52 protein-coding genes (1 of these 52 running past the window's edge) are annotated in these 57,671 nt (G+C 57.6%); 34 read left to right on the top strand and 18 right to left on the bottom strand.

The window, feature by feature from the left end; translation table 11 throughout:
• From mrcB to fhuB, 5 genes are all read left to right on the top strand, one after another.
• On the top strand, nucleotides 1-2,500 hold the 3' portion of the coding sequence (mrcB, locus tag KHQ23_RS03435; RefSeq protein ID WP_021467527.1) for a bifunctional glycosyl transferase/transpeptidase. Its footprint begins 74 nt before the window's first position; only the last 2,500 of its 2,574 coding nucleotides appear in the window; the start codon falls outside the window, past its left edge; the stop codon is at nucleotides 2,498-2,500.
• Between the two features lie 234 nt (nucleotides 2,501-2,734).
• Nucleotides 2,735-4,942, top strand: coding sequence for a ferrichrome porin FhuA (fhuA, locus tag KHQ23_RS03430; protein ID WP_029497042.1), 2,208 nt, complete (start codon nucleotides 2,735-2,737; stop codon nucleotides 4,940-4,942).
• A gap of 45 nt (nucleotides 4,943-4,987) precedes the next feature.
• The gene (fhuC, locus tag KHQ23_RS03425; protein WP_004145876.1) at nucleotides 4,988-5,785 is read left to right on the top strand and encodes a Fe3+-hydroxamate ABC transporter ATP-binding protein FhuC; all 798 of its coding nucleotides are present in this window, start codon (nucleotides 4,988-4,990) and stop codon (nucleotides 5,783-5,785) included.
• Nucleotides 5,785-6,675 carry a Fe(3+)-hydroxamate ABC transporter substrate-binding protein FhuD gene (gene fhuD / locus KHQ23_RS03420; protein ID WP_004147133.1) on the top strand — a complete coding sequence of 297 codons (891 nt, stop codon included), beginning with the start codon at nucleotides 5,785-5,787 and terminating at the stop codon, nucleotides 6,673-6,675. The genes fhuC and fhuD overlap by 1 nt, the downstream gene beginning before the upstream one ends.
• Nucleotides 6,672-8,654, top strand: coding sequence for a Fe(3+)-hydroxamate ABC transporter permease FhuB (gene fhuB, locus KHQ23_RS03415; RefSeq protein WP_021441223.1), 1,983 nt, complete (start codon nucleotides 6,672-6,674; stop codon nucleotides 8,652-8,654). Before fhuD ends, fhuB begins: the two co-directional genes overlap by 4 nt.
• Here fhuB and KHQ23_RS26460 read toward each other — a convergent pair.
• The gene (locus tag KHQ23_RS26460; protein ID WP_020324422.1) at nucleotides 8,651-8,782 is read right to left on the bottom strand and encodes a hypothetical protein; all 132 of its coding nucleotides are present in this window, start codon (nucleotides 8,780-8,782) and stop codon (nucleotides 8,651-8,653) included. The two genes, fhuB and KHQ23_RS26460, sit on opposite strands and share 4 nt — an antisense overlap.
• A gap of 9 nt (nucleotides 8,783-8,791) precedes the next feature.
• Entirely contained in the window at nucleotides 8,792-10,072 is a 1,281-nt protein-coding gene (hemL, locus tag KHQ23_RS03410; RefSeq protein WP_002889272.1) for a glutamate-1-semialdehyde 2,1-aminomutase, read from the bottom strand.
• A gap of 180 nt (nucleotides 10,073-10,252) precedes the next feature.
• Between hemL and clcA the strand changes: the two genes are divergently transcribed.
• On the top strand, nucleotides 10,253-11,671 hold the full coding sequence (gene clcA, locus KHQ23_RS03405) for a H(+)/Cl(-) exchange transporter ClcA (protein ID WP_077273817.1): 1,419 nt from the start codon (nucleotides 10,253-10,255) through the stop codon (nucleotides 11,669-11,671).
• Nucleotides 11,672-11,752: 81 nt separating this feature from the next.
• Nucleotides 11,753-12,097, top strand: coding sequence for an iron-sulfur cluster insertion protein ErpA (gene erpA / locus KHQ23_RS03400; RefSeq protein WP_002889275.1), 345 nt, complete (start codon nucleotides 11,753-11,755; stop codon nucleotides 12,095-12,097).
• 71 nt (nucleotides 12,098-12,168) lie between these two features.
• Here erpA and KHQ23_RS03395 read toward each other — a convergent pair whose 3' ends face one another.
• The 3 genes from KHQ23_RS03395 to mtnN are packed head-to-tail and all read right to left on the bottom strand — an operon-like array spanning nucleotide 12,169 to nucleotide 14,320.
• Complete coding sequence (locus tag KHQ23_RS03395; protein WP_002889277.1) at nucleotides 12,169-12,792, bottom strand: TRIC cation channel family protein; 624 nt, start codon at nucleotides 12,790-12,792, stop codon at nucleotides 12,169-12,171.
• A 36-nt stretch (nucleotides 12,793-12,828) separates the two neighbouring features.
• Complete coding sequence (gene btuF / locus KHQ23_RS03390; protein ID WP_211776921.1) at nucleotides 12,829-13,629, bottom strand: vitamin B12 ABC transporter substrate-binding protein BtuF; 801 nt, start codon at nucleotides 13,627-13,629, stop codon at nucleotides 12,829-12,831.
• Nucleotides 13,622-14,320, bottom strand: coding sequence for a 5'-methylthioadenosine/S-adenosylhomocysteine nucleosidase (gene mtnN / locus KHQ23_RS03385; protein WP_002889282.1), 699 nt, complete (start codon nucleotides 14,318-14,320; stop codon nucleotides 13,622-13,624). The genes btuF and mtnN overlap by 8 nt, the downstream gene beginning before the upstream one ends.
• A gap of 83 nt (nucleotides 14,321-14,403) precedes the next feature.
• Between mtnN and dgt the strand changes: the two genes are divergently transcribed.
• From dgt to cdaR, 3 genes are all read left to right on the top strand, one after another.
• On the top strand, nucleotides 14,404-15,918 hold the full coding sequence (gene dgt, locus KHQ23_RS03380) for a dGTPase (protein WP_004145871.1): 1,515 nt from the start codon (nucleotides 14,404-14,406) through the stop codon (nucleotides 15,916-15,918).
• Nucleotides 15,919-16,052: 134 nt separating this feature from the next.
• The gene (degP, locus tag KHQ23_RS03375) at nucleotides 16,053-17,486 is read left to right on the top strand and encodes a serine endoprotease DegP (RefSeq protein WP_004145870.1); all 1,434 of its coding nucleotides are present in this window, start codon (nucleotides 16,053-16,055) and stop codon (nucleotides 17,484-17,486) included.
• Between the two features lie 166 nt (nucleotides 17,487-17,652).
• Nucleotides 17,653-18,810 (top strand): DNA-binding transcriptional regulator CdaR, encoded by a 1,158-nt coding sequence (cdaR, locus tag KHQ23_RS03370; protein WP_002889289.1) that lies wholly within the window; start codon nucleotides 17,653-17,655, stop codon nucleotides 18,808-18,810.
• Between the two features lie 117 nt (nucleotides 18,811-18,927).
• Here the strand turns inward: cdaR and KHQ23_RS03365 are convergent, their stop codons facing one another.
• The 4 genes from KHQ23_RS03365 to map form a co-directional block, all read right to left on the bottom strand.
• A complete protein-coding gene (locus tag KHQ23_RS03365; protein ID WP_002889292.1) occupies nucleotides 18,928-19,314 on the bottom strand; it encodes a DUF3461 family protein in 387 nt (128 codons plus the stop codon).
• Between the two features lie 107 nt (nucleotides 19,315-19,421).
• Nucleotides 19,422-20,246, bottom strand: a complete 825-nt coding sequence (gene dapD / locus KHQ23_RS03360; protein ID WP_002889295.1) for a 2,3,4,5-tetrahydropyridine-2,6-dicarboxylate N-succinyltransferase — start codon at nucleotides 20,244-20,246, stop codon at nucleotides 19,422-19,424.
• A gap of 30 nt (nucleotides 20,247-20,276) precedes the next feature.
• On the bottom strand, nucleotides 20,277-22,940 hold the full coding sequence (glnD, locus tag KHQ23_RS03355) for a bifunctional uridylyltransferase/uridylyl-removing protein GlnD (protein ID WP_211776920.1): 2,664 nt from the start codon (nucleotides 22,938-22,940) through the stop codon (nucleotides 20,277-20,279).
• A 57-nt stretch (nucleotides 22,941-22,997) separates the two neighbouring features.
• Complete coding sequence (map, locus tag KHQ23_RS03350) at nucleotides 22,998-23,792, bottom strand: type I methionyl aminopeptidase (protein ID WP_004212705.1); 795 nt, start codon at nucleotides 23,790-23,792, stop codon at nucleotides 22,998-23,000.
• A 322-nt stretch (nucleotides 23,793-24,114) separates the two neighbouring features.
• On the opposite strand from map, the gene rpsB reads away from it, so the two are divergent.
• The 20 genes from rpsB (at nucleotide 24,115) to tilS (ending at nucleotide 47,795) form a co-directional block, all read left to right on the top strand.
• The gene (gene rpsB, locus KHQ23_RS03345) at nucleotides 24,115-24,840 is read left to right on the top strand and encodes a 30S ribosomal protein S2 (protein WP_002889299.1); all 726 of its coding nucleotides are present in this window, start codon (nucleotides 24,115-24,117) and stop codon (nucleotides 24,838-24,840) included.
• Nucleotides 24,841-24,959: 119 nt separating this feature from the next.
• Entirely contained in the window at nucleotides 24,960-25,811 is an 852-nt protein-coding gene (gene tsf / locus KHQ23_RS03340; protein WP_004151930.1) for a translation elongation factor Ts, read from the top strand.
• A gap of 150 nt (nucleotides 25,812-25,961) precedes the next feature.
• Nucleotides 25,962-26,687, top strand: a complete 726-nt coding sequence (pyrH, locus tag KHQ23_RS03335) for a UMP kinase (RefSeq protein WP_002889306.1) — start codon at nucleotides 25,962-25,964, stop codon at nucleotides 26,685-26,687.
• 150 nt (nucleotides 26,688-26,837) lie between these two features.
• On the top strand, nucleotides 26,838-27,395 hold the full coding sequence (frr, locus tag KHQ23_RS03330) for a ribosome recycling factor (protein WP_002889308.1): 558 nt from the start codon (nucleotides 26,838-26,840) through the stop codon (nucleotides 27,393-27,395).
• Between the two features lie 228 nt (nucleotides 27,396-27,623).
• A complete protein-coding gene (ispC, locus tag KHQ23_RS03325; protein WP_020804565.1) occupies nucleotides 27,624-28,826 on the top strand; it encodes a 1-deoxy-D-xylulose-5-phosphate reductoisomerase in 1,203 nt (400 codons plus the stop codon).
• Nucleotides 28,827-29,063: 237 nt separating this feature from the next.
• The gene (gene ispU / locus KHQ23_RS03320) at nucleotides 29,064-29,822 is read left to right on the top strand and encodes a (2E,6E)-farnesyl-diphosphate-specific ditrans,polycis-undecaprenyl-diphosphate synthase (RefSeq protein ID WP_002889316.1); all 759 of its coding nucleotides are present in this window, start codon (nucleotides 29,064-29,066) and stop codon (nucleotides 29,820-29,822) included.
• 12 nt (nucleotides 29,823-29,834) lie between these two features.
• A complete protein-coding gene (gene cdsA, locus KHQ23_RS03315) occupies nucleotides 29,835-30,692 on the top strand; it encodes a phosphatidate cytidylyltransferase (protein WP_002889318.1) in 858 nt (285 codons plus the stop codon).
• An 11-nt stretch (nucleotides 30,693-30,703) separates the two neighbouring features.
• On the top strand, nucleotides 30,704-32,056 hold the full coding sequence (rseP, locus tag KHQ23_RS03310; RefSeq protein WP_002889320.1) for a sigma E protease regulator RseP: 1,353 nt from the start codon (nucleotides 30,704-30,706) through the stop codon (nucleotides 32,054-32,056).
• A gap of 31 nt (nucleotides 32,057-32,087) precedes the next feature.
• Entirely contained in the window at nucleotides 32,088-34,517 is a 2,430-nt protein-coding gene (bamA, locus tag KHQ23_RS03305) for an outer membrane protein assembly factor BamA (RefSeq protein ID WP_004177357.1), read from the top strand.
• Nucleotides 34,518-34,638: 121 nt separating this feature from the next.
• A complete protein-coding gene (gene skp / locus KHQ23_RS03300; protein ID WP_002889325.1) occupies nucleotides 34,639-35,124 on the top strand; it encodes a molecular chaperone Skp in 486 nt (161 codons plus the stop codon).
• Between the two features lie 3 nt (nucleotides 35,125-35,127).
• A complete protein-coding gene (gene lpxD, locus KHQ23_RS03295) occupies nucleotides 35,128-36,153 on the top strand; it encodes a UDP-3-O-(3-hydroxymyristoyl)glucosamine N-acyltransferase (RefSeq protein ID WP_002889327.1) in 1,026 nt (341 codons plus the stop codon).
• Nucleotides 36,154-36,258: 105 nt separating this feature from the next.
• Nucleotides 36,259-36,714, top strand: coding sequence for a 3-hydroxyacyl-ACP dehydratase FabZ (gene fabZ, locus KHQ23_RS03290; RefSeq protein WP_004145858.1), 456 nt, complete (start codon nucleotides 36,259-36,261; stop codon nucleotides 36,712-36,714).
• A 3-nt stretch (nucleotides 36,715-36,717) separates the two neighbouring features.
• Nucleotides 36,718-37,506: an acyl-ACP--UDP-N-acetylglucosamine O-acyltransferase gene (gene lpxA / locus KHQ23_RS03285; protein ID WP_004177356.1), complete on the top strand. Its 789-nt coding sequence runs from the start codon at nucleotides 36,718-36,720 to the stop codon at nucleotides 37,504-37,506.
• The gene (lpxB, locus tag KHQ23_RS03280) at nucleotides 37,506-38,657 is read left to right on the top strand and encodes a lipid-A-disaccharide synthase (protein ID WP_004177355.1); all 1,152 of its coding nucleotides are present in this window, start codon (nucleotides 37,506-37,508) and stop codon (nucleotides 38,655-38,657) included. The genes lpxA and lpxB overlap by 1 nt, the downstream gene beginning before the upstream one ends.
• Complete coding sequence (gene rnhB, locus KHQ23_RS03275; RefSeq protein WP_002889376.1) at nucleotides 38,654-39,253, top strand: ribonuclease HII; 600 nt, start codon at nucleotides 38,654-38,656, stop codon at nucleotides 39,251-39,253. The genes lpxB and rnhB overlap by 4 nt, the downstream gene beginning before the upstream one ends.
• Nucleotides 39,254-39,270: 17 nt before the next feature.
• Nucleotides 39,271-42,753: a DNA polymerase III subunit alpha gene (gene dnaE / locus KHQ23_RS03270; protein WP_004177353.1), complete on the top strand. Its 3,483-nt coding sequence runs from the start codon at nucleotides 39,271-39,273 to the stop codon at nucleotides 42,751-42,753.
• A gap of 12 nt (nucleotides 42,754-42,765) precedes the next feature.
• A complete protein-coding gene (accA, locus tag KHQ23_RS03265; RefSeq protein ID WP_004145855.1) occupies nucleotides 42,766-43,725 on the top strand; it encodes an acetyl-CoA carboxylase carboxyl transferase subunit alpha in 960 nt (319 codons plus the stop codon).
• A gap of 113 nt (nucleotides 43,726-43,838) precedes the next feature.
• On the top strand, nucleotides 43,839-45,992 hold the full coding sequence (locus KHQ23_RS03260; protein WP_002889384.1) for a lysine decarboxylase LdcC: 2,154 nt from the start codon (nucleotides 43,839-43,841) through the stop codon (nucleotides 45,990-45,992).
• A gap of 46 nt (nucleotides 45,993-46,038) precedes the next feature.
• Complete coding sequence (locus KHQ23_RS03255; RefSeq protein ID WP_002889387.1) at nucleotides 46,039-46,428, top strand: VOC family protein; 390 nt, start codon at nucleotides 46,039-46,041, stop codon at nucleotides 46,426-46,428.
• Between the two features lie 53 nt (nucleotides 46,429-46,481).
• Entirely contained in the window at nucleotides 46,482-47,795 is a 1,314-nt protein-coding gene (gene tilS, locus KHQ23_RS03250) for a tRNA lysidine(34) synthetase TilS (RefSeq protein WP_004177351.1), read from the top strand.
• 13 nt (nucleotides 47,796-47,808) lie between these two features.
• On the opposite strand, the gene rof is transcribed toward tilS, so the two are convergent.
• Both rof and KHQ23_RS03240 read right to left on the bottom strand, forming a co-directional pair.
• Entirely contained in the window at nucleotides 47,809-48,069 is a 261-nt protein-coding gene (gene rof, locus KHQ23_RS03245; protein ID WP_002889424.1) for a Rho-binding antiterminator, read from the bottom strand.
• The gene (locus KHQ23_RS03240; protein ID WP_002889429.1) at nucleotides 48,056-48,256 is read right to left on the bottom strand and encodes a YaeP family protein; all 201 of its coding nucleotides are present in this window, start codon (nucleotides 48,254-48,256) and stop codon (nucleotides 48,056-48,058) included. Before KHQ23_RS03240 ends, rof begins: the two co-directional genes overlap by 14 nt.
• 196 nt (nucleotides 48,257-48,452) lie before the next feature.
• Between KHQ23_RS03240 and KHQ23_RS03235 the strand changes: the two genes are divergently transcribed.
• The 3 genes from KHQ23_RS03235 to nlpE are packed head-to-tail and all read left to right on the top strand — an operon-like array spanning nucleotide 48,453 to nucleotide 50,149.
• Nucleotides 48,453-48,998 carry a YaeQ family protein gene (locus tag KHQ23_RS03235; protein ID WP_002889431.1) on the top strand — a complete coding sequence of 182 codons (546 nt, stop codon included), beginning with the start codon at nucleotides 48,453-48,455 and terminating at the stop codon, nucleotides 48,996-48,998.
• Nucleotides 48,995-49,408: an alternative ribosome rescue aminoacyl-tRNA hydrolase ArfB gene (arfB, locus tag KHQ23_RS03230; RefSeq protein WP_002889433.1), complete on the top strand. Its 414-nt coding sequence runs from the start codon at nucleotides 48,995-48,997 to the stop codon at nucleotides 49,406-49,408. The genes KHQ23_RS03235 and arfB overlap by 4 nt, the downstream gene beginning before the upstream one ends.
• A 42-nt stretch (nucleotides 49,409-49,450) precedes the next feature.
• Complete coding sequence (gene nlpE, locus KHQ23_RS03225; protein ID WP_002889435.1) at nucleotides 49,451-50,149, top strand: envelope stress response activation lipoprotein NlpE; 699 nt, start codon at nucleotides 49,451-49,453, stop codon at nucleotides 50,147-50,149.
• A gap of 131 nt (nucleotides 50,150-50,280) precedes the next feature.
• Here the strand turns inward: nlpE and KHQ23_RS03220 are convergent, their stop codons facing one another.
• From KHQ23_RS03220 to metN, 7 genes are all read right to left on the bottom strand, one after another.
• A complete protein-coding gene (locus KHQ23_RS03220) occupies nucleotides 50,281-51,123 on the bottom strand; it encodes a YaeF family permuted papain-like enzyme (protein ID WP_020804215.1) in 843 nt (280 codons plus the stop codon).
• A 59-nt stretch (nucleotides 51,124-51,182) separates the two neighbouring features.
• On the bottom strand, nucleotides 51,183-52,901 hold the full coding sequence (gene proS / locus KHQ23_RS03215; RefSeq protein ID WP_020804213.1) for a proline--tRNA ligase: 1,719 nt from the start codon (nucleotides 52,899-52,901) through the stop codon (nucleotides 51,183-51,185).
• A 112-nt stretch (nucleotides 52,902-53,013) separates the two neighbouring features.
• Nucleotides 53,014-53,721, bottom strand: coding sequence for a tRNA (N6-threonylcarbamoyladenosine(37)-N6)-methyltransferase TrmO (gene tsaA, locus KHQ23_RS03210; RefSeq protein WP_002889441.1), 708 nt, complete (start codon nucleotides 53,719-53,721; stop codon nucleotides 53,014-53,016).
• The gene (rcsF, locus tag KHQ23_RS03205; RefSeq protein ID WP_002889443.1) at nucleotides 53,718-54,125 is read right to left on the bottom strand and encodes an Rcs stress response system protein RcsF; all 408 of its coding nucleotides are present in this window, start codon (nucleotides 54,123-54,125) and stop codon (nucleotides 53,718-53,720) included. The genes tsaA and rcsF overlap by 4 nt, the downstream gene beginning before the upstream one ends.
• 107 nt (nucleotides 54,126-54,232) lie before the next feature.
• Complete coding sequence (metQ, locus tag KHQ23_RS03200) at nucleotides 54,233-55,048, bottom strand: methionine ABC transporter substrate-binding lipoprotein MetQ (protein ID WP_002889445.1); 816 nt, start codon at nucleotides 55,046-55,048, stop codon at nucleotides 54,233-54,235.
• Between the two features lie 43 nt (nucleotides 55,049-55,091).
• Entirely contained in the window at nucleotides 55,092-55,745 is a 654-nt protein-coding gene (locus KHQ23_RS03195) for a methionine ABC transporter permease MetI (protein ID WP_002889448.1), read from the bottom strand.
• Entirely contained in the window at nucleotides 55,738-56,769 is a 1,032-nt protein-coding gene (metN, locus tag KHQ23_RS03190) for a methionine ABC transporter ATP-binding protein MetN (protein WP_002889450.1), read from the bottom strand. The genes KHQ23_RS03195 and metN overlap by 8 nt, the downstream gene beginning before the upstream one ends.
• 188 nt (nucleotides 56,770-56,957) lie before the next feature.
• Between metN and gmhB the strand changes: the two genes are divergently transcribed.
• Complete coding sequence (gene gmhB, locus KHQ23_RS03185) at nucleotides 56,958-57,524, top strand: D-glycero-beta-D-manno-heptose 1,7-bisphosphate 7-phosphatase (protein ID WP_002889452.1); 567 nt, start codon at nucleotides 56,958-56,960, stop codon at nucleotides 57,522-57,524.
• The last annotated feature ends 147 nt before the right edge of the window (nucleotides 57,525-57,671 follow it).

Below are 57,671 nucleotides of genomic sequence, written 5' to 3'. Positions count from 1 at the left end.
TCGCCGGGTCCGGGAAGAGGACTACGACGACGAGTATGATGACGATGATTATGAGGATGAGAAACCGGTGCCGAGAAAAGCCAAAGGCAAAGGTGGCAAGCCTCGTCGGAAGCGCAGCTGGCTGTGGCTGCTGGTCAAGCTGGGGATTGTCTTCGCGGTGCTGATTGCCGCCTATGGCGTCTACCTCGACCAGAAAATCCGCAGCCGCATTGACGGTAAAGTCTGGGAGCTGCCGGCCGCGGTCTATGGCCGGATGGTCAACCTTGAGCCGGACATGCAGATCAGCAAAAACGAGATGGTGCGTCTGCTCAACGCCACGCAGTATCGCCAGGTCAGCGCGATGACGCGCCCCGGCGAATATACCGTGCAGGCTAACAGCATCGAGATGATCCGTCGTCCGTTCGATTTCCCGGACAGTAAGGAAGGGCAGGTGCGCGCGCGTCTTACCTTCGACGGCGACCATCTTGAGACCATCGAGAATATGGATAATAACCGCCAGTTCGGTTTCTTCCGCCTCGATCCGCGTCTTATCACCATGCTGCAGTCGCCGAACGGCGAGCAGCGCCTGTTCGTGAAGCGCAGCGGCTTCCCCGATCTGCTGGTGGATACCCTGCTGGCGACCGAAGACCGCCACTTCTATGAGCACGATGGGATCAGTCTCTACTCCATCGGCCGCGCGGTGCTGGCGAACCTGACGGCAGGCCGAACGGTGCAGGGGGCGAGTACCCTGACCCAACAGCTGGTGAAAAACCTGTTCCTCTCCAGCGAACGCTCCTACTGGCGTAAAGCCAACGAAGCGTATATGGCGCTGATCGTCGACGCCCGCTACAGCAAGGATCGCATCCTTGAGCTGTATATGAACGAGGTGTACCTCGGCCAGAGCGGCGATAACGAAATTCGCGGCTTCCCGCTGGCCAGCCTGTATTACTTCGGCCGTCCGGTGGAAGAGCTGAGCCTCGACCAGCAGGCGCTGCTGGTGGGGATGGTGAAAGGGGCGTCGGTCTATAACCCGTGGCGTAACCCGAAACTGGCCCTTGAACGACGCAATCTGGTGCTGCGTCTGCTGCAGCAGCAGCAGGTTATCGACCAGGAGCTGTACGACATGCTCAGCGCCCGTCCGCTGGGCGTGCAGCCGCGCGGTGGGGTGATTTCACCGCAGCCGGCGTTTATGCAGATGGTTCGTCAGGAACTGCAGGCGAAGCTGGGCGATAAAGTGAAAGATCTCTCCGGCGTGAAGATCTTCACCACTTTCGACTCGGTGGCGCAGGATGCGGCGGAAAAAGCGGCCTCCGAAGGGATCCCGGTTCTGAAGAAACAGCGTAAGCTGGCAGACCTGGAAACCGCCATGGTGGTGGTTGACCGCTTCACCGGCGAAGTGCGGGCGATGGTCGGCGGCGCGGAGCCGCAGTTCGCCGGTTATAACCGCGCGATGCAGGCCCGCCGATCGATTGGTTCTCTGGCCAAGCCGGCGACCTATCTGACCGCGCTGAGCCAGCCGAATCAGTATCGCCTGAATACCTGGATCGCCGATGCGCCGGTGACGATTCGCCTGTCCAACGGTCAGACGTGGTCCCCGCAGAACGACGATCGTCGTTTCAGCGGTCAGGTGATGCTGGTGGATGCCCTGACTCGCTCGATGAACGTCCCGACGGTTAACCTCGGGATGGCGCTGGGCTTGCCGGCGGTAGTCGATACCTGGACTAAACTGGGGGCGCCGAAGAATCAGCTCAACGCGGTGCCGTCGATGCTGCTTGGCGCGCTGAACCTGACACCGATTGAAGTGGCCCAGGCCTTCCAGACCATCGCCAGCGGTGGGAACCGTGCGCCGCTTTCCGCGCTGCGGTCAGTGATTGCCGAAGATGGCACTGTGCTCTACCAGAGCTATCCGCAGGCGGAGCGCGCGGTGCCTGCCCAGGCGGCCTACATGACGCTGTGGACTATGCAGCAGGTGGTGCAGCGCGGTACGGGGCGTCAGCTGGGGGCGAAGTATCCGGGCCTGCATCTGGCGGGGAAAACCGGGACCACCAACAATAACGTCGATACCTGGTTCGCCGGCATCGACGGTAGTCAGGTGACCATCACCTGGGTGGGGCGCGACAATAACCAGCCGACCAAACTGTACGGTGCCAGCGGCGCGATGTCGATTTACCAGCGCTATCTGGCGAACCAGACGCCAACGCCGCTGGTGCTGACGGTGCCGGAAGACGTGGTTGATATGGGCGTGGACAGCAACGGCAACTTCGTCTGCAGCGGTGGTATGCGTTCGCTGCCGGTCTGGACCACGCAGCCGGATGCGCTGTGCCGTCAGGGCGAAATGATGCAACAGCAGCAGTTGCAGCAACAGGAAGCGAAAAATCCGTTTAATCAGTCCGGGCAGCAGCAGCAGCAGCAACAGCAGCAACAGCAGCAACAGCAGCAACAGCAGCAACAGCCGCCGAAGCAGCAGGAAAAGAGCGACGGCGTCGCGGGCTGGATCAAGGATATGTTCGGCAGTAACTGATTTTGACCGCACGACCAGACCCCTTAATACGAAAGTATTAAGGGGTTTTTTTATGCCTGTAAAAAAGTTAACGGCTCTTTAACTCCATAATAACTATCTGGTTATTAATTCAGCCTTCGACCGGCGGCGACAGGCATATCGCTTGCCTTGCCTTCGACGTTTCGCCTATTATATCGCCCGTCATAATAATAATTCTCGTTTACGTTATCATTCACTTTCATCAGAGATATACCCATGGCGCGTCCAAAAACTGCTCAGCCAAATCACTCGCTGCGTAAAGTCGCAGCTGTAGTAGCCACGGCGGTTAGCGGCATGTCTGTCTACGCACAGGCAGCAGAACAACCGAAGCAAGAAGAAACCATCACCGTCGTTGCCGCCCCGGCCGCCCAGGAAAGCGCCTGGGGACCGGCGCCGACTATCGCGGCAAAACGCTCCGCCACGGCGACCAAAACCGATACCCCGATTGAAAAAACGCCGCAGTCTGTGTCGGTGGTGACGCGCCATGAGATGGAGATGCGCCAGCCGACGACGGTAAAAGAGGCGCTCTCCTATACGCCAAGCGTCTTCTCCACTCGCGGCAGTTCGACCACCTATGACGTGGTCACCATTCGCGGCTTCACCACCTCGACGACCGTCAACACCAACCAGTATCTGGACGGCATGAAGCTGCAGGGGAATAACTACTCTGAAGTCTCCATGGATCCTTACTTCCTCGAGCGTGTGGAAGTGATGCGCGGGCCAACCTCGGTGCTGTACGGCAACAGCAACCCGGGCGGTATCGTCAGCATGGTCAGCAAGCGCCCGACTACCGAGCCGCTGAAAGAAGTGCAGTTTAAGATGGGCACCGACAATCTGTGGCAGACCGGGTTTGACTTTAGCGACGCCATTGATGATGCCGGCGTCTGGTCGTATCGCCTGACCGGCCTTGGCCGCAGTCAGGATGCCCAGCAGCAGATGGCGAAATCGACCCGCTACGCGGTGGCGCCCTCCTTTAGCTGGCGTCCGGACGATAAAACTGACTTCACCTTCCTGAGCAACTTCCAGAATGACCCGGATGCGGGCTACTACGGCTGGCTGCCGCGCGAAGGCACCGTGGTGCCGTATTACGACGCCAACGGTAAGGCGCACAAGCTGCCGACCGATTTCAACGAAGGCGAGTCCGATAATAAAATCTCCCGCCGCCAGAAGATGGTGGGCTACAGCTTCTCCCATCAGTTCGATGACACCTTTACCGTGCGGCAGAACCTGCGCTATGCCGATGTGCATACGCTCTATCGTTCGGTATACGGCAACGGCTATGTCGCGCCGGGCTACATGAATCGCGCCTACGTGCGCTCCGACGAGCACCTGAACACCTTCACCGTCGATACCCAGCTGCAGTCTGATTTCGCCACCGGCGCGGTCAGCCATACGCTGCTGACCGGCGTGGACTACTCGCGGATGCGTAACGATGTGGATGCCGACTACGGGACGGCGGATCCTATCAGCATGAGCAATCCGCAGTACGGCAATCCGAATATTCAGGTCACCTTCCCGTACGCGGTCCTCAACCGGATGGAGCAGACCGGCCTGTACGCGCAGGATCAGATGGAGTGGGATAAATGGGTGATGACCCTGGGCGGCCGTTACGATTACGCCACGACCTCAACGTTAACCCGCGCCACCAACAGCCTGGCGGAGAATCACGACCAGCAGTTCAGCTGGCGCGGCGGCATCAACTACCTGTTCGATAACGGCATCTCTCCGTACTTCAGCTACAGCGAATCGTTTGAACCGGTATCGGGTTCCAACAGCCGCGGCCAGCCGTTCGATCCGTCGCGCGGTAAGCAGTATGAAGCCGGCGTGAAATACGTGCCGAAAGATATGCCGGTGGTGGTCACCGCGGCGGTCTATCAGCTGACCAAAGACAAGAACCTGACGGCTGATCCGGCTAACCAGGCGTTCAGCATCCAGACCGGCGAGATCCGCTCCCGCGGCCTTGAGCTGGAGGCGAAGGCGGCGGTGAACGCCAATATTAACGTCACCGCAGCCTACAGCTACACCGATGCGGAGTACACTCACGATACGGTGTTCAACGGCAAACGTCCGGCGGAAGTGCCGCGTAACATGGCCTCCCTGTGGGCGGATTATACCTTCCACGAAACCGCGCTGAGTGGTCTGACGATTGGGGCCGGGGCGCGCTATATCGGTTCAACGGTCAGCTACTACAAAAATGACACCAGCACCGGTAAGAAAAATGATGCCTTTAGTGTGGCCGGTTATGCGCTGATGGATGCGACGGTGAAATACGATCTGGCGCGCTTTGGCCTGCCGGGATCGTCGGTCGGCGTCAACGTCAACAACCTGTTCGACCGCGAATATGTCTCCAGTTGCTACAGCGAATACGCCTGCTACTGGGGCGCCGGACGTCAGGTCGTCGCCACCGCCACCTTCCGTTTCTAACCACCTACGGGCGCGGTTCGCCGCGCCCTCTATCAGGTTATCGCTATGCAGGAACAGACTCCGCACGCAGAAACCACCTTCGCGCTGGATCGCGTCACTTTCCGTGTGCCTGGCCGCACATTGCTCCATCCGCTCTCGCTCACCTTCCCGTCCGGAAAAGTCACAGGCCTGATCGGCCATAATGGCTCAGGCAAGTCGACGTTACTGAAAATGCTTGGCCGTCATCAGCCGCCCTCCGCAGGCGAAGTGCTGCTGGACGGGCAGCCGCTGGAGAGCTGGGGCAGCAAAGCCTTTGCCCGCAAAGTGGCCTATCTGCCGCAGCAGCTGCCGCCGGCCGAAGGTATGACGGTGCGCGAGCTGGTGGCGATCGGCCGCTATCCATGGCACGGCGCGCTGGGTCGCTTTGGCGCAGCGGACCGTGAGAAAGTAGAAGAGGCGATTGCGCTGGTGGGGCTGAAGCCGCTCGCTCATCGTCTGGTGGACAGCCTCTCCGGCGGTGAACGCCAGCGGGCGTGGATCGCCATGCTGGTGGCGCAGGACAGTCGCTGCCTGCTGCTCGATGAACCCACCTCGGCGCTGGATATTGCTCATCAAGTCGATGTTCTGGCGCTGGTGCATCGTCTCAGCCAGCAGCGCGGCCTGACGGTGATCGCCGTCCTGCACGATATTAATATGGCGGCCCGCTATTGCGACTATCTGGTGGCCCTGCGCGGCGGAGAAATGATTGCTCAGGGGACGCCGGCGGAACTGATGCGCAGCGACACTCTGGAACAGATCTACGGCATCCCGATGGGGATCCTGCCACACCCGGCCGGTGCGGCGCCGGTAAGCTTTGTCTATTGATGATGAACCCAACTCTGATAACCCGACGCCGCCTGCTGATCGCGATGGCGCTCTCGCCGCTGCTGTGGCAGATGCGCGGCGCGCAGGCGGCCGACGTCGACCCGCAGCGCGTGGTCGCCCTGGAGTGGCTGCCCGCGGAGCTGCTGCTGGCGCTCGGCGTGACGCCCTATGGCGTGGCCGATATTCCCAACTATCGCTTGTGGGTGAACGAACCCGCGCTGCCCGACTCGGTGATCGATGTTGGTCTGCGTACCGAACCCAACCTTGAACTGCTGACGCAGATGAAACCGTCGTTTATCGTCTGGTCGGCGGGCTACGGCCCGTCGCCGGAGAAGCTGGCGCGTATCGCGCCCGGCCGCGGTTTCACCTTCAGCGACGGCAAACGGCCGCTGGCGATGGCCCAGCGTTCGCTACTGGAAATGGCCGATCTGCTGGGCAAAACGCAGCAGGCGAAGCGCCATCTGGCGGAGTTCGACGCGCTGATGGAAAGCCTGCGTCCGCGTTTTGCCGGGCGCGGCGATCGTCCGCTGCTGATGATCTCTCTGCTCGATCCCCGGCACGTGCTGGTGTTTGGCGAAAACTGCCTGTTCCAGGAGGTGCTTGATCGCTTTGGTATTAAAAACGCCTGGCACGGCGAAGCGGCATTCTGGGGAAGCGTTAGCGTTGGCATCGACAGGCTGGCGGCATTTAACGAAGCCGATGTCATCTGTTTCGACCATGGCAATGAGCGAGATATGGCTCAACTGCTGGCGACGCCGCTATGGCAGGCGATGCCCTTCGTGCGCGCGGGCCGCTTCCAGCGCGTTCCGGCGGTCTGGTTCTACGGCGCGACGCTGTCAGCGATGCATTTTGCCCGCGTGCTGGCTGATGCCCAGGGGAGTCCGGCATGAATACGCGTCTCTCGCCGTTAGCTATTATCCTGCTGGCCGGGCTGCTGGGCGTCGCCTTCGCGCTGAGCATCGTCAACCTCAATGTCGCCTTGCCCTATGCGCAGTGGCGGCAGGCGCTGTGGCAGCCGGATGTCGATGATATCGCCCAAATGCTGTTTCATTACAGTTTGTTACCGAGGCTGGCTGTTGCGCTGCTGGTGGGCGCCGGGCTGGGACTGGTTGGCGTCCTGTTCCAGCAGGTGCTGCGTAATCCGCTGGCGGAACCGACCACCCTTGGCGTCGCCACCGGCGCGCAGCTGGGGATAACGGTCACCACGTTATGGGCTATTCCCGGCGTGCTGGCGTCGCAATTCGCCGCGCTGGCCGGGGCCTGTCTGGTGGGCGCGCTGGTGTTTGGCGTCTCGTGGGGCAAGCGCCTGTCGCCGGTAACGCTGATCCTGGCGGGGCTGGTGGTCAGCCTTTACTGTGGCGCGCTTAACCAGCTGATGGTGATTTTCCATCACGACCAGCTGCAAAGCATGTTCCTGTGGAGCACCGGGACGCTGACGCAGACCGACTGGAGCGTGGCGCAGCGCCTGTGGCCGCAGCTGCTTGGCGGGGCAATACTCACCTTGCTGCTGCTGCGGCCGCTGACCCTGATGGGGCTCGATGACGGGGTGGCGCGTAACCTCGGGCTGGCGCTGTCCCTGGCGCGCCTCGGCGCCCTGACGCTGGCGATCGTCATCAGCGCGCTGCTGGTGAACGCGGTAGGGATTATCGGCTTTATCGGCCTGTTCGCGCCGCTGCTGGCGAAAATGCTTGGCGCCCGTCGGCTGCTGGCGCGGCTGCTGCTGGCGGCGCTGATCGGCGCGCTGCTCCTGTGGCTTTCCGATCAGGTGATCCTCTGGCTGAGCCGGGTATGGCGGGAAGTCTCCACTGGCTCGGTCACCGCCCTGATTGGCGCGCCGCTGCTGCTGTGGCTGCTGCCGCGGTTGCGCAGCATCAGCGCCCCGGTGATGAACGGCGGCGATAATGTGCAGCCTGAGCGCTATTATGTGCAATGGTTTGTTCTCGCAGGCGTCGCGTTGCTGCTGCTGGCGGTGAGCGTGGCGCTGGCCTTTGGTCGCGATGCCCACGGCTGGCTGTGGGCCCACGGCGATCTGCTGGAGCAACTGCTGCCCTGGCGCTGGCCGCGGGTGCTGTCGGCGCTGTTCGCCGGGGTCATGCTGGCGGTCGCCGGCTGTATTATCCAGCGCCTGACCGGCAACCCGATGGCCAGCCCGGAAGTGCTGGGCATCAGCTCCGGCGCGGCTTTTGGCGTGGTGCTGATGCTGTTCTTCGTGCCTGGCGACGCCTTTGGCTGGCTGCTGCCGGCCGGCAGCCTTGGCGCGGCGGCCACCTTGCTGATCATTATGCTTGCCGCCGGGCGCGGCGGCTTCTCGCCGCATCGGATGCTGCTGGCGGGGATGGCGCTGAGCACCGCCTTCACTATGCTGCTGATGATGCTGCAGGCCAGCGGCGATCCGCGTATGGCGCAGATCCTGACGTGGATCTCGGGGTCGACATATAGCGCGACGCCGGAGAGGGTGGTGCGTAGCGGCGCGGTAATGCTGGCGCTGCTGGCGCTGGCGCCGCTCTGTCGTCGCTGGTTAACCATCCTGCCGCTGGGCGGGGAGGCGGCGCGAGCGGTGGGCATGGCGCTGACGTCATCGCGGATTGTTCTGCTGCTGCTGGCGGCCTGCCTGACGGCGGCGGCGACGCTGACCATCGGCCCGCTGAGCTTTGTCGGGCTGATGGCGCCGCATATCGCGCGGATGATGGGCTTCCGGCGAACCCTACCGCATATGGTGATTTCAGGGCTGACTGGCGGGCTGCTGCTGGTCTTCGCCGACTGGTGCGGACGGATGATGATGTTCCCGTATCAGATCCCGGCGGGGCTACTGTCGACCTTTATCGGCGCGCCTTACTTTATTTATTTGCTGAGAAAGCAGAGTCGCTAACGGTCCTGGATGGCTTCAACATCCCCGGTGGCGCTATCGCTTACCGGGGCTACAGCGCTGTGCGATTTGGTAGCCCCGGATAAGGCGCAATGCGCCTCCTCCGGGAAAATCCCTGCGCCACCAGGCATTCAAGCACCTTACAGCTTGGCAAATACCCGACGCGCGGCGTCGATGGTGTTGTCGATATCTTCTTCGCTGTGGGCCACGGACATAAAGCCGGCCTCAAACGCTGACGGCGCCAGGTACACGCCTTCCTCCAGCATCAGATGGAAGAAGCGCTTGAAGCGTTCAACGTCGCACTTCACCACGTCCTGATAGCAGGTGACGGTTTCGGCATCGGTAAAGAAGATGCCGAACATGCCGCCGACGTTATTGACCACCAGCGGGATCCCGGCGTCACGCGCCGCATCCAGCAGGCCTTGCGCCAGCTGGTTAGTCAGTTCAGTCAGGGTTTCATGGACCCCCGGCTGCGCCACTTCGTTCAGGCAGGCGAAGCCAGCCGCCATGGCGATCGGGTTGCCGGAGAGGGTGCCCGCCTGATAGACCGGACCGGTGGGCGCCAGAGCGTCCATCACCTCACGGCGGCCGCCGAAGGCGCCTACCGGCATCCCGCCGCCGATGATTTTCCCCAGACAGGTCAGATCCGGCTCCACGCCGTAGTAAGCCTGAGCGCCTGCCAGCGCCACGCGGAAGCCGGTCATCACTTCGTCGATAATCAGCAGGGCGCCAAATTCGTCGCACAGGGCGCGCAGGCCCGGCAGGAATTCCGGCTGCGGCGGAATGCAGTTCATATTTCCGGCCACCGGCTCGACGATGATGCAGGCGATCTCCTGCGGATACTGCTCGAACGCCGCGCGCACCGAGGCGAGGTCATTATAAGTGCAGGTCAGGGTATGTTTGGCGAAATCGGCCGGGACGCCCGGCGAGTTCGGCTGGCCGAGGGTCAACGCGCCGGAACCGGCTTTCACCAGCAGGCAGTCGGCATGGCCGTGGTAGCAGCCTTCGAACTTAATGATTTTGTCGCGCCCGGTGAAGCCGCGCGCCAGGCGAATGGCGCTCATGGTGGCTTCGGTACCGGAGTTCACCATCCGCACCATATCCATGGTCGGCACCAGCTCGGTCACCAGGGCCGCCATTTTCACTTCCATTTCGGTCGGCGCGCCAAAGCTCAGGCCGCGGGATGCCGCCTCGATCACCGCATTGCGGATAGCCGGGTGGTTGTGGCCCAGCACCATCGGACCCCAGGAACCGACATAATCGATATAGGCTTTCCCATCCACGTCATAGAGGTAAGCGCCATCCGCGCGTTCGATAAACAGCGGTGTGCCGCCGACGCCGGTGAAAGCGCGCACCGGCGAGTTAACGCCGCCGGGGATCAGTTCGCGCGCAGCGTGGTACAGATTTTCAGATTTGCTCATGGCCAGGGTCCTGGTTCGTGAAAAATGTTTTATCGGCTATTCTAAGTTATTCCAGGATGGTTATGAAAGTTTTGCCCAATTGAAACAATGTGCCGCAAGGGCATTTTTTTGACGACGCAGCGCGCCGGGGCGGCTAAAATGCCGCTCTCTTCATTTGTATTACCAATAATTGATAACGGCATGAAAGCAGAAACTCCCTCTTTTGAAGCACATCAGTTTGTGCGGGTGCGTCGCGGCGATGCGGTGCGCCGTCTGATTCAACGCGATAAAACGCCGCTGGCGGTGCTGTTTATGGCGGCAGTGGTCGGCACGCTGGCGGGGCTGGTGGGCGTCGCCTTTGAAAAGAGCGTGAACTGGGTGCAGAACCAGCGGATCGGCGCGCTGGCGCAGGTGGCGGACCACTGGTATCTGGTCTGGCCGCTGGCGTTTATCCTGTCGGCGCTGCTGGCGATGGTCGGCTATTTTCTGGTGCGTCGCTTTGCGCCGGAGGCCAGCGGCTCCGGGATTCCGGAAATTGAGGGCGCGCTGGAGGAGCTGCGGCCGGTGCGCTGGTGGCGCGTGCTGCCGGTGAAATTCGTTGGCGGCATGGGGACCCTTGGCGCCGGGATGGTGCTGGGTCGTGAAGGACCGATGGTACAGCTTGGCGGCAACATTGGGCGCATGGTGCTGGACGTTTTCCGCATGCGCAGTCCGGAAGCGCGGCATACGCTGTTGGCGACCGGTGCGGCGTCGGGGCTTTCGGCGGCCTTTAATGCGCCGCTGGCCGGTATTCTGTTTATCATCGAAGAGATGCGCCCGCAGTTCCGCTACAACCTGATCTCCATTAAAGCGGTGTTTACCGGCGTGATCATGTCGAGCATTGTGTTTCGCATTTTCAACGGCGAAGCGGCGATCATTGAGGTGGGTAAACTAAGCAACGCCCCGGTAAATACCCTATGGCTGTATCTGGTGCTGGGCATGCTGTTTGGCTGCTTTGGCCCGCTGTTTAATTTTCTGGTGCTGCGCACTCAGGATCTGTTCCAGCGCATCCACGGCGGCAACATCAAAAAATGGGTGTTGATTGGCGGATTAATCGGCGGGCTCTGCGGTCTGCTGGGGCTGATGCAGCCCTCCGCGGTGGGCGGTGGCTTTAACTTGATCCCTATCGCCGCTGCCGGTAACTTCTCCGTCGGACTGCTGCTGTTTATCTTTATTGCCCGCGTGGTGACCACGCTGATCTGCTTCTCTTCCGGCGCGCCAGGGGGCATTTTCGCGCCTATGTTGGCGCTCGGCACGCTGCTGGGCACGGCGTTCGGCATGGCGGCTATTCCGCTGTTTCCGGCCTACCATCTCGATGCCGGCACCTTCGCGATTGCCGGCATGGGGGCGCTGCTCGCCGCCTCGGTGCGTGCGCCGCTGACCGGGATCGTGCTGGTGCTGGAGATGACCGATAACTATCAGCTCATTTTGCCAATGATTATTACCTGCCTTGGCGCAACACTACTGGCGCAATTCCTCGGCGGTAAGCCTTTGTATTCGACCATTCTGCAGCGTACTCTGGCGAAGCAGGAAGCCGAGCAGGCGGCAAAAGCGCAGCAGGCTCCCCGGGAGAATACTTGAACGATTTACCAGGGTATTAGATAATGGCTCAAAAGGTCCGGTTATTCTTTAACCGGCCGGAAGTATCAATGGGAGCAGAAAATGAGTGATGACGTAGCGTTGCCGCTGGAGTTTACCGAAGCCGCAGCCAATAAAGTAAAACACCTGATTGCGGATGAAGATAATCCGAACCTGAAACTGCGCGTGTATATCACCGGCGGCGGTTGCAGCGGTTTCCAGTATGGCTTCACCTTTGACGATCAGGTGAACGAAGGGGATATGACCATTGAGAAACAGGGCGTCGGCCTGGTGGTTGACCCGATGAGCCTGCAGTATCTGGTCGGCGGCTCGGTCGACTATACCGAAGGGCTGGAAGGTTCGCGCTTTATCGTGACCAATCCGAACGCGAAAAGCACCTGCGGCTGCGGCTCCTCGTTCAGCGTTTAAAGCGAGTTCTCCCCCAGCGGGAGGGAGCAAACCCTAAAAACGGTAACCTTAAGGTTACCGTTTTGCTTTTATTACCGACCGTTATCGTCCAGGGCAAACGTCGGCAGCTTCAGATGCCAGCGAATAGCCGCCAGACGAATTACCAGGGTGACCACCATCCCCATCATTGCCGAATTCTCCAGCGGGAGATGAAAGGTGTCGTGTGCCGTGGCGTGGACAATACCGCCGACGATACAGGCGGTGGCGTAGATTTCGGTACGCAGAATCATAGGAATTTCCCGCGCCAGCACGTCGCGAATAATCCCGCCGCCGACGCCGGTCACCACCCCCATGCACACCGCGACCAGCGGGCCGCTGCCAGCGAGAAAAGCTTTATTGACGCCAATGCCGACAAACACCGCCAGACCGACGGCATCAAGAACGGGCAGGATCCATTTCGGCAGCCGGCGAGGCTGGCGGACCAGCAGGATGGTCAGCATGCTGGTGACCATCGCCACCACCAGATCGGTGGGATCTTTGACCCAGAATACCGGGCCATTCGCCAGCGCCATGTCGCGGATGGTCCCGCCGCCTACCGCCGTCACTACCCCTAACACCAGCACGCCGAATGGGTCCATACGCAGTTTTCCGGCCAGCAGTACGCCGGAGATCGCGAAGACAGCTGTGCCAATAATATCCAGCCAATAGACAAGCATCGTTGATTCCCACTGAACATCCGGTGTGCCGGATGGTTATTTTACCTGGTCAAGCGCCGCACAAAGTTGTTTGGCGGCGAGGATAATACGTGCGCCGGCGCGTTCAAACCAGTCGCTGTGTAACGCAATCAACGAAATGGTGAGCTGATGTTGCCAAAAGCGCTGCGCTTCGGCAATGCGGCTGGCATCCCCGGTGACCACGATCGCCTGCGGCTGGCGGGCCAGCACCTGTTCGCGGCTCACCTGCGGCCAGGGAACGCGGCTGGTGGCGAAGATATTCTCGCCGCCGCAAAGCCTTAGCACCTGATCCTGAATCGAACCGGGGCCGCTGGTGAACAGCGGTGCGGAGCCGAACTGCAGGAAGACGCGTTTCTTCGGCGCGTTGGCATAGCGCGCTTTCAACGCATCGTATTCCTGCTGCATCGCCTGCGCCGCCTGCTGTGCTTTTTCCGGCTGCGGGCTCCACTGCGCCAGCTCACGCAGGGTAGCGATGATCTCTTCTATGGTCGAGGTCTGTACCCACAGGACATGAATACCCAGAGACTGCAGCTGGTTAACCTGGCGTTCGGCATTGCCCCCGCGCCAGGCCAGCACCACGTCTGGCTTGAGCGCCACGATGCGTTCCAGGTTCATTCCCTGCCAGCTGGCAACCTGTTCGATCGTTTTGGCCTGCGAAGGATAATCGGAATAGCTGCTGACGCCGACCGGCGTGATCCCGGCGGCAAAGGCCAGTTCGGTATTGGCGGGGGAGAGGGTGATCACCCGCGGCGCGGCCAGAAGCCACGCCGGGGCGAGTAACAGCAGCGCGGCAAGCGCGAAGGATAGCGACTTAGCCACGTGCCAGGTTCTGTACCAGATTCTCCACCATCAGGGTGGACTGTCTGGCGGCGACCGCAAGGAACTCCTCAAAGCTGAGGTGGGACTGCTGGTCGGCCACGTCGGAGATAGCGCGAACCACCACGAAGGGAACCTTAAAGTTATGGCAGACGTGGGCGATGGCGGTCGCTTCCATTTCCACGGCGATCGCCTGCGGGAAATTATGGCGGATCTTCGCCAGACCGACAGAGCCGTTAATGAAGGCATCCCCGCTAACGATGAGGCCGCGAACGGCGTTGAGATCTAACGCTTTAATGCAGCTCTCTGCGGCGGCCACCAGTTTTTCATCCGCCTTAAAACCCGCCGGGCAGCCAGGGAGCTGGCCGTATTCATAGCCGAAGGCGGTGACGTCGGCGTCGTGGTAGCGCGCTTCATCGGAGACGACGATATCGCCGACCTTCAGCGTCGACGCCAGGCCGCCGGCAGAACCGGTATTAATGATCACGTCAGGCTGGCAGCGCTCCAGCAGCAGGGTCGCGCCCATCGCCGCCGCTACTTTTCCGATACCAGACTTCAGCAGAGCGACGTCAACGCCGTGAAGTTGGCCGGTATAGATTTCGCTTCCGCCAATGGTGATGGTCTGGCGGTTTTCGATTTTGTCGCGCAGAAGGGTAACTTCCTCTTCCATAGCGCCAATAATGCCAATTTTCATAGATTTACTCGCGATGTGTCAGGTTTAGTTGCATAGTCTATCATGCGCTTAAGGGGAAGCGTATTGCTCGCGCGGGAGAGGCTATGGCAAAGATTGATTTTCGCAACAAGATAAACTGGCGTCGACGCTTCCGTTCGCCGCCGCGGGTGGAGACGGAGCGCGACATCCTGCGGATCTTTGAAAGCGATCGGGGACGGATCGTCAACTCGCCGGCAATCCGCCGCCTGCAGCAAAAAACTCAGGTCTTCCCGCTCGAGCGCAACGCGGCGGTGCGCACTCGCCTGACCCACTCGCTGGAGGTGCAGCAGGTGGGGCGCTATATCGCCAAAGAGGTGCTGAGCCGGCTGAAAGAGCTGAGGCTGCTGGAAGAGTATGGCCTGGAAGAGCTGACCGGGCCATTCGAGAGCGTGGTGGAGATGGCCTGCCTGATGCACGATATCGGCAATCCCCCGTTTGGCCATTTTGGCGAAGCGGCGATTAACGACTGGTTCCGTCAGCGCCTGGCGCCCGGCGATGCGCTCGGGCAGCCGCTGACCGACGATCGCTGCGAAGTGCAGGCCTTACGACTGCATGACGGAGAGACATCGCTTAATGCGCTGCGCCGTAAAGTGCGCCAGGATCTCTGCAGCTTTGAGGGCAACGCGCAGGGCATTCGTCTGGTCCATACGCTAATGCGTATGAACCTGACCTGGGCGCAGGTGGGATGTATCCTGAAATATACTCGTCCGGCGTGGTGGTCTGAGGAGACACCGGCCAGCCACAGTTATTTAATGAAGAAACCTGGCTATTATTTAGCCGAAGAAGAGTATGTCGCGCGTTTGCGTAAAGAACTGGATCTCGCGCCTTACAATCGGTTTCCATTAACCTGGATTATGGAGGCTGCGGATGACATCTCATATTGCGTCGCGGATCTCGAGGACGCGGTGGAAAAACGTATTTTTAGCGCAGAACAGCTCTATCAGCATCTTTACGACGCCTGGGGCAGTCATGAAAAAGGCTCGTTATTTTCGCAGGTAGTAGAAAATGCCTGGGAGAAATCGCGAGCCAATTATCTGAAGCAGAGCGCGGAAGATCAGTTTTTTATGTATTTGCGGGTGAATACGCTGAATAAGCTGGTGCCCTACGCGGCGCGCCGATTTATTGACAACCTACCGGCAATCTTCACAGGGGACTTTAATCATGCGTTGCTGGAGGACGACAGCGATTGCAGTCAGCTACTGGAGCTCTATAAAAATGTGGCGATGAAACAGGTCTTTAGCCATCCGGATGTTGAGCAGCTGGAATTGCAGGGCTACCGGGTGATCAGCGGCCTGTTGGATATCTATCAGCCGCTGCTGAAATTATCGCTGGAGGATTTCAGCGAATTAGTAGCGCAGGAGCGGGTACGACGTTTACCCATTGCCTCCCGGCTGTATCAGAAACTTTCGACCCGTCACCGGCTTGCCTATGTTGAAGCGGTAAATAAACTGGCGCGTACGGCGCCCGAATTTGCGCTGATGGAATACTATTATCGCTGCCGTCTGATTCAGGACTATATCAGCGGGATGACGGATTTGTATGCGTGGGATGAATATCGGCGACTCATGGCGGTGGAATAGGCTGGAGTTTTGTAAAGATGGACAATAAATTTTTACTTTTTCCAGAAACTTAATTCCGGAACTTAGCGTTATAAAATGACTCTGATAGTCACGTACACAGCAACTTTCGTTACCTGATATTGAGATTGAAACTGATGAAAAAAACCACGTTAGCAATGAGTGCACTGGCTCTGAGTTTAGGTCTGGCGTTGTCCCCGCTCTCTGCGAGCGCGGCAGAAACGGCATCTTCGGCCACTAATGCACAGCAGATGCCAAGCCTGGCCCCGATGCTGGAGAAGGTGATGCCGTCGGTGGTGAGCATTAACGTTGAAGGTAGCACCACCGTTAATACCCCACGGATGCCACGTAACTTCCAGCAGTTCTTTGGCGATAATTCGCCGTTCTGCCAGGATGGGTCTCCTTTCCAGAGTTCGCCGTTTTGCCAGGGCGGCGGACAGGGCGGTCAGCCTGACGGCGGCCAGCAGCAGAAATTTATGGCGCTGGGCTCCGGCGTCATCATTGATGCCGCCAAAGGGTATGTGGTGACCAACAACCACGTCGTGGACAACGCCACCACGATTAAGGTTCAGCTGAGCGATGGCCGTAAGTTTGATGCCAAAGTCGTCGGCAAAGATCCGCGCTCTGATATCGCGCTGATTCAGATTCAGGATCCAAAAAATCTGACGGCGATTAAGCTTGCCGACTCCGATGCGCTGCGCGTCGGTGATTACACCGTGGCTATCGGCAACCCGTTCGGTCTGGGCGAAACCGTGACCTCCGGGATTGTCTCCGCGCTGGGCCGTAGCGGCCTCAACGTGGAAAACTACGAAAACTTTATCCAGACCGATGCGGCGATTAACCGCGGGAACTCCGGCGGTGCGCTGGTGAACCTCAACGGCGAGCTGATCGGTATCAACACCGCCATTCTGGCGCCGGACGGCGGCAACATCGGTATCGGTTTTGCTATCCCGAGCAACATGGTGAAAAACCTGACCGAGCAGATGGTGAAATATGGCCAGGTGAAACGCGGTGAGCTCGGCATTATGGGCACCGAACTGAACTCTGAGCTGGCGAAAGCGATGAAAGTCGATGCCCAGCGCGGGGCCTTCGTCAGCCAGGTAATGCCAGGTTCGGCGGCCGCGAAAGCGGGCATTAAAGCCGGCGATGTTATCACCTCCCTCAACGGGAAAGCGATCAGCAGCTTCGCCGCGCTGCGTGCCCAGGTCGGCACCATGCCTATCGGCAGCAAAGTTGAGCTTGGTCTGCTGCGCGACGGCAAACCGGTGACCGTGACCGTCGAACTGCAGCAGAGCAACCAGACCCAGGTTGACTCCAGCACTATCTTCAACGGGATTGAAGGGGCGGAAATGAGCAATAAGGGTCAGGATAAGGGCGTGGTGGTCAATAATGTGAAAGCCGGTACCCCGGCGGCACAGATTGGCCTCAAGAAAGGCGACGTCATCGTCGGGGCGAATCAGCAGCCGGTGAAAAACATCGCCGATCTGCGGAAAATCTTCGACGCCAAACCGTCCGTACTGGCGCTGAACATTCAGCGCGGCGACGCCTCTATCTATCTGCTGTTGCAGTAACCGCCAGCACTCGCTTCCCAGCCCCTTCCCTCGCCGAGGGCAGGGGCTTTTTTCGTTCTGTGACCGCCCCCACAACTCCACATATCTCACCCCGGCTTAGTGCAAATGCACAATGCAGCGCGACGATGACTCTTTTATGCTGGTGCCCAGCAAAGGGGAGGACTACATGGCTGGCTGGCATCTTGATACCAAAATGGCGCAGGATATTGTGGCGCGGACCATGCGCATCATCGATACCAATATCAACGTGATGGATGCCCGCGGGCGGATCATCGGCAGCGGCGATCGGGAAAGGATTGGTGAATTGCACGAAGGCGCGCTGCTGGTCCTCTCCCAGGGGCGGGTGGTGGATATCGACGACGCGGTCGCTCGCCATCTGCACGGGGTTCGCCAGGGGATTAACCTGCCGCTGCGCCTGGAAGGGGAGATCGTCGGGGTGATCGGCCTGACCGGCGAGCCGGAGTCGCTGCGAAAATATGGCGAGCTGGTGTGCATGACAGCAGAGATGATGCTGGAGCAGTCGCGGCTGATGCATCTCCTGGCCCAGGACAGCCGTCTGCGCGAAGAGCTGGTGATGAACCTGATTCAGGCGGAAGAGCATACCCCGGCGCTGAACGAATGGGCTCAGCGTTTAGGCATCGATCTCAATCAGCCGCGCGTGGTGGCGATGATTGAGGTAGACAGCGGTCAGCTCGGCGTGGACAGCGCGATGGCGGAACTGCAACAGTTACAGAACGCGCTGACCACCCCCGATCGCAATAATCTGGTGGCCATTGTCTCGCTCACGGAAATGGTGGTGCTGAAACCGGCGCTGAACAGCTTTGGCCGCTGGGACGCTGACGATCACGTCCGGCGCGTCGAGCAGCTTATCGCCAGGATGAAAGAGAATGGCCAGCTGCGCTTTCGCGTGGCGCTGGGCAACTTCTTCACCGGCCCAGGAAGTATCGCCCGCTCTTACCGTACCGCACGGACGACGATGATGGTTGGCAAGCAGCGGATGCCGGAGAGCCGCAGTTATTTCTATCAGGATCTGATGCTGCCGGTGCTGCTCGACAGCCTGCGCGGCGGCTGGCAGGCCAATGAGCTGGCCCGTCCGCTGGCGCGTTTGAAGGCCATGGACAACAACGGGCTGCTGCGGCGGACGCTGCAGGCGTGGTTTCGCCATAACGTGCAGCCGCTGGCGACGTCAAAGGCGCTGTTTATTCATCGCAATACGCTGGAGTACCGGTTGAACCGTATCTCGGAGCTGACCGGCCTGGATCTCGGTAGCTTTGACGACAGGCTGCTGCTGTATATCGCGCTGCAGCTGGACGAACAACGCTAAGACGTGGAGGCAAAAAATGCCGGGCAGCGACGCGCCATACCCGGCCTGGACGATGCATGCTGTCTGGAGTGGATAGAGACCACCAGCCCGGCCAGGCAACGCGCCGCCGGGATGCTCTTACTTACGGGTGAGCTTTTCCAGATCGGCTTCGATTTCGCTGATCTTATTGGTGACCACGCTTTCCAGATGGCGTAAATCGTCGAGGATTTTACGCTTGAGATCGATTTCAGTGCGATCGCGCTGGCAGATCTGATCCAGCTCGTCGATAACGTAGCGCAGATTGGGGCTGATCTCCTGGACCTCTTTGTAGCCCTGGCCGACGCCGTCGGCGACGACGGTTTTGCGCTGACGCGGATATTTGAACTTCACGCTCTTGGCGAAGAATTCGCCTTTGTCTTTCTGAAAATAGATTTTCAGAATGTCGTTGTTAGCTTCCTGCCGCAGGCTATAGCGATCGATCTCATCAGGGTTGGTAATGCCAAGACTTTTCAGATTATCGTACATAACGGTACCTTTGATAGCATCATAACCATTGAATAATTAACGAAAAAATCCATTTTCGCCAGCATCAAATATAAAAAAAGCGGGATATCTCCCGCTTTTTATTTGCTTTAGTCGATGGTGCGCAGCAGCTCGTTAATGCCGACCTTGCCGCGGGTTTTGGCATCGACTTTCTTCACAATCACCGCGCAGTACAGGCTGTATTTACCATCTTTCGACGGCAGGTTGCCTGAGACCACCACCGAGCCAGCCGGTACGCGGCCGTAGAAGACTTCGCCGGTTTCGCGATCGTAGATTTTGGTGCTCTGACCGAGGTAAACGCCCATGGAGATGACGGAGCCTTCTTCGACAATCACCCCTTCAACCACTTCAGAGCGCGCGCCGATGAAGCAGTTATCTTCGATGATGGTCGGGTTCGCCTGCAGCGGCTCCAGTACGCCACCGATGCCGACACCGCCGGACAGATGCACGTTTTTACCGATCTGTGCGCAGGAGCCGACGGTGGCCCAGGTATCAACCATGGTGCCTTCGTCAACGTAGGCGCCGATGTTAACGTAGGACGGCATCAGCACAGTGTTGCGGGCGATGAACGCGCCCTGGCGCACGGCGGCCGGCGGTACCACGCGGAAACCTTCTTTCTGGAAACGCGCTTCGTCGTAGTCAGCGAATTTCATCGGCACTTTATCGAAGTAGCGGCTTTCCGCACCATCGATAACCTGGTTATCGTTAATACGGAAAGAGAGCAGTACCGCCTTCTTCAGCCACTGATGCGTTACCCACTGACCGTCGATCTTCTCAGCGACGCGCAGCGCGCCGGAATCAAGAAGGGCGATAACCTGGTTAACCGCTTCGCGGGTCACGGTATCCACATTAGCCGGCGTAATGTCGGCGCGACGCTCGAAAGCGGACTCAATAACGTTCTGTAACTGCTGCATTGTTTCTTTCCATTCACTAAAAAAAATACGTCACCCTTTATCGTTTGGATTGAGGGCCGCTGTCAACCGTTGTTGCACTTCTTGTTGCAGCTCATTATTAAGGGCACGCCGGTCGGCGGTGGCGATTATAAATAAATCTTCTACTCGCTCACCAATTGTCGTAATTCGCGCCCCGTGAAGCGATATCCCGAGGTCGGCGAACACCTGCCCGACGCGGGCGAGCAGCCCGGGCTGGTCGAGCGCTATCAGCTCCAGAAACGATTTTCGGTCGGTATGGGTCGGCAGGAAATTCACCTCGGTGTCCACGGAAAAATGGCGTAGCTTTGCCGCCTGACGACGCGGGGCCGGAGGCTGCCAGCTGCGCTGAGTGATGGTCTGCTCCAGCCCCTGGCGGATCGCCTCGTGGCGGTCGGCGGAAAGGGGGCTGCCGTCGGGCTCAAGGACGATAAAGGTATCCATCGCCATACCGTCGCGGGTGGTGAAGATCTGCGCGTCGTGGACGCTGAGGTTGCGACGGTCAAGTTCGCCACACACCGCGGCGAACAGGTAAGGGCGATCCGGGCTCCAGATAAAAATCTCCGTACCACCGCGGGTAGCCTGCGAGCTCAGCAGGATCATCGGTTTATTCAGATCGTGGCGCAGCAGGTTGCGGGCGTGCCAGGCGAGCTGCGTCGGCGTATGTCGCACGAAATAGTTGGCGCGGCAGCGGTTCCAGATCTGATGCAGCGCCTCTTCATTAATATTGTCCATCCGCAGCAGGGCCAGCGCCTGCAGCTGATGGTGACGCACTCGTTCGCGCATGTCCGGGGTGCTTTGCATGCCGCGACGCAGCTGCTTCTCGGTGGCGAAATAGAGTTCACGCAGCAGGCTCTGCTTCCAGCTGTTCCACAAGGTTTCGTTGGTGGCGCAGATATCGGCGACGGTCAGACACACCAGATAGCGCAGACGATTTTCCGTTTGCACCTCCTCGGCGAACTGCTTAATCACCTCCGGATCCTGAATATCGCGCCGCTGGGCGGTGACCGACATCAGCAGGTGGTGACGCACCAGCCAGGCGACCAGCTGCGTTTCGCGCGAGTTCAGCCCGTGCAGCTCGGCAAACTTCAGCACATCCTGCGCGCCGAGGATCGAGTGGTCGCCGCCGCGCCCTTTGGCGATGTCGTGGAACAGGGCGGCAATTAAGATCAGCTCCGGGTGCGTTAAGCGCGGCCACAGCTCCACGCACAGCGGGTGGCGGCTGCGGGTTTCTTCTTTGGCAAAGCTTTCCAGCTTGAGCATCACCCGGACGGTGTGTTCATCGACGGTGTAGGCGTGAAACAGGTCGAACTGCATCTGGCCGACGATATGCGACCACTGCGGCATATAGGCCCACAGTACGCTGTGGCGATGCATCGGCAGCAGCCCGCGACTTACCGCCCCCTGATGGCGCAGCATACTAAGAAAGAGCGTGCGCGCCTCCGGGATATAGCACAGCGGCTGGGTGAGATGACGGCGGGCGTGGCGCAGATGGCGCAACGTCGTTGAGTAGATGCCGGTGATGGTGCTGTTGCGCACCATGATATAAAACATGCGCAGAATGGCCTGCGGTTCGCGAATAAACAGCGTGTCGTCACGCAGATCGATAAGGGTGCCGCGCAGCTTGAAATCATCATCGATCGGGCGTGGTTTTTCATCCTCGGTCAGGGCGAGGATAGCCTCCTCAAACAGCTGAAGCAGCATCTGATTCAGCTCGCTCACCCGGCGGGTAACGCGGAAGAAGTCCTTCATCATATGCTCAATCGGCTGGTTGCCGTCGCCTTCATAGCCTAGCCGGCGGGCCACGCTGAGCTGGCGGTCGAAAAGCAGACGGTTGTCATAGCGCGTGAGTTCGAGATGCAGCGCGAAACGGATGCGCCACAGCTGATGCAGACACTCATTGAGTTCATTGCGCTCGGCTTCGGTCAGAAAGCCGAAGCCGACCATCTCATCCATTGAGGTGGCGCCGAAATGGCGGCGAGCCACCCACTGTAGCGTATGGATATCGCGCAAGCCGCCGGGGCTGCTTTTCACGTCCGGCTCGAGGTTATAGCTGGTGCCATGATAGCGCTGATGACGGACGTTCTGCTCTTCGACCTTGGCGGCGAAGAACTTTTCCGATGGCCAGAAGCCGTCGCTAAAAATATGTTTTTGCAGTTCAAGGAACAGCGCGACGTCGCCGATCAGCAGGCGCGATTCGATTAAGTTGGTGGCAACGGTCAGATCCGAGAGACCTTCCAGCAGGCACTCTTCGAGGGTGCGTACGCTGTGGCCCACCTCCAGCTTGACGTCCCACAGCAAGGTGAGCAGTTCGCCGACTTTTTGCGCCTGGTCGTCCGGCAGTTTTTTACGACTGAGGATCAGCAGATCGACGTCTGAGAGCGGGTGCAGTTCGCCACGGCCATAGCCGCCGACGGCGACCAGCGCCAGGTCGCTGACGGATTCAAAACCGTAGGCGATCCATAATCGCTGCAGCAACTGGTCGATAAATTCGGTGCGCGCCGCGATGAGCTGCTCCGCGACGATGCCGGAGTCAAACGCCTCGCCCAGCCAGTGCTGGAAGGTATCGATGTGCGCCTTGATTGCGGCACAGTTCAGATCGCCCTGGGGCCAACTCACCGGGTGTTCCGGCGGGACGGGCAGGAGAGGGGAGGCTGTGTCAGGTAATGAGTTGCTCATCGCGTCACCATAAGAAAAAACTATCTAATAAAAAAGCCGGCGGGCGCCGGCTTTTCATCATTCATCGTGCGAGATTATCGCCGGGATGGTGTCATCCTTGCGTAGCGTCAGAATTTCGCAGCCGTTGTCTGTCACCACAATAGTATGCTCGTACTGCGCAGACAAGCTCCGGTCTTTGGTTTTCACCGTCCAGCCGTCTTTCATGCTGCGGATCTCTTTTTTACCGGCGTTGACCATCGGCTCGATGGTGAAGGTCATGCCTGGTTTGAGTACGACGTTGGTCTCCGGCGAATCGTAGTGCAGTACCTGAGGCTCTTCATGGAAGCCGCGGCCGATGCCGTGGCCACAGTACTCGCGAACCACGGAGAAACCTTCGGCTTCCACAAATTTCTGGATCGCCGCGCCGATCGCGCGCAGGTTGATCCCCGGTTTAACCATCTTCAGCGCCAGGTACAGGCTTTCCTGAGTGATGCGGCACAGGCGCTCGCCGAGAATCGTCGGTTTGCCAACGATAAACATTTTGGAGGTATCGCCATGGAAATCATCTTTAATGACGGTCACGTCGATATTCACGATATCGCCATCTTTCAGCAGCTTGCCGTCATCAGGGATACCGTGACAGACCACTTCATTGACCGAAATGCAGACGGATTTCGGATAGCCGTGATAGCCGAGGCAGGCGGAAATGGCCTTCTGCTCGTTAACGATATAGTCGTTACAGATGCGGTCCAGTTCGCCGGTGCTGACGCCCGGTTTGACGTAGGGTTCGATCATTTCCAGCACTTCGGCGGCCAGACGGCCGGCAACGCGCATTTTTTCGATGTCTTCAGATGTCTTAATAGAGATAGCCATGGAGTATGTCCAGCAGTGTCGATTTTTTCGACAATAATAGAGTAAGTCCTGTCAATGGTAACAGTCTGGGCAGGCTGGTGCCAAACTGAGAATCATTAACAGCACGCGACGTCAACAAGAGTTGGTGTCTGGATGGATTTTGTGGTATAAAGCGCGCCGGACTTCCGTTCCATCTCAGATACACAAGGATGGACGTAAGCGACATAGCTCACTTTGTGTAATAACACACACGTATCGGCACATATTCCGGGGTGCCCTTCGGGGTCGGTAATATGGGATACGTGGAGGCATAACCCCAATTTAATCTATAGAGGTTTTAAACATGGCAACTGTTTCCATGCGCGACATGCTCAAGGCTGGTGTTCACTTCGGTCACCAGACCCGTTACTGGAACCCGAAAATGAAGCCTTTCATCTTCGGCGCGCGTAACAAAGTTCACATCATCAACCTTGAGAAAACCGTACCGATGTTCAACGAAGCTCTGGCTGAACTGAACAAGATCGCTGCTCGTAAAGGTAAAATCCTTTTCGTTGGTACTAAGCGCGCTGCAAGCGAAGCGGTAAAAGACGCTGCTCTGAGCTGCGATCAGTTCTTCGTGAACCATCGCTGGCTGGGCGGTATGCTGACTAACTGGAAAACCGTTCGTCAGTCCATCAAACGTCTGAAAGACCTGGAAACTCAGTCCCAGGACGGTACTTTCGACAAGCTGACCAAGAAAGAAGCGCTGATGCGCACTCGTGAGCTGGACAAGCTGGAAAACAGCCTGGGCGGTATCAAAGATATGGGCGGCCTGCCGGACGCACTGTTCGTTATCGACGCTGACCACGAGCACATCGCTATCAAAGAAGCAAACAACCTGGGCATCCCGGTATTTGCTATCGTTGATACCAACTCTGATCCGGACGGCGTAGACTTCGTTATCCCGGGTAACGACGATGCAATCCGCGCAGTAAGCCTGTACCTGGGCGCTGTTGCTGCTACCGTTCGTGAAGGTCGCTCTCAGGACCTGGCTTCTCAGGCGGAAGAAAGCTTCGTAGAAGCTGAATAATAAGGTTTAAGCCCTTATTAGTACCGTGTATGAATAGGGGCCCATTATCGGCCCCTTTTTTCAATTTACGCTGTTTGGCCGTTGGCCGGGCAGTATCCACATCTCCCGAGGATTTTAGAATGGCTGAAATTACCGCTTCCCTGGTAAAAGAGCTGCGCGAACGTACTGGCGCAGGCATGATGGATTGCAAAAAAGCGCTGACTGAAGCGAATGGCGACATCGAGCTGGCAATCGAAAACATGCGTAAATCCGGCGCGATCAAAGCGGCGAAGAAAGCAGGCAACGTGGCTGCTGACGGCGTGATCAAAACCAAAATCGAAGGCAACTACGGTTACATTCTGGAAGTTAACTGCCAGACTGACTTCGTTGCTAAAGATGGTGGTTTCCAGGCATTTGCCGACAAAGTACTGGACGCCGCTGTTGCAGGTAAAATCTCCGACGTTGAAGTTCTGAAAGCGCAGTTCGAAGAAGAACGTGTTGCGCTGGTTGCTAAAATCGGCGAGAACATCAACATCCGTCGTATCGCTGTTCTGGAAGGCGACGTTCTGGGCAGCTACCAGCACGGTGCGCGTATCGGCGTTCTGGTTGCCGCTAAAGGCGCTGACGAAGAGCTGGTTAAGCAGCTGGCAATGCACGTTGCTGCAAGCAAGCCGGAATTCGTTAAGCCGGAAGACGTGTCTGCTGAAGTGGTAGAGAAAGAGTACCAGGTTCAGCTGGACATCGCGATGCAGTCCGGTAAGCCGAAAGAAATCGCAGAGAAAATGGTTGAAGGCCGCATGAAGAAATTCACCGGCGAAGTTTCTCTGACTGGTCAGCCTTTCGTTATGGAGCCGAGCAAATCTGTTGGCCAGCTGCTGAAAGAGCACAACGCTGACGTGACTGGCTTCATCCGCTTTGAAGTGGGCGAAGGCATTGAGAAAGTTGAGACTGACTTTGCAGCAGAAGTTGCTGCGATGTCCAAGCAGTCTTAATTTTTAAAAAAAGGAGCCGCCTGAGGGCGGCTTCTTTTTGCGCCCATTTTGTAAATTCAGCCAACTGCTTATAGTGGCCGCGCTGAAATGCGACATACAATGTCGCCGGAATTAACACATCTCATTCGTTGACAGTCTCAGGAAAGAAACATGGCTACCAATGCAAAACCCGTCTACAAACGTATTCTGCTGAAATTAAGTGGCGAAGCGCTGCAGGGCTCAGAAGGCTTCGGTATTGATGCAAGCATACTTGACCGCATGGCTCAGGAGATCAAAGAGCTGGTTGAGCTGGGTATTCAGGTTGGCGTAGTAATTGGTGGCGGTAACCTGTTCCGTGGTGCTGGTCTGGCGAAAGCGGGTATGAACCGCGTTGTGGGCGACCACATGGGCATGCTGGCAACGGTCATGAACGGCCTCGCAATGCGTGATGCGCTCCACCGCGCCTATGTGAACGCTCGTCTGATGTCCGCCATTCCGCTGAACGGCGTATGCGACAACTACAGCTGGGCAGAGGCGATCAGCCTGCTGCGCAACAACCGCGTAGTGATCCTCTCCGCTGGTACCGGCAACCCGTTCTTTACCACCGATTCCGCAGCCTGCCTGCGCGGTATCGAAATTGAAGCCGATGTGGTGCTGAAAGCCACTAAGGTTGACGGCGTATTCACCGCTGACCCGGCAAAAGATCCTTCTGCCACCATGTACGATCAGCTGACCTACAGCGAAGTTCTGGAAAAAGAGCTGAAAGTCATGGATCTGGCGGCCTTCACCCTGGCGCGTGACCATAAATTACCGATTCGCGTCTTCAACATGAACAAACCTGGCGCCCTGCGTCGCGTGGTGATGGGCGAAAAAGAAGGCACATTGATCACGGAATAATTCCCGTCAGCGCCAAATCCGGGTAATATTCCGCTTTACTTTCGCGGGGATATTGCCCGGTGATTTTCATTAAATCTGACTATACTTAGCTCATTTTCCGACGGGTGTCCCGTCTGGTCTGACTGAGACAAGCTTTCAAGGATTCGTAACGTGATTAGCGATATCAGAAAAGATGCTGAAATCCGCATGGAAAAATGCGTCGAAGCATTCAAAAACCAAATCAGCAAAATTCGCACGGGTCGTGCTTCTCCGAGCCTGCTGGACGGGATTGTTGTTGAATACTACGGTACTCCGACCCCGCTGCGCCAGCTGGCCAGCGTCACTGTCGAAGACTCCCGTACCCTGAAAATCAACGTCTTTGACCGTTCTATGTCCGCGGCCGTTGAAAAAGCGATCATGGCCTCAGACCTCGGTCTGAACCCAAGCTCTGCCGGCAGCGATATTCGTGTCCCGCTGCCGCCGCTGACCGAAGAGCGTCGTAAAGACCTGACCAAGATCGTGCGTGGTGAAGCCGAGCAGGCGCGCGTTGCCGTGCGTAACGTTCGCCGTGACGCCAACGATAAAGTCAAAGCGCTGCTGAAAGAAAAAGAGATCAGCGAAGATGACGATCGCCGTTCTCAGGACGACGTGCAGAAAATGACTGACGCCGCCATCAAAAAAGTTGACGCGGCGCTGGCAGACAAAGAAGCGGAACTGATGCAGTTCTAATGCTCTGCCCTTACTCGGGCCAGACAGGCTCTGGCCTGAGTAAAATCTGAAACGCCGTACAGAAGACTGTACGCTCAATTCTCGGGATTGCGTTGCAACCGCTGGCCTTGTAGCCTTTAGCGCTTAGTTGAAGGCCTAATGCCGCCGTCTCATCCCCGATAGTTGCTGCGTAGGGGCTTGCTGGCGGCGTTTTGCTTTTTATTCTGTTTCCACTCTTCTGGACGTCTCATGAAGCAATTAACCGTTCTCGGTTCGACCGGCTCCATTGGCTGTAGCACGCTGGACGTGGTGCGCCATAACCCTGGTCGCTTTTCCGTCGCCGCGCTGGTCGCGGGGAAAAACGTTGACCGTATGGTTGAACAATGCCTGGAATTTACCCCCCGTTACGCGGTGATGGACGATGCGCAAAGCGCTGAGCGGTTGCGCACCGGTCTGCATGAGCATGGCAGTCGCACCGAGGTGCTAAGCGGCCAGCAGGCGGCGGCCGAGGTCGCGGCGCTGGATGAGGTCGATCAGGTCATGGCGGCAATCGTCGGCGCGGCGGGACTGGTGCCGACGCTGGCGGCGATCCGCGCCGGGAAAACGGTATTGTTAGCGAATAAAGAATCGCTGGTGACCTGCGGTCGCTTATTCATGGAGGCGGTGCAACAGTCGGGGGCGCGATTGCTACCGGTCGATAGCGAGCATAACGCTATTTTTCAGAGTATGCCGGAGACAATTCAGCAGCATCTGGGATACGCTGATCTTGCCCGGAATGGCGTCTCGTCAATCCTGCTGACCGGCTCCGGTGGGCCTTTCCGCGAGACGGCCGTGGCTGAACTGGCGGCGATGACCCCGGATCAGGCCTGCCGTCATCCCAACTGGTCGATGGGGCGCAAGATCTCCGTCGATTCGGCCACGATGATGAACAAAGGCCTGGAATATATTGAAGCGCGCTGGCTGTTTAACGCCTCGGCCCAGCAGATGGAAGTGCTGATCCATCCGCAGTCGGTGATCCACTCGATGGTTCGCTATCAGGATGGCAGCGTGCTGGCCCAGCTTGGGGAGCCGGATATGCGCACGCCGATCGCCCATACCATGGGCTGGCCGCAGCGACTGAATTCCGGCGTTAAACCGCTGGACTTCTGTCAGTTGAGCAATCTGAGCTTCTCCGCGCCGGACTATACGCGATATCCGTGCCTGAAGCTGGCGATGGACGCGTTTGACGTCGGCCAGGCCGCGACCACGACGCTGAATGCGGCTAATGAAGAGTCGGTTGCCGCGTTTCTGCATGGCGATATCCGCTTTACCGATATTGCGGCGGTTAACCTGGCGGTGCTGGATAAGATGGACCTGCAGGAGCCGCAAAGCATTGATGATGTTCTGGTTATCGACGCCGAGGCGCGCGCAATCGCTCACCAGCAGCTGCAGCGGTTGGTTGCGCAGGCGTAACGCGGTGATATTTGTGGGCGCAAGGCTTCGGTGATATAGTCTGCGCCACCCGATCGTTGCATTTTGTTGTTAAAGATTACGGTGGCCGTGACAAAACACGGCTTTTTTGCGTAAAGCTTTTGGTTGTTCTCTGCGATTGGCTGCAGCCCCGGCACCGGATAAAAATGCGTATCCAGCGCGGCCCGGTGGCCTCTGTTTGGTGGCTAGTTAATCCTTATTATGGACTTAAAACGCGTGATGTTGTCTGCTAATCAAACTGTCAGCGAAATATCGCCCACCCATGGCTGCCGTCATGTCGCCATTATTATGGATGGCAACGGCCGTTGGGCGAAACGGCAAGGTAAAATTCGCGCTTTCGGGCATAAGGCCGGGGCGAAATCCGTGCGTCGCGCGGTCTCCTTCGCGGCGAATAATGGGATTGAGGCGTTAACGTTATACGCGTTCAGCAGCGAAAACTGGAACCGTCCGGCTCAGGAAGTCAGTGCGCTGATGGAACTGTTCGTCTGGGCGCTGGATAGCGAAGTCAAAAGCCTGCACCGACACAATGTGCGTCTGCGGATTATTGGCGACACCACGCGCTTCAATGCGCGCCTGCAGGAGCGGATCCGCAAAGCGGAAGCGCTAACCGCAAACAATACCGGCTTAACGCTGAATATTGCAGCCAATTACGGCGGTCGCTGGGATATTACCCAGGGCGTTCGTTTGCTGGCGAAACAGGTACAGGACGGGACGCTGCTGCCTGAGCAGATCACGGAAGACATGCTGAGTCAGCAGGTCTGCATGCATGAACTGGCTCCCGTTGATTTAGTTATTAGGACCGGGGGAGAGCACCGAATAAGTAACTTTCTGATTTGGCAAATTGCCTATGCCGAACTTTACTTTACGGATGTTCTTTGGCCCGATTTTGCTGAACAGGACTTTGAAGGTGCACTCCATGCCTTTGTTAATCGAGAGCGTCGTTTCGGCGGCACTGAGCCGGGTGGCAGTCATGCCTGATGGGGGTCACTTTTGCTGAAGTATCGCCTGATATCTGCTTTCGTCTTAATCCCCATCGTCATTGCGGCATTGTTTTTATTGCCGCCGATGGGCTTTGCTATCGTCACCCTGGTGGTCTGTATGCTCGCCGCCTGGGAGTGGGGACAACTGAGCGGTTTTACCTCGACGTCGCAGCGGGTTTGGCTGGCGGTGCTGTGCGGCCTTCTGCTGGCGGCGATGCTTTTTCTGCTGCCTGAATACCACTATGACGTTCATCAACCGATGGTTGAAGGGTCGCTATGGGCCTCTTTTGCCTGGTGGATCGTCGCGTTACTGCTGGTGCTCTCATACCCGGCGTCGGCGGCATTCTGGCGCCACTCTAAGGTGCTGCGCCTCATCTTCGGCATTCTGACCATCGTCCCGTTTTTCTGGGGCATGCTGGCGCTGCGCGCCTGGCACTATGCCGATAACCACTATAGCGGCGCGCTGTGGCTGCTGTACGTCATGATCCTGGTGTGGGGCGCGGACTCTGGCGCCTATATGTTTGGTAAAATGTTTGGCAAGCACAAGCTGGCGCCGAAGGTCTCACCGGGTAAAACCTGGCAGGGCTTTTTTGGCGGTTTGCTGACCGCGGCAGTGATTTCCTGGGCCTACGGCGTGTGGGCCCATCTTGACGTCACGCCGACGGTGCTGCTGGTCTGTTCGGTGGTGGCGGCCCTGGCTTCGGTGCTGGGCGACCTGACGGAAAGTATGTTTAAGCGCGAGGCCGGCATTAAGGATAGCGGGCACTTGATTCCCGGACATGGTGGTATTCTCGATCGTATCGACAGCCTGACGGCGGCGGTACCGGTCTTCGCCTGTCTGCTACTGTTGGTCTTCAGGACGATTTGACGGAAGGTTATATGCTGAGCGTGCTCTGGAATCTGGCGGCTTTTATCATTGCGCTTGGCGTACTGATTACGGTGCATGAGTTTGGCCATTTTTGGGTGGCGCGCCGCTGCGGTATCCGGGTTGAGCGTTTTTCTATCGGCTTCGGCAAAGCGCTGTGGCGGCGGATGGATAAGCAGGGCACAGAGTTCGTCATCGCCCTGATCCCACTGGGCGGCTACGTCAAGATGCTGGATGAGCGTGTTGAAGCGGTGGCGCCGGAGATGCGTCACTATGCCTTCAACAATAAAACCGTCGGTCAGCGTGCGGCGGTGATTGCCGCCGGCCCCATCGCTAACTTCATTTTCGCTATCTTTGCTTACTGGCTGGTCTTTATCATCGGCGTTCCCGGCGTGCGGCCGGTGGTGGGTGAAATAACGCCCAATTCGGTTGCCGCGCAAGCACAAATTGCAAAAGGAACGGAACTTAAAGCGATAGATGGTATCGAAACGCCTGATTGGGATGCGGTGCGTCTGCAGCTGGTGGCCAAAATCGGCAACCCGCAAACAATAGTTACCGTCGCCCCTTTCGGGACCAATCAGCGCCAGGATAAAATCGTCGATCTGCGGCACTGGTCGTTTGAGCCAGACAAGCAAGATCCCGTGACCTCGCTGGGGATCCAGCCGCGCAGCGCGCAGATTGATACGGTGCTGGCTGAGGTTCAGGCGGGATCGGCAGCCCAGAAAGCGGGTTTGCAAGCGGGCGACCGGATCGTTAAAGTCGATGGTCAACCGTTAACGCAGTGGATGACGTTTGTTAATCTGGTGCGCGATAATCCGGGCAAAGCGCTGGCGCTGGAGATTGAACGGCAGGGGAGTGTGCTGCCGTTAACCCTGACGCCGGATGCGAAAACGGTGAAAGGTAAGGCGGAAGGGTTCGCAGGGGTGGTGCCAAAGGTCATCCCGCTGCCTGAAGAATACAAGACAGTACGTCAGTACGGACCGTTTGCCGCCATCGCTGAAGCCACGGATAAAACCTGGCAGCTGATGTCGCTGACGGTCAGGATGCTGGGTAAATTGATAACCGGTGATGTCAAACTGAACAACCTCAGTGGGCCGATCTCTATCGCTCAGGGGGCTGGAATGTCAGCGGAGTTTGGGTTGATTTATTATCTGATGTTCCTGGCGCTGATTAGCGTGAACCTCGGAATCATCAACCTGTTCCCTCTACCCGTACTGGATGGGGGACATCTGCTGTTTTTAGCGATTGAAAAGCTGAAGGGCGGGCCGGTATCCGAGCGAGTTCAAGACTTTAGTTATCGCATTGGCTCAATACTGCTGGTGCTGTTAATGGGGCTTGCACTTTTCAATGATTTCTCTCGGTTATAAGAGAGTTTGTTAGGAAGAACGCATAATAACGATGGCGATGAAAAAGTTGCTCATAGCGTCGCTGCTGTTTAGCAGCGCGACTGTATACGGTGCTGAAGGGTTCGTGGTGAAGGACATTCATTTCGAAGGCTTGCAGCGTGTCGCTGTTGGTGCGGCCCTCCTCAGTATGCCAGTGCGTCCTGGCGATACGGTGACCGACGATGATATCAGTAACACTATTCGCGCGCTGTTTGCCACTGGCAACTTCGAGGACGTCCGCGTCCTGCGCGATGGTGATACCCTGCTGGTGCAGGTGAAAGAGCGTCCGACGATCGCCAGCATCACCTTCTCCGGCAACAAGTCGGTGAAAGATGACATGCTGAAGCAGAACCTTGAGGCCTCAGGCGTTCGGGTGGGCGAGTCGCTTGACCGCACGACCATCGCGGATATCGAGAAGGGTCTTGAAGACTTCTACTACAGCGTCGGTAAATACAGCGCCAGCGTCAAAGCAGTCGTTACGCCGCTGCCGCGTAACCGTGTCGATTTGAAGCTGGTCTTCCAGGAAGGCGTCTCCGCAAAAATTCAACAGATCAACATCGTCGGCAACCATGCGTTTTCGACCGATGAGCTGATCTCCCACTTCCAGCTGCGCGATGAGGTGCCGTGGTGGAACGTGGTCGGCGACCGTAAATACCAGAAGCAGAAGCTAGCGGGCGACCTTGAAACCCTGCGCAGCTACTACCTGGATCGCGGCTATGCCCGTTTCAACATCGATTCTACCCAGGTCAGCCTGACGCCGGATAAGAAAGGGATCTACATCACCGTCAACATCACCGAAGGCGATCAGTACAAGTTTTCCGGAGTGCAGGTGACGGGCAACCTCGCTGGCCATTCCGCGGAAATCGAAGCGCTGACTAAAGTTGAGCCAGGCGAACTGTACAACGGCGCGAAAGTGACCAAGATGGAAAACGACATCAAGAAACTGTTGGGTCGTTATGGTTACGCCTATCCGCGCGTGCAGTCGCAGCCGGAGATCAACGACAGCGATAAAACCGTTAAGCTGCACGTTAACGTCGACGCAGGCAACCGTTATTACGTGCGTAAAATTCGCTTCGAAGGCAACGACACCTCTAAAGATGCCGTACTGCGCCGCGAAATGCGCCAGATGGAAGGCGCATGGCTGGGCAGCGACCTCGTCGATCAGGGTAAAGACCGTCTCAATCGTTTAGGTTTCTTTGAAACGGTGGATACTGATACCCAGCGCGTGCCGGGCAGCCCGGACCAGGTCGACGTTGTCTACAAGGTGAAAGAGCGTAACACCGGTAGCTTCAACTTCGGTATCGGCTACGGCACCGAGAGCGGCGTCAGCTTCCAGGCGGGCGTTCAGCAGGATAACTGGTTAGGTACTGGCTATGCTGTCGGGATCAACGGTACCAAAAACGACTACCAGACCTATACCGAGCTGTCGGTGACCAACCCGTACTTCACCGTAGACGGTGTAAGCCTCGGCGGTCGTGTCTTCTATAATGACTTTGATGCAAACGATGCGGATCTGTCTGACTATACCAACAAAAGCTATGGTACAGACATTACGCTGGGCTTCCCGGTCAATGAATACAACACGCTGCGCGCCGGCGTCGGTTATGTGCATAACTCCCTGTCCAATATGCAGCCGCAGGTGGCAATGTGGCGTTACCTTAACTCGATGGGCCAGTATCCGGACAACACCAACGACCGGAACTCGTTCAGTGCGAATGACTTCACCTTCAACTACGGTTGGACCTATAACAAGCTTGACCGCGGCTTCTTCCCAACGGAAGGTTCGCGCGTCAACCTGAACGGTAAGGTGACCATTCCGGGCTCAGACAACGAGTACTACAAAGCGACGCTGGATACCGCGACCTACGTGCCGATCGACAACGATCATCAGTGGGTAGTACTGGGTCGTACGCGCTTTGGTTATGGCGATGGTATCGGCGGCAAAGAGATGCCGTTCTATGAGAACTTCTATGCCGGTGGTTCCAGCACCGTGCGTGGCTTCCAGTCGAACACCATTGGTCCGAAGGCGGTGTACTTCCCGTCGAGCAGCCGTCATGATGGCGATAGCGGTTATACCAATGACTGTAAGAGCACCGAATCCGCACCGTGTAAATCCGATGATGCGGTTGGCGGTAACGCGATGGCGGTGGCCAGCCTTGAGCTGATTACCCCGACGCCGTTTATTAGTGACAAATATGCGAACTCGGTCCGGACTTCCGTCTTCTGGGATATGGGTACCGTATGGGATACTCACTGGGATTCGAGCGCGTACGCGGGTTATCCGGATTACAGCGATCCGAGCAACATCCGTATGTCTGCGGGTATTGCCGTGCAGTGGATGTCGCCGTTGGGGCCGTTGGTCTTCTCCTACGCCCAACCGTTCAAAAAGTACGATGGAGACAAAGCCGAACAGTTCCAGTTTAACATTGGTAAAACCTGGTAATTGTTGGCGGCAACGGAATGCAAGTGCAGTATAGCGCTGACCGTAGGCGATAACGCGTTTATCGCCTCGCCACGCAAATAACGGTACCCCTGGGTACTCATGGGATGGTAAGGAGTTTATTGTGAAAAAGTGGTTATTAGCTGCAGGTCTGGGTTTGGCAATGGTAACTTCCGCTCAGGCGGCAGATAAAATTGCCCTGGTGAACATGAACAGCCTGTTCCAACAGGTTGCCCAGAAAACTGGCGTTTCCAACACGCTGGAAAACGAGTTCAAAGGCCGCGCTAGCGAACTGCAGCGTATGGAAGGCGACCTGCAGTCCAAAATGCAGCGTCTGCAGTCCATGAAGCCGGGCGCCGATCGTACCAAACTGGAAAAAGACGTGATGGCACAGCGCCAGACCTTCTCCCAGAAAGCGCAGGCGTTTGAACAGGATCGCGCACGTCGTTCCAACGAAGAGCGTGGCAAACTGGTTACCCGTATCCAGACTGCCGTACAGAGCGTAGCGAAAGATCAGAGCATCGATCTGGTGGTTGACGCGAATGCCGTTGCATATAACAGCAGCGATGTAAAAGACATCACCGCTGATGTGCTGAAACAGGTTAAATAAGTAATGCCTTCAATTCGACTGGCTGATCTCGCGCAGCAGTTGGATGCAGAATTACACGGTGATGGCGATATCGTCATCACCGGCGTTGCGTCCATGCAGAGCGCGAAAACGGGCCAAATCACTTTCATGGTCAACCCTAAGTACCGTGAGCACCTGGCCGCTTGCCAGGCTTCTGCCGTTGTGATGACGCAGGATGATTTACCTTTTGCCCATAGCGCCGCTCTGGTAGTGCGTAACCCCTACCTGACCTACGCGCGCATGGCTCAAATTCTGGATACCACGCCGCAGCCGGCTCAGGATATCGCGCCGAGCGCGGTCATCGATCCGTCGGCGAAGCTGGGTAGTAACGTTGCCATCGGCGCCAACGCGGTTATCGAATCCGGCGTAGTGCTGGGCGATAACGTAGTTATCGGCGCAGGCTGCTTCGTTGGGAAAAATACGAAAATAGGCGCCGGCTCGCGTTTGTGGGCTAATGTGACCGTTTACCATGAGATTGAGATCGGCGAGAATTGCCTGATTCAGTCCAGCACGGTGATTGGCGCGGATGGCTTCGGCTACGCTAACGATCGCGGTAACTGGGTGAAGATCCCGCAGCTGGGTCGCGTCATTATTGGCGATCGCGTGGAGATCGGCGCCTGCACCACGATTGACCGTGGTGCGCTGGACGATACCGTGATTGGCAACGGGGTTATCATCGATAACCAGTGCCAGATTGCGCATAACGTGGTGATTGGCGACAATACCGCGGTCGCTGGCGGCGTTATCATGGCGGGCAGCCTGAAAATTGGCCGCTACTGCATGATTGGCGGCGCCAGCGTGATTAACGGCCATATGGAAATCTGCGATAAGGTCACCGTCACGGGGATGGGGATGGTGATGCGTCCTATCAGCGAACCTGGCGTATATTCCTCCGGTATTCCGCTGCAGCCGAACAAGGCGTGGCGTAAAACCGCTGCGCTGGTGATGAATATCGACGAGATGAGCAAGCGCCTGAAAGCGATTGAGCGCAAGGTTAATCAACAAGACTAATTCATCATTTGGTCACATGACATTTCCGGCCTGTTGCATTCGCTAAAAGATTGCCGCAGGCCGTGTTATTATTGCCTTTTAGTACATTTAGACAGGAAGAGTATTTTGACTACTGACACTCATACTCTGCACATTGAAGAGATTCTGGAACTTCTGCCTCACCGTTACCCGTTCCTGCTGGTAGACCGCGTGCTGGATTTTGAAGAAGGTCGTTTTCTGCGCGCAGTAAAAAATGTTTCTGTAAACGAGCCGTTTTTCCAGGGGCACTTCCCTGGTAAGCCGATTTTGCCGGGCGTCCTGATTCTGGAAGCAATGGCGCAAGCCACCGGGATTCTGGCGTTCAAAAGCGTCGGAAAACTGGAACCAGGCGAGCTGTACTACTTCGCGGGTATCGATGAAGCACGCTTCAAACGCCCGGTAGTACCAGGCGATCAGATGATTATGGAAGTCACTTTCGAGAAAACCCGCCGCGGCCTAACCCGTTTCAAAGGCGTTGCGCTGGTTGACGGTAAAGTGGTTTGCGAAGCGACGATGATGTGTGCGCGTAGCCGGGAGGCCTGATACGTGATTGATAAAACCGCTTTTGTTCATCCTACCGCCATTGTAGAAGAAGGCGCCGTGATTGGCGCTAACGTCCACATTGGTCCGTTTTGTATTGTTGGCGCTAACGTCGAAATCGGCGAAGGCTCCGTGCTGAAGTCTCACGTTGTCGTTAACGGCCACACCAAAATCGGCCGTGACAATGAGATCTATCAGTTCGCTTCCATCGGCGAAGTTAACCAGGATCTGAAATATGCTGGCGAACCGACCCGGGTGGAAATTGGCGATCGCAACCGCATTCGCGAAAGCGTCACCATTCATCGCGGCACAGTACAGGGCGGTGGATTAACAAAGGTGGGCAACGATAACCTGCTGATGATCAACGCCCACGTGGCGCACGATTGTACGCTTGGCGATCGCTGCATTCTGGCCAATAACGCGACGCTCGCGGGCCATGTTTCGCTGGATGATTATGTCATTATCGGCGGCATGACGGCGGTGCATCAGTTCTGCGTCATTGGCTCACACGTTATGGTTGGCGGCTGCTCCGGCGTGGCGCAGGACGTTCCGCCGTTCGTAATTGCCCAGGGCAACCATGCGACGCCGTTCGGCGTTAACATCGAAGGGCTGAAACGCCGCGGCTTCAGCCGGGAAGCAATCACCGCGATCCGCAACGCGTATAAACTGCTGTACCGCAGCGGCAAAACGCTGGAAGAAGCCAAGCCGGAAATTGCCGAACTGGCTGCTCAGCATCCTGAGGTTCAGCCGTTTGTCGATTTCTTCGCTCGTTCTACCCGCGGCTTGATTCGTTAATGGCTGAACAGCGTCCCCTGACGATTGCCCTGGTCGCCGGAGAAACCTCCGGCGATATTCTAGGCGCTGGTCTCATCCGCGCGCTTAAAGCACGCATCCCGAATGCGCGCTTTGTCGGCGTGGCGGGGCCGCTAATGCAGGCGGAAGGGTGCGAAGCCTGGTATGAAATGGAAGAGCTGGCGGTGATGGGCATTGTTGAAGTGCTCGGTCGCCTGCGTCGCTTACTCCATATTCGCGCCGATTTGACCCGCCGCTTCGGCGAGCTGCGTCCCGATGTCTTCGTCGGCATCGACGCCCCTGACTTTAATATCACCCTCGAAGGAAATCTGAAAAAGCAGGGCATCAAAACCATTCACTACGTCAGCCCGTCGGTCTGGGCCTGGCGACAAAAACGCGTTTTCAAAATCGGCAGATCCACCGATCTGGTGCTGGCCTTTCTGCCTTTCGAAAAGGCGTTTTATGACAAATTTAACGTCCCCTGCCGCTTTATTGGCCATACCATGGCGGATGCGATGCCGCTGGATCCTGACAAAGGCGCTGCGCGCGACCGGTTAGGGATCCCGCACAGCGTGCGCTGCCTCGCTCTGCTACCCGGCAGCCGCGGCGCGGAAGTCGAAATGCTTAGCGCCGACTTCCTGAAAACCGCGCAGCTTCTGCGCACCACCTATCCCGATCTGCAGGTGGTGGTGCCGCTGGTTAATGCTAAACGGCGGGAGCAGTTTGAGCGTATTAAAGCTGAGACGGCGCCGGATATGATCGTGCATATGCTGGACGGTCAGGCGCGCGATGCGATGATCGCCAGCGACGCCGCGCTGCTGGCCTCCGGGACGGCAGCGCTGGAGTGTATGCTGGCGAAATGCCCGATGGTGGTTGGCTACCGGATGAAGCCGTTCACCTTCTGGCTGGCGAAGCGGTTGGTAAAAACCGACTATGTCTCGTTACCGAACCTGCTGGCCGGTCGCGAACTGGTTAAAGAGCTGCTGCAGGATGAGTGCGAGCCCCAGGCGCTGGCAGCCGCTCTGCAGCCGCTGCTGGCCGATGGCAAAACCAGCCATGAGATGCATGAGACGTTCCGCGCCCTGCATCAGCAGATCCGCTGCAACGCCGATGAGCAGGCGGCGGACGCCGTACTGGAGTTAGCAAAACAATGATGGAGTTCGTCTATCCGCATACCCATCTGGTTGCCGGCGTCGATGAGGTCGGGCGTGGCCCCCTGGTTGGCGCGGTGGTGACCGCGGCGGTGATCCTCGATCCGGCGAAGCCGATTGTGGGTCTGAATGATTCCAAAAAACTCAGCGAGAAGCGTCGTCTGGCGCTGTTCGATGAGATTAAAGAGAAAGCGCTGTGCTGGAGCCTGGGGCGCGCCGAGCCGCACGAAATCGACGAGCTGAATATTCTGCATGCCACTATGCTGGCGATGCAGCGCGCCGTCGCCGGCCTGAGCATTGTTCCTGAGTTTGTCCTGATCGATGGCAACCGCTGTCCGTCGCTACCGATGCCCTCCCAGGCGGTGGTGAAAGGCGACAGCCGGGTGGCAGAAATCAGCGCAGCGTCTATTCTGGCAAAAGTCACTCGTGACGCCGAAATGGCCACGCTGGACCTCGCATTTCCCCACTACGGATTTGCCCAGCATAAAGGCTATCCCACCGCTGTTCACCTGCAGAAGCTGCAGGAACACGGCGCAACAGAGCATCACCGGCGCAGTTTTGGCCCGGTGAAGCGTGCCCTGGGCCTGGCGTCCAACTAAGTCACCGGGATCTAAAGATGGCTGAACCACGTTTCGTACACCTGCGGGTGCACAGCGACTATTCCATGATCGATGGGCTGGCAAAGACCGGGCCGCTGGTGAAGAAGGCGGCCTCGCTTGGCATGCCAGCGCTGGCGATCACCGATTTCACCAACCTCTGCGGACTGGTGAAGTTCTACGGGACGGGACACGGCGCGGGGATTAAGCCGATCGTCGGCGCCGACTTTCACGTGCAGTGCGACCTGCTCGGCGACGAATTTACCGAGCTGACCGTGCTGGCGGCGAACAACACCGGCTACCAGAACCTGACCCTGTTGATTTCCCGTGCCTATCAGCGCGGCTACGGCGCCCTGGGGCCGTGGATCGATCGCGACTGGCTGGTGGAACATCAGGAAGGGCTGATTCTGCTCTCCGGCGGCCGGAAAGGTGACGTCGGCGTCAGCCTGATCCGCGGCAATATGCCGCTGGTTGAACAGTGCGTCGCCTTCTACGAAGAGCATTTCCCGGACCGCTATTTTCTGGAGCTGATCCGTACCGGTCGACAGGATGAAGAGGCCTATCTCCACGCCGCCGTGGCGCTGGCGGAAGCGCGCGGCCTGCCGGTGGTGGCGACCAACGATGTCCGCTTTCTCGACACCAGCGATTTCGACGCCCATGAAATCCGCGTCGCGATCCACGACGGCTTTACGCTCGACGACCCGAAACGGCCGCGCAACTACTCGCCGCAGCAATATATGCGCAGCGAGGAAGAGATGTGCGAGCTGTTCGCCGATATTCCGGAAGCGCTGGCGAACAGCGTTGAAATTGCCAAGCGCTGCAACGTCACCGTGCGGCTTGGCGAATATTTCCTGCCGCAGTTCCCGACCGGCGATATGACCACGGAAGATTTCCTGGTCATGAAATCGAAAGAGGGTCTGGAAGAGCGGCTGGAATTCCTCTTCCCGGATCCTGCCGTCCGTGCTGAAAAGCGCCCGGAGTATGACCAGCGTCTGGATATTGAACTCCAGGTTATCAACCAGATGGGGTTCCCGGGCTACTTCCTGATTGTGATGGAGTTTATCCAGTGGTCGAAGGATAACGGCGTGCCGGTTGGCCCGGGACGCGGTTCCGGCGCCGGTTCGCTGGTGGCCTACGCGCTGAAGATCACCGATCTTGACCCGCTGGAGTTCGACCTGCTGTTCGAACGTTTCCTTAACCCGGAACGTGTCTCGATGCCCGACTTCGACGTCGACTTCTGCATGGAGAAACGCGACCAGGTTATCGAGCACGTGGCGGATATGTACGGCCGCGACGCGGTATCGCAGATCATCACCTTCGGTACCATGGCGGCGAAAGCGGTCATCCGCGATGTCGGTCGCGTGCTGGGTCACCCGTACGGATTTGTCGATCGTATCTCCAAGCTGGTGCCGCCCGATCCGGGCATGACGCTGGCGAAAGCCTTCGAGGCCGAGCCGCAGCTGCCGGAGATCTACGAGGCGGACGAAGAAGTGAAAGCGCTGATCGACATGGCGCGTAAGCTGGAAGGGGTGACGCGAAACGCCGGTAAACATGCCGGTGGGGTAGTTATCGCTCCAACCAAAATCACCGATTTCGCGCCACTGTATTGCGATGAGCAGGGGCTGCATCCGGTTACCCAGTTTGATAAGAACGACGTGGAATACGCCGGGCTGGTGAAATTCGACTTCCTCGGTCTGCGTACGCTCACTATCATTAACTGGGCGCTGGAGATGATCAACAAGCGCCGTGAGAAGAACGGCGAAGGGCCGCTGGATATCGCCGCCATCCCGCTGGATGACAAGAAAAGCTTCGACATGCTGCAGCGCTCGGAAACCACCGCGGTCTTCCAGCTTGAATCGCGCGGCATGAAAGATCTGATTAAACGCCTGCAGCCGGACTGCTTCGAAGATATGATCGCGCTGGTGGCTCTGTTCCGCCCGGGCCCGCTGCAGTCGGGGATGGTAGATAACTTTATCGACCGTAAGCATGGCCGCGAGGAGATCTCTTATCCGGACGTGCAGTGGCAGCATGAAAGCCTGAAACCGGTGCTGGAGCCAACCTACGGCATCATCCTGTATCAGGAACAGGTCATGCAGATTGCCCAGGTGCTGTCCGGATATACCCTCGGCGGCGCGGACATGCTGCGTCGTGCGATGGGTAAGAAAAAGCCGGAGGAGATGGCCAAGCAGCGTTCTATCTTTGAGGATGGGGCGAAGAAAAACGGCATAGACGGCGAACTGGCGATGAAAATCTTCGACCTGGTGGAGAAATTCGCCGGTTACGGATTTAACAAATCGCACTCCGCCGCCTACGCGTTGGTCTCCTACCAGACGCTGTGGCTTAAGGCGCACTACCCGGCCGAGTTTATGGCGGCGGTGATGACCGCCGATATGGACAACACCGAGAAAGTGGTTGGCCTGGTGGATGAGTGCTGGCGAATGGGGCTAAAAATCCTGCCCCCGGATATTAACTCCGGCCTGTACCATTTCCACGTTAACGACGATGGCGAGATCGTCTACGGCATTGGCGCCATCAAGGGCGTCGGCGAAGGACCGATCGAAGCGATTATTGAGGCGCGCAACAATGGCGGCTATTTCCGCGAGCTGTTCGACCTCTGCGCGCGAACCGATATTAAAAAGCTCAACCGTCGGGTGCTGGAAAAGCTGATTATGTCCGGGGCGTTCGATCGTCTCGGCCCACATCGCGCGGCGCTGATGAATTCGCTGGGCGATGCGTTGAAAGCCGCTGACCAGCACGCGAAAGCCGAGGCCATCGGCCAGGCTGATATGTTCGGCGTGCTGGCGGAAGAGCCCGAGCAAATTGAGCAATCCTACGCCAGCTGCCAGCCATGGCCTGAGCAGGTGGTGCTGGATGGTGAAAGGGAGACCCTGGGGCTATACCTCACCGGACACCCGATTAACCAGTATCTGAAGGAGATTGAGCGCTACGTCGGCGGCGTGAGGCTCAAAGACATGCATCCGACCGAACGTGGGAAAGTCACCACGGCGGCGGGGCTGGTGATTGCGGCGCGGGTAATGGTCACCAAGCGCGGCAATCGTATCGGCATCTGTACCCTGGATGACCGTTCCGGGCGGCTGGAAGTGATGTTATTCACCGACGCGCTGGATAAATATCAGCAGTTGCTGGAAAAAGACCGCATACTTATCGTCAGCGGACAGGTCAGCTTTGATGACTTTAGCGGGGGGCTTAAAATGACCGCCCGTGAAGTCATGGACATTGACGAAGCCCGGGAAAAATATGCTCGCGGGCTTGCTATCTCGCTGACGGACAGGCAAATTGATGACCAGCTTTTAAACCGACTCCGTCAGTCTCTGGAACCCCACCGTTCGGGAACCATTCCAGTGCACCTCTACTATCAGAGGGCGGATGCACGCGCGCGGTTGCGTTTCGGCGCAACATGGCGCGTCTCTCCGAGCGATCGTTTACTTAACGATCTGCGGGGCCTTATCGGCTCGGAGCAGGTGGAACTGGAGTTTGACTAATACAGGAATACTATGAGTCTGAATTTCCTAGATTTTGAACAGCCGATTGCAGAGCTGGAAGCGAAAATCGATTCCCTGACTGCGGTAAGCCGTCAGGATGAGAAACTGGATATTAACATCGACGAAGAAGTGCATCGTCTGCGTGAGAAAAGCGTAGAGCTGACGCGCAAAATCTTCGCCGATCTCGGTGCATGGCAGGTTGCGCAACTGGCGCGCCACCCGCGCCGTCCTTACACCCTGGATTATGTCCGCCTGGCGTTCGACGAATTTGACGAACTGGCCGGTGACCGCGCCTTCGCTGACGATAAAGCGATTGTCGGCGGTATCGCGCGTCTTGACGGTCGTCCGGTGATGATCATCGGCCACCAGAAAGGTCGTGAAACCAAAGAGAAAATTCGCCGCAACTTTGGGATGCCGGCGCCGGAAGGCTACCGCAAAGCGCTACGCCTGATGGAGATGGCTGAGCGGTTTAAAATGCCGATCATCACCTTTATCGACACCCCGGGCGCCTACCCGGGCGTCGGCGCGGAAGAGCGTGGCCAGTCGGAAGCGATCGCCCGCAACCTGCGTGAGATGTCGCGTCTGAGCGTGCCGGTTATCTGCACCGTAATCGGTGAAGGCGGCTCCGGCGGCGCGCTGGCGATCGGCGTGGGCGACAAGGTCAACATGCTCCAGTACAGCACCTATTCGGTCATTTCGCCGGAAGGCTGCGCCTCCATTCTGTGGAAGAGCGCGGATAAAGCGCCGCTGGCTGCGGAAGCAATGGGCATTATCGCCCCGCGTCTGAAAGAGCTGAAGCTGATCGATTCTATCGTTCCGGAACCGCTGGGCGGCGCTCACCGCAACCCGGAAGCGATGGCGGCAAGCCTGAAGGCGCAGCTGCTGGCAGACCTGGCAGACCTCGATCTGCTCAGCGAAGAAGAGCTGCTGAACCGCCGCTATCAGCGTCTGATGAGCTACGGTTACGCTTAACTTTTTCGTCAGGACTTAACACTAAGGGCCGGATTTTCCGGCCCTTTTTTTATGTGCGATGCGCTCGGGGGATTGCTATGATGCTTGACTTAGGTTAATACCAGGAGGAAAGCGTGAATATCATCGCCATCATGGGGCCTCACGGCGTCTACCACAAAGACGAGCCGATCAAAGAACTGGAAGCGGCGCTGCAGCGCCAGGGCTTCCAGACCATCTGGCCGCAAAACAGCGCCGACCTGCTGCAGTTTATCGAGCACAACCCGCGCATCTGCGGGGTGATCTTCGACTGGGATGAATACAGCGTCGATCTGTGCAGCGATATCAATCAGCTCAATGAATACCTTCCTCTGTACGCCTTTATTAACGCCCACTCGACGATGGATGTCAGCAGTCAGGATTTGCGCATGACGCTGTGGTTCTTCGAATATGCGCTGGGACTCTCCGAAGAGATCGCCACCCGCATTGGGCAGTACACCCGCGAGTACCTGGAGAATATCACTCCGCCGTTTACCCGCGCGCTGTTCAACTATGTCCAGGAGGGAAAATATACCTTCTGTACGCCGGGTCATATGGGCGGCAGCGCCTATCAGAAAAGCCCGGTGGGCTGCCTGTTCTATGATTTTTTTGGCGGGAATACGCTGAAGGCGGATGTCTCGATTTCGGTCACCGAGCTGGGCTCCCTGCTGGATCATACCGGCCCGCACCTGGAGGCGGAGGAGTATATCGCGCGCGCCTTTGGCGCCGAGCAAAGCTATATGGTGACCAACGGCACCTCGACGTCCAATAAAATTGTCGGCATGTACTCGGCGCCCGCCGGCAGCACCCTGCTGATTGACCGTAACTGTCACAAATCGCTGGCCCACCTGCTGATGATGAGCGATGTGGTTCCCCTGTGGCTGAAGCCGACCCGCAACGCGCTGGGGATCCTCGGCGGTATCCCCCGGCGCGAATTTACCCGCGACAGCATTCAGCAGAAAGTGCGCGACACGGGCGGGGCGCAGTGGCCCGTGCATGCGGTGATCACCAACTCCACCTACGATGGTCTGCTCTATAACACCACCTGGCTTAAGGAGACGCTCGATGTCCCGTCGATCCATTTCGATTCCGCCTGGGTGCCCTATACCCATTTCCATCCGATATATCAGGGGAAAAGCGGTATGAGCGGGGAGCGGATCCCCGGGAAAGTCATCTTCGAGACGCAGTCGACGCATAAGATGCTGGCCGCGCTGTCGCAGGCCTCGCTGATCCACATTAAAGGCAACTATGATGAAGAGACCTTTAACGAAGCCTTTATGATGCATACCTCTACGTCGCCGAGCTACCCCATCGTCGCGTCGATTGAGACCGCGGCGGCGATGCTGCGCGGCAACTCCGGTAAACGTCTGATCCAGCGCTCCATTGAGCGGGCGCTGGACTTCCGCAAAGAGGTGCAGCGACTGCGCGAGGAGTCGGACGGCTGGTTCTTTGATATCTGGCAGCCGGAAGCCGTGGATAAAGCCGAGTGCTGGCCGGTAGCGCCGGGCGAGGACTGGCACGGTTTCAAAGATGCCGATGCGGATCATATGTATCTCGATCCGGTGAAGGTCACTATTCTGACGCCGGGCATGGACGAGCAGGGGAATATGGATGAAGAGGGGATCCCGGCGGCGCTGGTGGCGAAGTTTCTCGACGAGCGGGGCGTGGTGGTAGAGAAAACAGGCCCCTACAATCTGCTGTTCCTGTTCAGTATCGGCATCGATAAAACCCGGGCGATGGGGCTGCTGCGCGGCCTGACCGAGTTTAAACGCGCCTACGATCTCAATCTGCGGGTGAAAAATATGCTGCCGGATCTGTACGCCGAAGATCCCGACTTCTACCGCAACATGCGGATCCAGGATCTGGCGCAGGGGATCCACCGCTTGATCCGTCAGCATCAGCTGCCGCAGCTGATGCTCAGCGCCTTTGACGTCCTGCCGGAAATGAAAATGACGCCGCATCACGCCTGGCAGCGCCAGATCAAGGGGGAGGTGGAAACTATTGAACTGGAGAACCTGGTGGGGCGGATTTCGGCCAACATGATCCTCCCTTATCCGCCGGGGGTTCCGCTGCTGATGCCGGGAGAGATGATCACCGAGGAAAGCCGGGCGGTGCTCGATTTTCTGCTGATGCTTTGCTCTATCGGCCGTCATTACCCGGGCTTTGAGACCGATATTCACGGCGCCAAGCGCGATGAGGACGGTGTGTATCGGGTACGAGTCTTAAAAAATGACGAAAGGCTTGCGCGTTAACGGCGCGCACGAGTAACGTGGCTGGCTTAACAGAAGGAGTTTAACCATGCTGGGTTTGAAACGGGTTCACCATATTGCCATCATTGCGACCGACTACGCCCGCAGTAAAGCGTTCTATTGCGATATTCTGGGGTTTACGCTGCAAAGTGAGTTTTATCGCGCCGAGCGCGATTCCTGGAAAGGCGATCTGGCGCTCAACGGCGAGTATGTAATTGAGTTGTTCTCGTTCCCGTTTCCGCCAGCCCGCCCCAGTCGTCCGGAAGCCTGCGGGCTGCGTCATCTGGCCTTTAGCGTGGATGATATCGACGCCGCGGTAGCCCATCTCACCGCGCATGGCGTGGAGTGCGAAGCGATTCGTGTCGATCCCTTTACCGGTAAACGCTTTACCTTCTTTAGCGATCCGGACGACCTGCCGCTGGAAATATATCAGCAGTAAATCTTGCCAGCGCGGCCCTGGCCCGGTAACGTGCCGGGCCATCACTTCTCGGTATGTTCGTGGATATGACGGCTGATATTGCGCATACGCTTCATCCCCATCGCCAGCTGCTGGTGGCCTTCAGCGGCGGTCTGGACTCGACGGTTCTTCTGCATCAGCTGGTGCTGCTGCGGGAACAGGATCCCTCGCTGACGCTGCGGGCGGTGCATGTTCACCACGGCCTTAGCGCCCACGCAGACGACTGGGTGGCGCATTGTCGGCAGATTTGCCAGCAGTGGCAGGTGCCGCTGGTGGTGCATCGCGTGACGTTAGCCCGGGGAGGGCTGGGCGTCGAGGCCCACGCTCGTGCGGCGCGCTATCAGGCCTTTCAGGATACGCTCAATGCCGGCGAGGTGTTAGTGACCGCCCAGCACCAGGACGATCAGTGCGAAACCCTGCTGCTGGCGTTAAAACGCGGCAGCGGTCCTACCGGCCTGTCGGCGATGGCGCCATCCTCTGCCTTTGCCGGCAGTCGACTACTGCGTCCTCTCCTCAATGAAACCCGCGAATCACTACGCCAGTGGGCGCTCGCCCATCAGCTGTCGTGGATCGAAGATGAGAGTAATCAGGATGATACCTATGACCGCAATTTCCTGCGCCTGCGGGTGATCCCGGTGCTGCGCGAGCGTTGGCCGCACTTTAGCGAGGCCGTCGCCCGCAGCGCCAGCCTGTGCGCCGAGCAGGAACAACTGCTGGACGAGATGTTGGCGGCGGAGCTGGCGTCGCTGGTGGCCGAAGATGGCTCGCTGGCTATCGCGCCGCTGGCGACGATGAGTCCGCCGCGCCGAGCGGCGCTGCTGCGTCGCTGGCTCGCCGGGCAGCAGGCGCCGATGCCCGCCCGCGAGGTGCCTGAGCGCCTCTGGCACGAGGTGGCGCTGGCGCGGGAAGATGCCAGCCCCTGTCTGCGGCTGGGGGAATTTACCGTCCGCCGTTTTCAACAGCGTTTGTACTGGGTGAAGTATCTTCCCGGTCAGACGGACAGCGTTCAGCGCTGGCCCGACTGGCGCCAGCCGCTGCGGCTGGCGGACGGTCTCGGCGAGCTGACGCTGCAGCCCGGCGGCAGGCTGCGCCCGCCGTCGGCGGATGAGCCGGTCACCGTCCGCTTTCGCGCCAGCGGCCACCTGCATATTGTCGGGCGCCATGGCGGACGCAAGCTTAAGAAGCTCTGGCAGGAGCTGGGCGTTGCTCCGTGGCGACGAGACACCACGCCGCTGCTGTTTTACGGCGAAACGCCGATTGCCGCAGCGGACGATCTGTTTGTGACCACAGAAGGTGAAGTGAAGGACGGGGAAGGGGTCAGGCTGATGTGGAGGAAAACGGGCGATTAAGCCCGTTTTTGATTCAGGATTCGCTCACCACCACGGTGCCGATTTCCGGGTGACTGAAGCTGGCGATTTTATCCAGGCGCAGCTCGCGGACGTTGCCGGCGAGTTCGACCACCAGATACTCGATATTTTTTCGCGAGATAAGATCGCTGGCCTTTGCCTGCAGCTGTTCGCCATCCTTCAGCGCCAGCGTCAGCACCAGGTGATGCTGGCAGGCCAGCTCCAGGTTGTCGTAATCATCGCAGTTAATGGGTTGATAAGTATCATTCATTGACATAATCGCTCACCAGTAAGTTTGCTGCCGCATAAGCGGCCTTTTCCCTGACTGACTCCGAAAGGGCCTCATCCGCCGCAATCTCATTCAATACTTTCAACACGCAACCCAGCGCATCCGGGATATACCCTAAGTCTCCGCTGGCTATTTCCGCATACCGCTTGCGTATTAACTCACAATAGTGGTCCACATGCCCTCCTGTCAGCGTTCTGACTCAACCGTGGGATGCAAGTTTAAGCCTACGAAGATAAACTCTGTTTAGCAAGGGAACTATATCATAGTCATTTAAGCAATTTCAGCAGGATGAAACAGGTTGCTGCGATTGACGACAGCCTTTTGCCGCCAGTTTCGCTACAATGTACGCCATTCTTTTCAGGAGTTTATTCATGGCGCTGAAAGCGACAATATATAAAGCTGCGGTAAATGTAGCCGATCTGGATCGCAACCAGTTTCTGGATGCTAACCTGACGCTGGCTCAGCATCCGTCAGAAACCCAGGAGCGCATGATGCTGCGCCTGCTGGCATGGATCAAATATGCCGATGAACGGCTACAGTTTACCCGCGGTCTATCGTCGGATGACGAGCCGGAGCTGTGGCTGCTTAACGATCATCTCGGGGTCGATCTGTGGATCGAACTGGGTCTGCCGGATGAGCGGCGGATTAAGAAAGCCTGCTCACGGGCGCAGGCGGTGGCGCTGTTTGCCTATAATAGCCGGGCAGCTGAAATCTGGTGGCAGCAGAATCAGAGCAAGCTTGCGGCGTACCCGAAGCTGACCATCTGGTATCTTGATGATGCGCAACTGGCACTGCTTAGCGCCTTTGCCGACCGTACCATGACGCTGCAGGCCACTCTGCAGGAGGGCAGTATCTGGTTATCCGACGCTCGGAATAATCTGGAAATTCAGCTTACCGCCTGGCAAGCGTCGGCATGATTACTATTAGCCGCAGCGTAGCCCTTGCCGACGACGAAATCGTCTTGTCAGGCATTCGCGCCCAGGGAGCAGGGGGGCAGCATGTAAACAAAGCGTCGACGGCGATCCATCTGCGCTTTGATATTAAAGCTTCAAGCCTGCCGGAGTTTTATAAAGAGCGCCTGCTCGCCGCCAGCCACCACTTAATTTCTGCTGACGGTGTGGTTATCATTAAGGCTCAGGAATACCGCAGCCAGGAGATGAACCGTGAAGCGGCGATCGCCCGGCTGGTGGCCCTTATTAAAGAATTAACCGCAGTGCAAAAAAGTCGCCGGGAGACGCGACCGACTCGGGCATCGAAAGAGCGACGCCTTGCTTCCAAGGCACAGAAGTCCTCAGTCAAGGCGCTGCGTGGGAAAGTTCGCCAGTGAAGGCGTCGGCGAACGGGTGAAATGGATGATAAGGAAAGCAAAGTGAAGAAAATCGTATTCTCCGTGATAGCGGCCTGTTCGCTGTTCGCGCTGTTTGGTTGTAACCATCGCGCCGAGACTGACACGGTCCAGCCAGCGGCGATGGAAGAGCTCAAGCCGATGCAGCAAAGCTGGCGAGGCGTGCTGCCTTGCGCGGATTGCGAAGGTATCGACACCTCGCTGTTCCTGGAAAAAGACGGGACCTGGGTGATGAATGAGCACTACCAGGGCGCCCGTCGTGAGCCGTCATCCTTTGCCTCGTACGGCACCTGGGCACGTACCGCGGATAAGCTGGTGCTGACCAACAGCAAGGGCGAGAAATCTTACTTTCGCGCGAAAGGCGACAAGCTGGAGATGCTCGACCGCAACGGAAGCCCCATTCAGTCTCCTCTCAACTATACCCTGGAGCCAGTGAAGGCCAGCCTGCCGACGACGCCGATGGCGATGCGCGGCATGTATTTCTATATGGCCGATGCGGCAACCTTTACCGATTGCGCGACCGGTAAACGCGTCGCGGTGGCGAACAATGCCCAGCTTGAGCGGGATTATGCCGCCGCGCGCGGGACCGATACTCGCCCGGTACTGCTGGTGGTAGAAGGGCACTTTACTCTCGAAGCGAACCCGGATACCGGCGAGATGATGAAAACGCTGATGACGGATCAAGCCGGCAAATTTATTCCCGGTAAAGACTGCAGCCATTGATTGTCTGGCCCCTGTCCGGGTAACGGGCAGGGGATGATCCCGCGCAGTACCACCTACTAACTCCTGTTATTAGCCCTGTCACATCAAGAGTGAGCGTGGATCTGGCTGGCGGAAAAGCGTCAATCGTTTCTTTACTCCGCACCGTCCTTCGGTTTGTTCAGCCCCACCAGCTTACCGGCCTGAAGATAAACTCCCAGTTTCAAATGCCCGACATACTGGAGCTGCGTTTCGGGTTTAAACGTGGCGACGTCTCCTTCCCGCATGTGCAGCAGATCGGAAGGACTGATCCACGCCGCCTGCGCGAGCGTCAGCGGATGCCCGGCTCGGACAAAGGCCTCGCTGACAAACTCCGAGCAAAACCACGCTTTCTTGTCGCCGCTTGCCGCATCGCCCAGCTGCGCTTTGGCCAGGCCACTGACGCACTGCTGGCGAAAGTCTCGTGAGAAGGGGTTGAGCGAGCAGAGCGGTTTGGTGACCATATAAGGGATAAACTGAATAATGCCGCGATAGTTATACCCGCTGTCTTTGACCTGCCAGGCAAAACTTTTCATCGTCGTTGCCTGGTCCGGCGTCAGGTCAGGCACCCTGAGAGCAAAGAGTTTATCGCTGTGCGCCAGCGCCTGCTGAAGGGTAATCACTTGTACGCCGGCACCGGTGGCTTCCGCAACCTGACCTTCGCCAACATACAGCGCGACGTGGCTTACGGAAGAGGCGCTGAAGGCGCGGATCCCAAGCGATGTGACGCCCAGGCTGGAGGAGAACAGCAGGTCGCCGGAGCGCAGGTCGCTTTCGGCGATTTCGCGCAGTCCGCTGCCGGCAATCGAGCTTTGACGCTGGAGGGTAACAGCCCAGGATGATGAATGGTCATCGGCAGCAGATGTGGAAGGCGAGCTGCGGCCGACGTCCAGGGTACAGGCGGTAAGCAGGAGCAGGGCAAAAGTAAGCAGTCCGCTGCGGATGAGATGTGCAGTCATTGGTACTGTCCTTGTAAAAAAAAAGGCCCTGACATCCGTTCAGGGCCCTGAGGTGGGGGTTAGCCTTTTATCGCTTTAACCAGATATTCCACAATATCTCCGGTCTTAATCAGCTGCTTCTCACCGTTGCGACGATACTTGTATTCGATATCATCGTTGTCGAGGTTACGATCGCCCAGCACGATGGTGTGCGGGATACCGATCAGCTCCATATCGGCGAACATCACGCCCGGACGCTCTTTACGATCGTCCATCAGCACTTCAATACCCTGGGCGCTCAGCTCGGCGTACAGTTTCTCCGCCAGCTCCTGCACACGGTAAGACTTGTGCATGTTCATCGGCAGGATCGCCACCTGGAACGGCGCAATCGCATCCGGCCAGACGATGCCGCGATCGTCAAAGTTCTGCTCAATCGCCGCCGCTACCACGCGAGTCACCCCGATACCATAGCAGCCCATGGTCAGGATCTGGTTACGGCCATCTTCGCCCTGGACCGCGGCTTTCATCGCCTCGGAGTACTTCGTCCCCAGCTGGAAGATATGACCCACTTCGATACCGCGCTTAATAAGCAGGGTACCTTTACCGTCCGGGCTCGGGTCGCCGGCGACGACATTACGGATGTCGGCCACTTCCGGCGTCGCGACATCGCGGTCCCAGTTGATGCCGAAGTAGTGTTTGCCATCGATGTTGGCGCCAGCGGCGAAATCGCTCATCACCGCTACAGTACGGTCGATAATCACCGGAACCGGCATGTTCACCGGGCCCAGGGAGCCCGGACCGGCGTTCACCAGGGCGCGGATCTCTTCTTCGGTGGCGAAGGTCAGCGGGCTGGCGACCTGCGGCAGTTTTTCCGCTTTCACTTCGTTCAGCTCGTGATCGCCGCGCACCAGCAGGGCAACCAGCGGGGAAGCGCTATCTTCAACCGCTTTCACCAGCAGAGTTTTCACGGTTTTTTCGATCGGCAGGTTGAACTGCTCCACCAGCTCGGCGATGGTTTTGGCGTTCGGCGTATCGACCAGGGTCATTTCCTGGGTGGCGGCTGCGCGCGGCTCTTTCGGCGCAACGGCTTCCGCAAACTCGATGTTTGCCGCGTAGTCGGAGCTGTCGGAGAAGATCACATCGTCTTCGCCGCTCTGCGCCAGCACCTGGAATTCATGAGAGGCGTTGCCGCCGATAGAACCGGTGTCAGCCTGTACCGCGCGGAAATCCAGCCCCATACGGCTGAAGATTTTGCTGTAAGCGGCATACATCGCGTCGTAGGTTTCCTGCAGCGATTCCTGCGAAGTATGGAAAGAGTAGGCATCTTTCATCAGGAATTCACGGGAGCGCATCACCCCGAAACGCGGGCGTACTTCGTCGCGGAATTTGGTCTGGATCTGATAGAAGTTCAGCGGCAGCTGTTTATAGGAGTTCAGCTCGTTGCGGATCAGATCGGTAATGACCTCTTCGTGGGTTGGGCCGAGGACGAACGGACGATCGCCGCGATCGGCAATGCGCAACAGTTCCGGGCCGTACTGCTCCCAGCGCCCGCTCTCCTGCCACAGTTCAGATGGCTGAACGACCGGCATTAACACCTCGATCGCACCGGCGTTGTTCATTTCTTCACGCACGATGTTTTCGACTTTTTTCAGGACGCGCACGCCGGTCGGCAGCCAGGTGTATAACCCGGAGGCCAGCTTGCGGATCATCCCGGCGCGCAGCATCAGCTGATGGCTGATTACCTCGGCGTCGGCAGGTGTCTCCTTCAGAGTGGAGAGCAGATATTGGCTAGTACGCATGTTGTAACGGTTCCAGTTAAACGAGCGGAACAGGCTGGTTGCCCAGCCTGAAACAAAAAAAGTGGTTTAGTTTACCAGTGTGGCAAAGATGCCAAAAGAGAGGAAAATAAAATTAGCGCGCTTCGAGGGCAAAGACTTCAAAACCGGAGGCAGTCACCCGCCAGCGGACGTTGAAATCCAGCAGCCAGACGGCATACGTTTTTCCCGCTTGTTCCTCTTTTCGGTAGGCCGGACGCGGATCCTGCGCCAGCACCTCGCGGATAAACGCTTTGATATGTGGGTAGCGTTTTTCCAGCGTGAGTAACTGTGCGTCTATTTCCGGCGTAAAGCTGACGTTCATACCCGCCAGCGGCGCCTGCTGTGCATAGCTGGCGCTGGCGTCCGGCAGGGCTTCGGCGAAAGGAAGATACGGTTTGATATCAACCACCGGCGTCCCGTCGACGAGATCGAGGCTGCCGAGTTCCAGTATTACCTGATCTTTCTGACAGCGAATGCCCTTGAGCTCAACGAGCGACATGCCGATGGGATTAGGGCGAAACGTTGAACGGGTGGCGAAGACGCCCATCCGCGCATTGCCGCCCAGTCGGGGAGGTCGCACCGTCGGACGCCAACCGCCTTCCATTGTCTGATGAAACACAAACAGGATCCACAGATGGCTGAAGCTCTCCAGGCCACGCACGGCGTCGGCCTGGTTATAGGGCGCGACCAGATGGAGTTCTCCGCCGCCGTGTTTCACCAGGCCTGGCTGGCGAGGAACGGCAAACTTCTCTTTATACGGCGAACGGATGACGCCTATTTGCGCGAACTGAAATGCGCTCATTGCGCCGAGACGTTAAGCGCTGAACCCAGGCAAACGGCCTGACGGTAGCAGCCTGGCGTACCGCTGGTCACTTCGCAGCGGTGAAGCAGGACGGCATTGGCTTTCATACGCGCGGCATTAATTTGCAGGCGCTTGCGCGCGGTGGGGATATTCGGCGGAGAATCCTGATTCGAAGCCTGGCAGGACTCGCCAGATACTTCACCCAGATCGCGGAACGGTTTACCAACCAGCTCTGACGCATCGGTGTAAATACGTACTGGGGCCGGGCGGGTGGCGCGCGGTTTGCTCGGCTCAGATTTAACCGGCGGGGTTGCAGTGCTTTGAGCAGGCTCAACGGGAGATCTGCTTAGCATGGAACAACCGCTTAACATGAGTGCTAACAAACAGATCGGTAAAGCACGCATAGTATTTCCTCAATGAATAAAAAACAGGGCGTTATTGAATCAGGTGCTTGCATAAATGACAAGACGGGCGTGAAGCCCGTCCTGAATGATATTACGGTGAGAAAAGATTACCAGCCTTTCACGGCACCGCCGTTAAAGATCTTGTTTGCTGCTTCGTAAACTTCATCGCTCTGGTAAGCCTGAACGAATTTTTTCACATTCTCAGCATCTTTATTGTCTTCACGCGCCACAATCAGGTTCACGTAAGGAGACTCTTTACCTTCAACAAAGATGCCGTCTTTCGCCGGGGTCAGGCCAATCTGGCTGGCGTAAGTGGTGTTGATAACGGCCAGCGCAATCTGCGCATCGTCCAGGGAACGCGGCAGCTGCGGCGCCTCCAGTTCAACAATCTTCAGGTTTTTCGGGTTCTCGACGATGTCCAGCGAGGTCGGCAGCAGGCCCACGCCGTCTTTCAGTTTAATCAGACCTACCTGCTGCAGCAGCAGCAGAGAACGACCGAGGTTGGTCGGATCGTTAGGGACGGCGATCTGTGAGCCCGGCTGCAGTTCGTCCAGCGATTTGATTTTCTTCGAATAACCCGCGATCGGGTAGACGAAGGTGTTACCGACAGCCACCAGCTTATAGCCGCGGTCTTTAATCTGCTGATCGAGATACGGTTTATGCTGGAAGGCGTTCACGTCGATATCGCCTTTGCTCAGCGCTTCGTTCGGCAGAACGTAATCGTTGAAGGTCACCAGTTCTACGTCAAGGCCATACTTCTCTTTTGCTACTTTCTGTGCAACTTCAGCGACCTGCTGTTCCGCCCCGACGATAACGCCGACTTTAATATGATTCGGATCTTTTTCATCCTGACCGCAACCCACCAGCGCCAGAGAACCGATTAACGCGCCAACTGCCGCAAAAGTTTTGAAATTAAAGGCCATGTTATTTCCTTCCTGTAAGAATGAGTGTTGTCTGCCAATAACGTTATTTGTGAGTCACAGCCCGGACGATGCGATCGCCAGAGAATTGAATTAAATAAACCAGAACAACCAGCAATACCAGTACGGTATTCATCACGGTGGCGTTATATCCAATATAGCCATACTGATAACCAATCTGACCCAGGCCACCGGCGCCCACCGCGCCGCCCATTGCGGAATAACCCACCAGCGTGATGAGCGTGATGGTGGCGGCGTTGACCAGACCCGGCAGTGCTTCAGGTAGCAGGACTTTGCGCACGATCTGCAGCGGCGTGGCGCCCATCGCGCGGGAGGCTTCAATAAGGCCGGTGGGGATCTCCAGCAGGGCGTTCTCCACCATGCGGGCGATAAACGGCGCGGCGCCAACTGTTAATGGCACAATCGCTGCCTGCAGGCCGATAGAGGTACCGACGATCACGCGGGTAAACGGAATCATCCAGACCAGCAGGATAATGAACGGGATGGAGCGGAAAATATTCACCAGCGCCGACAGCGTACGGTACAGTTTGGCATTGGCGACGATTTGCCCCGGACGGGTAACGTACAGCAGCACGCCCACCGGCAGGCCGAGGACAAAACCGAAGAAGCCAGAGACAAAAGTCATTGCCAGCGTTTCCCATACGCCGCGCAACAGCAGCCACATCATTGCCTCAGACATAACCCAATACCTCTACTTTTACATGATGTTCCTGCAGCCAGGCGATGGCCGCCTGAGTGTCTTCCTGTGTACCGTGCATTTCGGTGAGCATGATGCCGAACTTCACCCCGCCGGCATAATCCATCTGCGCGCTGATAATGTTGTTATTCACGTTGAAGCGACGCGCGGTTTCAGAGAGCAGCGGCGCATCGACGGAGTGGCCGGTAAATTCCATGCGCAGCATCGGTACGCTATCCGCTGTGGCGGTAGGTTTCAGGCGCGCCTGATAGTCATCCGGAATATCGAGGTGCAGAGTGGACTGAATAAACTGCTGAGCCAGCGGCGTCTTCGGATGGGAGAAGACTTCGCTCACGGTGTCCTGCTCGATCAATTGACCATTACTAATGACCGCCACGCAGTCGCAGATACGTTTAACCACGTCCATTTCATGGGTGATCAACAGGATGGTCAGCCCCAGGCGACGGTTAATGTCTTTCAGCAGTTCGAGAATGGAACGGGTAGTGGCCGGATCCAGGGCGCTGGTGGCTTCATCGCACAGCAATACTTTAGGATTGCTGGCCAGCGCGCGGGCAATCGCCACGCGCTGTTTCTGGCCGCCGGAGAGGTTGGCCGGGTAGCTGTCGTGCTTATCACCCAGACCGACAAGATCCAGCAGCTCCGTGACACGGCGTTTGATTTCAGCCTGCGGCGTGTTATCCAGCTCCAGGGGTAATGCCACGTTGCCGAAAACGGTCCGCGAGGCCAACAGGTTAAAATGCTGGAAAATCATGCCAATTTGACGGCGAGCGCGGGTTAGCTCTTTCTCCGACAGGGCAGTCAGTTCCTGACCGTCAACCTGTACGCTGCCTTCGGTCGGGCGCTCCAGCAGGTTCACGCAGCGAATCAGCGTACTTTTACCGGCGCCGGAGGCACCGATGACGCCGTAAATCTGTCCGGCAGGGACATGCAGGCTGACGTTATTCAGCGCCTGAATGCTGCGATTCCCCTGCTGGAATACTTTGGTGATATTGGAAAGTTTAATCATCAGTTATTTATTATCGTTTAGCCGTTTGCCGTGGCATTTTCTTCTGCCGTATCCAGGCGATGCCTGGCAATGAAATGGATGTTAAGGCATCCAGACGTCTAAATCAATCTGACTCTTTATAATGAGCACTTTCTTGCATGCGGAAACATGCGATACTAGCGGCACTAGTCTTTTTCAGGAGCAAACCGGTGGCAAAGTCAGTACCCGCAATTTTTCTCGACCGTGACGGCACTATTAATGTCGATCATGGCTACGTCCACGAAATCGACAATTTTGAATTTATCGATGGCGTCATTGACGCGATGCGCGAACTAAAAGAGATGGGCTACGCGCTGGTGCTGGTCACTAACCAGTCCGGTATTGCCCGCGGTAAATTTACCGAAGCCCAGTTTGAAACGCTGACCGAATGGATGGACTGGTCTCTGGCAGACCGCGGCGTCGACCTCGACGGTATCTACTATTGCCCGCATCACCCGCAGGGTGCGGTTGAGGAGTACCGCCAGACCTGTGATTGTCGTAAACCGCATCCGGGGATGCTGATTTCCGCCCGCGACTATCTGCATATCGATATGGCTGCTTCTTATATGGTAGGGGACAAACTGGAAGATATGCAGGCGGCAGCGGCTGCGGATGTCGGGACTAAAGTACTGGTGCGCACCGGTAAGCCCCTGACTGAAGAAGCGGAAAAAGCGGCGGATTGGGTGCTAAATAGCCTGGCAGAGCTGCCGGCGGCGATTAAAAAGCAGCAAAAATAAGCGTTGCGTTTAAAAGATGAGCGGTTGAAATAAAATTGTATTTTTCCGCTTGTCATTCCCGGAGAGCTCCCTATAATGCGCCTCCATCGACACGGCAGATGTGAATCACTTCACACAAACAGCCGGTTCGGTTGCAGAGAAAAATCC

This window comes from Klebsiella sp. 64 (genome assembly GCF_018223915.1).
Lineage (GTDB): Bacteria > Pseudomonadota > Gammaproteobacteria > Enterobacterales > Enterobacteriaceae > Klebsiella > Klebsiella pneumoniae.
Note: the sequence above shows the minus strand (reverse complement) of the source record. Positions and strands in the feature narration are given on the sequence as shown.

Excerpts from the sequence above, each read along its gene's own strand:
- KHQ23_RS03220 (WP_020804215.1), bottom strand. The coding sequence starts at position 51,123 with ATGACTGCACATCTCATCCGCAGCGGACTGCTTACTTTTGCCCTGCTC.
- lpxB (WP_004177355.1), top strand. The coding sequence starts at position 37,506 with ATGGCTGAACAGCGTCCCCTGACGATTGCCCTGGTCGCCGGAGAAACC.
- dapD (WP_002889295.1), bottom strand. The coding sequence starts at position 20,246 with ATGCAGCAGTTACAGAACGTTATTGAGTCCGCTTTCGAGCGTCGCGCC.
- ispC (WP_020804565.1), top strand. The coding sequence starts at position 27,624 with ATGAAGCAATTAACCGTTCTCGGTTCGACCGGCTCCATTGGCTGTAGC.
- KHQ23_RS03365 (WP_002889292.1), bottom strand. The coding sequence starts at position 19,314 with ATGTACGATAATCTGAAAAGTCTTGGCATTACCAACCCTGATGAGATC.
- fhuD (WP_004147133.1), top strand. The coding sequence starts at position 5,785 with ATGATGAACCCAACTCTGATAACCCGACGCCGCCTGCTGATCGCGATG.
- degP (WP_004145870.1), top strand. The coding sequence starts at position 16,053 with ATGAAAAAAACCACGTTAGCAATGAGTGCACTGGCTCTGAGTTTAGGT.
- KHQ23_RS03395 (WP_002889277.1), bottom strand. The coding sequence starts at position 12,792 with ATGCTTGTCTATTGGCTGGATATTATTGGCACAGCTGTCTTCGCGATC.
- rpsB (WP_002889299.1), top strand. The coding sequence starts at position 24,115 with ATGGCAACTGTTTCCATGCGCGACATGCTCAAGGCTGGTGTTCACTTC.
- accA (WP_004145855.1), top strand. The coding sequence starts at position 42,766 with ATGAGTCTGAATTTCCTAGATTTTGAACAGCCGATTGCAGAGCTGGAA.
- rnhB (WP_002889376.1), top strand. The coding sequence starts at position 38,654 with ATGATGGAGTTCGTCTATCCGCATACCCATCTGGTTGCCGGCGTCGAT.
- metQ (WP_002889445.1), bottom strand. The coding sequence starts at position 55,048 with ATGGCCTTTAATTTCAAAACTTTTGCGGCAGTTGGCGCGTTAATCGGT.
- KHQ23_RS03195 (WP_002889448.1), bottom strand. The coding sequence starts at position 55,745 with ATGTCTGAGGCAATGATGTGGCTGCTGTTGCGCGGCGTATGGGAAACG.
- rseP (WP_002889320.1), top strand. The coding sequence starts at position 30,704 with ATGCTGAGCGTGCTCTGGAATCTGGCGGCTTTTATCATTGCGCTTGGC.
- KHQ23_RS26460 (WP_020324422.1), bottom strand. The coding sequence starts at position 8,782 with ATGCCTGGTGGCGCAGGGATTTTCCCGGAGGAGGCGCATTGCGCCTTA.
- erpA (WP_002889275.1), top strand. The coding sequence starts at position 11,753 with ATGAGTGATGACGTAGCGTTGCCGCTGGAGTTTACCGAAGCCGCAGCC.
- tilS (WP_004177351.1), top strand. The coding sequence starts at position 46,482 with ATGTTCGTGGATATGACGGCTGATATTGCGCATACGCTTCATCCCCAT.
- hemL (WP_002889272.1), bottom strand. The coding sequence starts at position 10,072 with ATGAGCAAATCTGAAAATCTGTACCACGCTGCGCGCGAACTGATCCCC.
- KHQ23_RS03255 (WP_002889387.1), top strand. The coding sequence starts at position 46,039 with ATGCTGGGTTTGAAACGGGTTCACCATATTGCCATCATTGCGACCGAC.
- pyrH (WP_002889306.1), top strand. The coding sequence starts at position 25,962 with ATGGCTACCAATGCAAAACCCGTCTACAAACGTATTCTGCTGAAATTA.
- mtnN (WP_002889282.1), bottom strand. The coding sequence starts at position 14,320 with ATGAAAATTGGCATTATTGGCGCTATGGAAGAGGAAGTTACCCTTCTG.
- cdaR (WP_002889289.1), top strand. The coding sequence starts at position 17,653 with ATGGCTGGCTGGCATCTTGATACCAAAATGGCGCAGGATATTGTGGCG.
- ispU (WP_002889316.1), top strand. The coding sequence starts at position 29,064 with ATGTTGTCTGCTAATCAAACTGTCAGCGAAATATCGCCCACCCATGGC.
- metN (WP_002889450.1), bottom strand. The coding sequence starts at position 56,769 with ATGATTAAACTTTCCAATATCACCAAAGTATTCCAGCAGGGGAATCGC.
- lpxD (WP_002889327.1), top strand. The coding sequence starts at position 35,128 with ATGCCTTCAATTCGACTGGCTGATCTCGCGCAGCAGTTGGATGCAGAA.
- clcA (WP_077273817.1), top strand. The coding sequence starts at position 10,253 with ATGAAAGCAGAAACTCCCTCTTTTGAAGCACATCAGTTTGTGCGGGTG.
- arfB (WP_002889433.1), top strand. The coding sequence starts at position 48,995 with ATGATTACTATTAGCCGCAGCGTAGCCCTTGCCGACGACGAAATCGTC.
- proS (WP_020804213.1), bottom strand. The coding sequence starts at position 52,901 with ATGCGTACTAGCCAATATCTGCTCTCCACTCTGAAGGAGACACCTGCC.
- rof (WP_002889424.1), bottom strand. The coding sequence starts at position 48,069 with ATGTCAATGAATGATACTTATCAACCCATTAACTGCGATGATTACGAC.
- fhuB (WP_021441223.1), top strand. The coding sequence starts at position 6,672 with ATGAATACGCGTCTCTCGCCGTTAGCTATTATCCTGCTGGCCGGGCTG.
- glnD (WP_211776920.1), bottom strand. The coding sequence starts at position 22,940 with ATGAGCAACTCATTACCTGACACAGCCTCCCCTCTCCTGCCCGTCCCG.
- KHQ23_RS03235 (WP_002889431.1), top strand. The coding sequence starts at position 48,453 with ATGGCGCTGAAAGCGACAATATATAAAGCTGCGGTAAATGTAGCCGAT.
- dgt (WP_004145871.1), top strand. The coding sequence starts at position 14,404 with ATGGCAAAGATTGATTTTCGCAACAAGATAAACTGGCGTCGACGCTTC.
- dnaE (WP_004177353.1), top strand. The coding sequence starts at position 39,271 with ATGGCTGAACCACGTTTCGTACACCTGCGGGTGCACAGCGACTATTCC.
- map (WP_004212705.1), bottom strand. The coding sequence starts at position 23,792 with ATGGCTATCTCTATTAAGACATCTGAAGACATCGAAAAAATGCGCGTT.
- bamA (WP_004177357.1), top strand. The coding sequence starts at position 32,088 with ATGGCGATGAAAAAGTTGCTCATAGCGTCGCTGCTGTTTAGCAGCGCG.
- tsaA (WP_002889441.1), bottom strand. The coding sequence starts at position 53,721 with ATGAGCGCATTTCAGTTCGCGCAAATAGGCGTCATCCGTTCGCCGTAT.
- rcsF (WP_002889443.1), bottom strand. The coding sequence starts at position 54,125 with ATGCGTGCTTTACCGATCTGTTTGTTAGCACTCATGTTAAGCGGTTGT.
- fhuA (WP_029497042.1), top strand. The coding sequence starts at position 2,735 with ATGGCGCGTCCAAAAACTGCTCAGCCAAATCACTCGCTGCGTAAAGTC.
- tsf (WP_004151930.1), top strand. The coding sequence starts at position 24,960 with ATGGCTGAAATTACCGCTTCCCTGGTAAAAGAGCTGCGCGAACGTACT.
- fhuC (WP_004145876.1), top strand. The coding sequence starts at position 4,988 with ATGCAGGAACAGACTCCGCACGCAGAAACCACCTTCGCGCTGGATCGC.